Genomic DNA, 44,623 nt, shown 5'->3' with positions numbered 1-44,623 from the left:
CTGGAAAAGGTCATGTCTGCTCAGGTGCATCGCCCCGCGTCGCTCAGGTCGTCCGAAAGTGCCGCAACTATCCCATACAAATCATCACGCTGGAAGGTTTTGTTGAGGGGGTGTGAACGATTACGCAGCATTCGACCCTCGGCTACCGCTCTCCAGTTCAAATCCTGGAGCATGGGATTAGCCAGCAGCATCAGGAAAAACTGGTAGCATGAAACTCATCCTTTGGAAGGCGAAAAACCGAGGGAAGCTCAGGCTTGTTGTCTCCGGCTTTTTAGCAAGTTTGGGCCTTCTGAAAAGGCGTTCTTAACCAGGAGTCAATCCCTATGAACTTGACCGTCGAACAAATCGCTGAAGAAGCACTCACCCTGCCGAGCGAAGCACGAGCTTTGCTCGCCGACCGCCTAGTGGAAAGCCTTGATCCGGCAGAAGATGGCTACATTCAACAACTCTGGGCTGCCGAGGCGCGCCGCCGCCGAGACGACGTCCGCGCCGGACGAGTGCAAACTATCCCCGGCGATGAAGCATTGGAGCGAGTCCGTCGGATGTTTGGTCAATGAAATATGAGTTCCACCCCGAGGCCCTCGCGGAGTACGAAGAGGCTGCCAAGTATTATGCGGGTTGTCAGGCGGGTTTGGAGATCCGCTTCATGGCGGCGGTTGAACACACTGTTCGGCAGATTCTCGAAGCCCCCGAACGTTGGCGTATCCTGGAGGAAGATATTCGGCGGTGTCTCACACGTGTGTTTCCTTACGCCGTGCTCTACACCGTCGAAGCGGACTTCGTGCTGATTGTTGCAGTCATGCACTGCCACCGTGAACCCGGCTACTGGCGTCACCGTGTTTCCGGGCGCGCCTAACTTAGCGTTCCAGCGGACTCCGCTACGCTCCGCCGCTGAACTCAAACGATAGGTCTCGTCGTTCGCTCGCTCGCGCCTGGCAGCTCGGCCCGCTCGCGACGATTTCTTCACAAGCTCTCAGCCGTTCCTGATTCGCTGGCGCGACCTATCCCACTACTCTAGCGCCAGCCACGCATCAGCGCGATGCCGTGTCCGCCGTGGCGCCTCGCCGTTTCGAGCATCTCCGGCTGCAAGCCGCCCAGCGCATAGACCGGCAACGGCGAGCGTTCAATGAGCCGCGCGAACGCTGGCCAGCCGATGCCGGCTGCTCCGGGGTGGCTGGCCGTCGGCAGCAAGGGGCCGAGGACGACGAAATCGAGTCCCAGTTCGGCGGCGCGAGCCAGGTCCGCAGGGCCGTGGCACGAGGCGGCGACGCAAGCAAAATCCGGGCGCCGTTCGATCTGCCAGAGTCGCTGCGACGAAAGGTGAACGCCCCCGGCGCCGACCCTGCGGGCGAGTTCCTGGTCGTCGTTGATCAGCACCATCACCTGCTCATGCCTGGCCGCCAGCGCCATGACCTGGCGCGCAAAGGCGTGGCGTTGCGTTGGCGGCAGCGTTTTGTCGCGCACCTGGAACAGGCGCAATCCGTTGGCCAGGGCGTTCTGCAGTCGCGCCAGTTCGACCGCCACGCCGGACTCCTCGGCATTGCTCAGTGCGTATAGCGACGGCAGCGCGAGCGCGCGCAGGATCGGATCGTTGGCCGGCAGGATCGGTGCGACGCTCGCTGCCACGCCGGACTGCAACCAGATCAGGCCGCTGTGCTCGATCGCCGCCAGCTCGCCGTGCCACCTATTGACACGAAAGAAGCGCAGGCGCACCGTCGCGTGCGGATAGCTGAATTCGCAACAGACCCACGGCCAGGCCTGCTCGACGGTGATGCCGAGTTCTTCCTGCAGTTCACGAACCAGCGCCGCGCGCGCCGTCTCGCCAGGTTCGACCTTGCCGCCCGGGAATTCCCAGTAGCCGGCATAGACCTTTCCGGGCGGGCGTTGCGCAAGCAGAAACTCGGGCGCCGCCGGATCGCCGCGCAGCATCACTGCCGCCGCCACTTCGGTCACCTGGGTCATGAGGCGCCTCGAATCGCCGCTCGGCAGTTCACGCGACGTTCCGCGAGCGCTTGCGTGCGGTCGTTGGCGAGGTGGCCGGCACGCCGCGCGGCCGCTTCTGGCGACCTGGCGCAGCAAGTTGCCGGCCGGCCCAGTCCCTGGCGAACTGCCAGGCGACGCGCCCGCTGCGCGAACCGCGTTCGAGCGCCCAGTTGAGCGCATCGCGCTCGGCACGGACGATTTCGTCGCGGGCACAGCCAAAGGACTGCAGCCAATGCGCCACGATGTTGAGATAGGCCTCCTGGTCGAAAGGGTAAAAGGAAATCCACAGGCCGAAGCGCTCGGACAGCGAAATCTTTTCCTCGACCGCTTCGCCGGGATGAATTTCCTCACCGACGCGCCGACTCTCCAGGTTCTCGGCGAAATACTCGGGCATCAGATGCCGCCGGTTCGAGGTAGCGTAGATCAGCACATTTTCGGGCGCCGCGGCGATCGAACCGTCGAGAACGACCTTCAGCGCCTTGTAGCGTGCATCGCCGGAGTCAAAGGAAAGATCGTCGCAGAAGATGATGAAGCGCTCCGGGCGTCCATCGATCAGTTCGACGATGTCCGGCAGGTCGGTCAGGTCGCCCTTTTCCACCTCGATCACGCGCAGTCCTTGCGCGGCGTATTCGTTGAGCAGCGCCTTGATCAGCGACGACTTGCCCGATCCGCGCGCACCGGTAAGCAGCACATTGTTGGCCGGCTGGCCGGCGACGAAGTGGCGCGTGTTGGCGTCGATGCGCGCTTTCTGCTCGTCGATGTCCTGCAGATCGCCAAGCCGGATCGTGGGCAGGCGCGTGATCGGTTGCAGATAAGCAACGCCACGGCGGGTTCGCCAGCGGAAAGCGCAGGCTGCAGCCCAGTCCGGAAACGGGGAGGTCGGCGGCAGCAAGGGCTCGAGACGATCGAGGAACTGTTCAGCGCGAACGAGGAAGTGTGCAATTTTCTGGAAAGAGTCGATCATCGGAGCGCGGACAGTATACTTCGAAGGTTGACGGACCCGACACTCTAGCCAAACCATGCACAAAAGCCAATCCTGCTGTTTCCTCGTCGTCTTCGCTGTCCTGCTTGCGGTATTGCTCAACGCCTGTGCGACGCCAGCGCCGAGCAGCGCCTGTGCCGCGCCCCCTGCTTGCCCGGCCTGTCCACCCTGCGCTGCGGCCGGATCAACGGCCTCCGCCCAACCGGCCGCTGCCAGGCCGCTACAGGCCGCGCGCTGGAGCGACCTGCCGGGCTGGAACGACGATGACCTCGCAGCCGCCTGGCCGGCCTTCCTGCAATCCTGCCGGGCCCTCGCCAAGCGGCCGCAGTGGCCGCAATGGCAGGTGGTCTGTGACGAGGCACGGAGTCTGAACGGATCGGCGACGGCCAGCATCCGCCGCTTCTTCGAGTCGCGTTTCCAGCCCTGGCTATTGACCAATCCCGACGCCACGACGAGCGGGCTGATCACCGGCTACTACGAACCGCTGCTGCACGGCGCGCGGACGCGTGCCAAGCCCTTTCTGCAGCCGGTGCTCGGCGTGCCGCCCGACCTGCTGACCATCGACCTCGGCGCGGTCCTGCCGGATCTCAAGAGCCTGCGCCTGCGCGGCCGTTTGCAAGGCAACAGGGTGGTTCCCTATTTTTCCCGTGCGGAAATCACCGCTCAGGAAAAGGACCACCCCGACCGCGTCCTGCTTTATGTCGACGACCCCGTCGAACTGTTCTTTCTGCAGGTGCAGGGCTCCGGGCGGATCAAGCTGCCCGATGGCCAAACGGTTCGCCTGGCTTACGCCGACCAGAATGGCCACCCCTATCAGTCGATCGGGCGGATACTCGTCGACCGCGGCGAGTTGAGCCTCGAACAGGCTTCGATGGCAGGCATCAAGCAATGGGCGCGAGCCAATCCGGGCCGGGTCAACGAGCTCTTGAACACCAACCCAAGTTATGTGTTCTTTCGCGAACAACCCGCCACGGGCAATGACGGCCCGACCGGCGCGCTCGGCGTCGCGCTGACCCCGGAGCGCAGCATCGCCGTCGACCCCCGCTACACGCCACTCGGCGCCCCGGTCTTCCTGGCCACCAGCCAGCCTGATTCGCCGACACCGCTGCGCCGTCTCGTGCTGGCGCAGGATACCGGCGGCGCGATTCGCGGTGTCGTACGTGCCGATCTGTTCTGGGGCTTCGGGACGCAAGCCGGCCATCAGGCCGGCCGAATGAAACAGCCAGGGCAGATGTGGGTTCTCCTGCCGTTGAGCGCCGCACCAAAATAGGCCGAGCGTGGTGCAAACCAGTGCATGGACTCCTTTTTTGGTGCGTGAACGAGTCATAATGCACCACAACAGTGCGCCAAAAGAACCAAAAATGCGTGCAAGTCATTGAATCCAGGATAAGCTGAGCCTGGAACAGAATTTGCTTGATGGCTTCGACCCGATATTCCGGAGGAACCATGGAAGTACTCAAGTCTGGTAGTGACGTTCTGTTCATTTTGCTCGGTGGCATCATGGTACTGGCGATGCACTCGGGCTTTGCCTTTCTCGAACTGGGAACGGTACGCAAGAAGAGCCAGGTGAACGCGCTGGTCAAGATCCTGACCGATTTCTCGGTGTCGACGATCGCTTATTTCTTCATCGGCTTCAGCATCGCCTACGGCATCCACTTCTTCGCCGGCGCCGAAACGCTGCTGCAGAAGAATGGCTTCGAGCTGACGCGCTTCTTCTTCCTGCTGACCTTCGCGGCCGCGATCCCGGCGATCGTTTCGGGCGGCATCGCCGAGCGTGCCAAGTTCTACCCGCAACTGGCCGCGACCTTTCTGATCGTCGGCTTCATCTATCCCTTCTTCGAAGGCATTGCCTGGAACCAGGCCTTCGGCCTCCAGGCCTGGCTGAAAGCCCACTATGGAGAAGAATTCCACGACTTCGCAGGTTCCGTCGTGGTGCATGCGATGGGCGGCTGGATCGCCCTGCCAGCGGTGTTGCTGCTCGGCGCACGCTACGGGCGCTACACCAAGGAAGGGCGGATTTCCGCCCACCCGCCATCGTCGATTCCGTTCCTGGCGCTTGGCGCCTGGATTCTGACCGTCGGCTGGTTCGGCTTCAACGTCATGAGCGCGCAGACGATCGACAAGATCTCCGGACTGGTGGCGATGAACTCGTTGATGGCGATGGTCGGCGGCACGCTGGTGGCCATGGTCGCGGGCAGAAACGACCCCGGCTTCGTCCATAACGGTCCGCTCGCCGGTCTGGTCGCGGTCTGCGCCGGCTCCGACGTGATGCATCCGATCGGCGCACTGTTCGTCGGCAGTATCGCCGGCGGCCTGTTCGTGGTGATGTTCACGCTGACCCAGAACCGCTGGAAGATCGACGACGTCCTCGGCGTCTGGCCACTGCATGGTCTTTGTGGCGCCTGGGGCGGTCTCGCCGCCGGTATCTTCGGCAGCCGGGCGCTCGGCGGCGTCGGCGGCGTCGCCTTCATGCCGCAACTGCTGATGACCGGTCTGGCGATCGCCATTGCACTGGCCGGTAGCTGTCTGGTGTATGGCCTGCTGAAAGCCGTCGTCGGCCTGCGTCTCGATCAGGAACAGGAATACAACGGCGCCGATCTGTCGATCCACAAGATCACCGCGACCCCCGAACGCGAAACCAACTGGTAATCCCTGGCGGAGGGCGAAGGCGGAGGTTTCACCGAGCACCACTTCCGCAGCAGCCGGCCCGCGCTGTCGTGTAGGCCGGGGCAGAGCAGACGCCACTCGCCCGGGGGCCCCGGCAGGAGTCCAGTCCAAAATTTGCGGTCAATTCCCTCGGTCGGTTCGATGACAACCAGTTCGTGATGCTCTGGGCTGTTCCCGTGTGGCGGGGATCCGCGACGGTTCTCCGCGAGGTTGGTCGGCGCCAAAATTCCGCGCGGTATGCGCCTCGGGAACGCCGTCACGGGTGGGCGACGCCCGGCGCAGCGCACCTGAACGGCGCCCACCAGGCATGAGACCACGCCCGATCCTGGGCGCGACGACCCCACGCAAGCGCAACAGCGCCCGCGCTTGCCGGGCCAAGAACAGGAAAGGAGAAAAAATGAACGCGGCTTTCGCTACACCCGGAGAAATTCTCGCATTCTGGTTCGAAGAACTTCAGCCGCTGCAATGGTGGGCAAAATCGCCGCAGGTCGATCGCCAGATCTCGGATCGCTTTGCTGCGCTGCACGCAGCAGCAACGCGCTGCGAGCTGTACGCGTGGCGAACGCATGGCGACGGTCGGCTCGCCGAGATCATCGTCCTCGACCAGTTCTCACGCAACATTCATCGCGGTCGCGCCGCAGCATTCGCTGCCGACGGCATGGCGCTCGCACTCGCGCAGGAAGCCGTTTCCCTGGGAGTCGACGATTCACTGCCCATCGAACGGCGCGCCTTCCTTTACCTGCCGTACATGCACAGCGAGTCGGCAGCAATCCACGCAATCGCCGTACGCCTGTTCTCGGCGCCAGGACTTGCAGACCACCTGGCTTTCGAGTTGCGGCACCAGACGATCATCGAACGCTTCGGCCGCTACCCGCACCGCAATGCGACGCTTGGCCGCCCGTCGACACCAGAAGAAATGGCGTTCCTGCAGATGCCAGGATCATCGTTCTGAGTTTCTACCGCAGCCACCGCTTGATTACCTGTTCCCTTTCCAGAGCCACCCTCGCGCGCGCCAGCCCGTTCCAGTGGGGGCGCAACCCCCATAGCGGCAGCCACGCATTCCCAATTTCCTGCCAGGCCACGGTGAACTCGGTCGTGTGTGCCGGGTTCGCAGTCACTGCGGTGAGTCTCTCCTGTATCTTCTTGTGGTAGCCATCGGTTGCCATCTGATCTGCATCATCGAACAGTGGCGGGTTCATCCCCTTGCCGGCAAGCAGCTCCGCGTTCTGCGCCAGAAGCCTCTCAAGGTGTTGGTTCCGAACACGCTGCGCACGATCACTTCGCGCTCCAGCCTCTTGGCAAACTGGACGGGAGTCAGGCCTGCTCGACCGGCGGCGCAACCTTGAAAACTTCGGCAAGGGTGGTCACCCCGGCAGCAACCTTCATCGCTCCGGAAATGCGCAGGGGCTTCATGCCTTCCCGGTAAGCCAGGTCACGAATCTTGGCGATGTCCTTGTTTTCACTGATCGCCAGCTTGATGTCCTGTGACAGGAGCAGAATTTCGTACAGCCCGACACGCCCGAGGTAACCGGTCATTCGGCATTCGAGACAACCGACCGGTCGGTAGAAGCGCGCCGGACGATTCGATTTCCAGGGTGCGACCAGTTGATCCCACATCTTTTCCTCGACCGGGCTGGCCTGATGCACCTGCTTGCAATGCGGGCAGAGGATGCGTACCAGGCGCTGTGCCATGACGCCGAGGACCGTCGCGCCGAGCAGATACGAGGGAACGCCGAGGTCGAGCAGGCGCGTGATCGCTGCCGGGGCATCGTTGGTATGCAAGGTCGACAGCACGAGATGGCCGGTCAGGGCGGCCTGGATCGCCACTTCGGCGGTTTCCAGATCGCGAATTTCTCCGATCATGATGATGTCCGGGTCCTGACGCATGAGCGCGCGCACGCCTTGCGCGAAACCGAGGTCGATGACGTTCTGCACCTGCATCTGGTTGAACGCCGGTTCGACCATCTCGATCGGATCTTCGATGGTACACACGTTGACGGCCGGAATGGCGAGCTGCTTCAGTGTCGAATAGAGTGTCGTGGTCTTACCGGAACCGGTGGGACCGGTCACCAGGATGATTCCGTTCGGCCTTTCCGACATCTCCTTCCAGCGCATCTGGTCATCGTCGGTGAAGCCAAGGTCGGCAAAACTGCGGACCAGGACATCCGGATCGAAAATCCGCATCACCAACTTCTCGCCGAAAGCGGTGGGCAGCGTCGACAGACGCAGTTCGGCTTCCAGGCCATCCGCAGTGCGCGTCTTGATGCGGCCATCCTGCGGGCGCCGTTTCTCGACCACGTCCATGCGGCCGAGAATCTTGACGCGGTTGACCATCGCCGCCATGACGCTCATCGGGATCTGGTACACCTGATGCAGAACGCCGTCGATCCGGAAACGCACGATACCGATTTCGCGCCGGGGCTCGATATGGATGTCGCTGGCGCGTTGGTCAAAGGCATACTGCCAGAGCCAGTCGACAATGTTGACGATATGCTGGTCATTGGCGTCAAACTGGCGATTGGTGCGGCCGAGTTCGACCAACTGCTCGAATGAAGACAGGTTGCCGGTGGGTCCGCCGAGCTGGGCGGCTTTCTTGACCGAACGCGCGAGATTGTAGAACTCGACCAGATAGCGCGCGACATCGACCGGGTTGGCCATCACCCGGCGGATTTCCTTCTTGACGATCGCCTTGATCTCCTTTTCCCAGTCCCGCAGGAAAGGCTCGGTCGTCGCCACCACGATTTCACGCGTTGTCACCTGAATCGGCAGCATGCCATAGCGCGTTGCATAGGCACTCGACATGACCTCCGTCACCGCCGTGAAATCGACCTTCAGCGGGTCGATGTGCTGGTACTCGAGGCCAACCCTGTGCGCCAGCCACTCGCCGAGTTCTTCGAGAGTCAATGGCCGATGCGGCTCTTTCTGTGTCTTCCACTTCTGATCGGCAATGATCACCAGAGGATGCGCCGCCAAACGCTTGAGGCGACTCTCCTTGACCAGATTATCGGCGTCGGGCGCGCTGACCAAGCCATCCTCAAGCAAGCCCTTGAGGACTTCTGCCAGCGTCAGGCGATGTTCATGTACGGTGTTGACCGCAACTTGGGACGCTTGGGACATTTCAGTGTTCCCTGTGGATGTTCGAGCATCGGGCACTATACCGGACAGAGCCCATGTGGCTCAATGCCGGCAGCCGGACGGTGTATGAGATCGGTACGGATTCGTTCCGGTCCGGGACGCCGGCTCAGCCGGCCCTCCCCTTCGCAGCCAACCGACGCGCCGAGCAAATGGGCCAGGGCATCGGCACGCGCCGGGCCGGCGACCGCCGTGACCGTTAATTTCCTGACAGCGTGCCAAGCCCCGCTGCCCGCCAGACCGCAAGTTTGCGTTCAAAAGCCAGGGTATACGCCGGGCTGGTCGAAGGCAGGACGCAGGTTTCATAGCCCTGTTGCTGAAACCAGCCGGCACATCTGCCAGCGGTCTGGCCGTTGAAGCAGACACGCTGCAGGGCCGGCGCATCGCGACGCAATCGTGCAAAATCGTTGAGCACCGGCGACTGGATCGCTGCGTCGAGCGCACCCTCGCGCAGGCACTGGCGATAGACATCCCAGACTCCGATGCCATGCTTGAGCAGACACCGCTGCTTGTCGGCGTAATCGAGTTCGGGCAATGGCTCGACGAGCAGGGCGCCAAGCAGGCGCCAGAACTGGTTCTGGCGGTGCGCATAGTAATGCGCTGCCGCCAGCGAGGCCGGCGAAGGGAAACTGCCGAGAATCAGGCTCCTCACGCCGGCATCGAGAATCGGCGGCAGACCGTGCAGCAGCGCCGGCCCACCGCCGGCGATCAACGGCCGCTGCCGAGCGAGAGCGCGAGCATCAGGTCGTTGATGCGCTTGACGAAACCCGCCGGGTCCTCGAGCGACCCGCCTTCAGCGAGCGTCGCCTGCTCAAGCAGCAGATTGGCCCAGTCGTCAAAACGGGCCTCTTCGTATTTCAGGCGCTGTACCGCCGGATGCTTCGGGTTGATTTCCAGGATCGGCTTGCTCGCCGGCGCCTGCTGGCCGGCAGCCTTGAGGATGCGCTGCAGATTGCCGCCGAGGTCGTACTGATCGGCCACCAGGCACGAAGGCGAATCGGTCAGGCGATGCGTGGCGCGAACGTCCTTGACCTTGTCGCCCAGGGTCGTCTTGATCTTTCCGAGCAGTTCCTTGTACTCGTCGGCCGCCTTCTCGGCCTCTTCCTTCTCGGCCATATCCTCGAGCTTGCCGAGATCGAGCCCGCCCTTGGCCACCGATTGCAGCGGCTTGCCGTCGAACTCGGTCAGATGACCGGTGACCCATTCATCGACGCGGTCGGAGAGCAGCAGCACTTCGATGCCCTTCTTGCGGAAAATCTCGAGGTGCGGGCTGTTTCTGGCGGCGGTGAAGGTCTCCGCGGTGACGTAGTAGATCTTCTCCTGGCCATCCTTCATCCGCGACACGTAAGCGGCGAGCGAGACATTCTCGTCCGGCGTATCGGCATGTGTCGAGGCAAAGCGTAGCAGTTTGGCAACGCGATCCTTGTTGGTGAAATCCTCGCCGACACCTTCCTTGAGCACGCGGCCGAATTCCTTCCAGAATTTTGCGTACTTTTCCTTGTCAGCCTCCTCTTCACTGTCGGCAAGGCTTTCAAGCAGACCGAGGACCTTCTTCACGCAGCCACCACGAATGCTCTCGATGTCGCGTGACTGTTGCAGGATTTCACGCGAGACGTTGAGCGGCAGATCGTTGGAGTCGACGATCCCGCGCACGAAGCGCAGATAAAGCGGCATCAGTTGCTCGGCGTCGTCCATGATGAAGACGCGACGCACATAGAGCTTGATGCCGTGGCGGGCGGTGCGCTCGAAGAGGTCGAAGGGTGCGCGCGACGGGATGTACAGGAGTTGTGTGTATTCCTGCTTGCCTTCGACACGGGCGTGCACATGCGCCAGCGGATCTTCGAAATCATGCGCGACATGCTTGTAGAACTCCTTGTACTGCTCGTCGCCAATCTCCGATTTGGGACGAGTCCACAAGGCTGAAGCCTGGTTCACGGTTTCGTCTTCGTCGGTGATGACCTGCGCCTTCTTTTCCTCGTTCCATTCTTCCTTCTTCATCACGATCGGCAAGGTGATGTGGTCGGAATACTTGCGGATGATCTCGCGCACTTTCCAGTTCGATAGAAACTCATCCTCGCCTTCGCGCAGGTGCAGGGTCACTTCAGTACCGCGTTGCGCCCGTTCGATCACCTCGATCGTGAAATCGCCCTCACCCGACGATTCCCACCGGATCGCCTGATTGGCTTCGAGGCCGGCACGGCGGGAAAGCACCGTCACCTTGTCGGCAACAATATACGACGAATAGAAACCGACACCGAACTGGCCGATCAGATGCGCATCCTTGGCCTGATCGCCGGTCAGTGCCGCAAAGAACTCGCGCGTTCCCGATTTGGCGATCGTTCCGAGGTGCTCTACCGCTTCTTCTCGCGACAGACCGATGCCGTTGTCGGAGATGCTGAGCGTCCGCGCGTCCTTGTCAACAGCGACACGGATCTTCAGATCGCTGTCGTCACCGTACAGGCCGGCATTGTTCAAGGCCTCGAAGCGCAGTCTGTCGCAGGCGTCGGAAGCGTTGGAGATCAGTTCGCGCAGAAAGATCTCCTTGTTGCTGTACAACGAATGAATCATCAAATTCAGCAGTTGTTTGACTTCGGCCTGAAAACCGAGGGTTTCCTTCTGTGCACCCATGCGAGACTCCGTGAAAAACGTTGAAAAAAGAATGGCCGCGCCAGACCGGCGCAATGCAGCCGCAAGTGGGGACAAAGTTTGCGATTTCAAGCCCTGGCGGCAAGATCGCCGGCGTCGCCAGGATCGCTCAGTCGATGCTCAGATACTCGACACAGAGCACTTCGACCTCGCGCCAGCCGGCCGGGCTCTGAAAACGAACCGTATCGCCCGCCCGTGACTTGAGCAGCGCGCGCGCCAATGGCGACACCCAGCTGATGCGTCCGCGCGCGAAGTCGGTCTCGTCCACGCCGACGATTTGGTAGGTACTTTCAAGTCCCTGCGGGTCACAGAGGGTCACCGTCGCACCAAAGAAAACCTGATCACTGTTCGCCCGCGTCAGCGGATCGACAATCTCAGCGAGATCGAGGCGTTTGGTCAGAAAGCGGATGCGCCGATCGATCTCGCGCAGCCGCCGCTTGCCATAAATGTAGTCGGCGTTCTCGGAGCGGTCACCGTTCGCTGCCGCCCATTGCACGACGGACACGACCTGCGGGCGCTCGACGCGCAACAACTGCTCAAGCTCCGCACGGATGCGCGCGTGCCCGCCCGGGGTAATGTAGTTGCGAGTCCCTTCCGGCAACTGCCGTATGGGATCAGTAGCCGATATTGAAAGCGGCGACATCGATGCGCACGGTATCGCGCCCCAGGGCCAGTGCTGTGTAACGGGCAAAACGGGTCGCCCAGTCCTTGCCGTCGATGAAGCGCTGCTCACCGCCGTACCGGGCAACATTGAGAATCTTGTCGATGATCAATACCTTGCCCATCGGATTGCTGGGTTCGCATTCAAGGTCGGCAAATTCCTTGTCAAACCAGCGGCGTGCTTCTTCGGGAGAACCGACGGCCAGTTCGGTATGGGAGAACTTGAACTCGTACTGTCTCTCCCGCCCAAACGAAACGATAATGTGGTAAACCATCTGCCTCCTCCCGGCGGTGTCTCAAAGTTACCAATGCATCCTCTATTCTATTCGCAAAAGCACTCCAGGCTGCAAGTCCCAAGCGTGCATGGCAAGTTATTGAGGGCGGCAATCAATCGCGCCGCCGTTGTTTTTTGTCGTTGGCGCGCCTACCATAGCCTCCGGGTCAAGCCTTTTCGCCGCCGCCATCTCGCAGTCGTGATCGCCCGGCAAATGCGCGGAACCTGACTCACCGTCGTTTCTGGCATGCTCGTCCACTGGGCGCGGCAAGCCTTGACCGGTTCATCCGACTCACCACCCGGGGATATCGCCAATCATGCTGACCGAAGAACAGATCACTGCAAACCGCGTCACCCTGCAAGAATTACGGATCGAACATCACGATCTCGGCCAGGTGATCGATCACCTGACGCAGAACCCGCCACCCGACGACATCCTGGTCCGACGTCTCAAGAAACGCAAGCTGCTGCTCAAGGACCGCATTGCGCTTCTCGAGCACCTGATCGAGCCGGAAGACCGAGCCTGATCCGGCGACCCGCCATGCTGACAAGACGCGTATGCAACTGACCGTCGCTGGCCACCGCTGCTGCCTGAGCACTGGCGGCCGGCCATTCGACCCGGCGTGCTCGCGCTGGCTGCCGCTGCTGCTGATCCACGGGGCCGCCAATGATCGCGACGCCTGGCAGCAGGTCGCCGGCGGTCTGGCCGCTGCCGGCTGCGCGGTGCTCGTTCCCGACCTGCCTGGGCACGGCCTCTCCAGCGGACCACCCTTGCGCAGCATCGAGGCACTCGCCGACTGGCTGGTGCGACTGCTCGATGCCGCCGCTGTCGAACAGGCGATTCTGGTTGGGCATTCGATGGGCTCGCTGATTGCACTCGAGTGCGCCGCGCGCCATCCGCAACGTGTGCACCGGCTGGCGCTGCTCGGTACCTCAGCACCGATGCCGGTGGCCGAGGTCTTGCTCAGCTGCGCCGCAGCTCATCCCGACAGCGTCCTTCGAATGATGAACGAGTATTCGCTGACCCAACGGTTCCAACTTACCGGCGGTACCGGTCACGGCATCTGGGGACCCGGCGTGACGCTGGCAATCATGCGCCGAAGCCCGCCGGGCACGCTGGCGATTGATCTCGCCAACTGCAACCACTATGTGCGCGGCCTCGAGGCCGCCGCCAGAGTCGCTTGCCCGACCCTGTTGCTGGTCGCGTGCCGCGACCGCATGACGCCACGCCGCAACCTGCCGGCGCTGCAATCGGCTCTGCGCCAGGTGCTGCGCGCCGAGATTCCCGACTGCGGACACGCCATGATGAACGAACAGCCGCAAGCAGTCGTCGAGCACCTCCTGAACTTCCTCGTCAGCCCGGCGAACGCCGCCGGCCAGGCCCGCTAGCGCGGCTCCGCGCCCGAGCGCGCCAGCACGACGACTGCGGCGAGGATGATCGCACCCCCGGCGATCTGCCAACCGCCGATTGCCTCGCCAAGGAAGATCGCGGCCAGAATCACCGTAACCACCGGTTCCAGCGTCGACAGCGTCGCCGCATCGGCCGCACCCAGCCGCGCCATGCCGGCAAAGAAGGTGATCATCGCCACCACCGTCGAGAACAGCGCGATACCGCCGACGGCCGCCCAGGCCACCGGCGATACGGGGAAAGCCGCGCCGCGCGCCAGCACGACCAGCCCGAACACCCACGCCGCCGCAAGCATGATCACCGTTGCCGACGGCATCGCCCCGACCAGCGGCGTGACGCGCTCGCCAACCAGGATATAGACCGAGTAGATCAACGCCGCCCCGATTCCAAGCAGAATGCCAGGAACACTGCCGGCAAGGCTGCCACCCACAGCAAGACCGGTACCGAACAGCGCCGCCACCACCGCCAACAGGCGCAGCGGCGACAGTCGCCGCCGCACCAGCAGCGCCGACAGCACGGTGACGATCGCCGGATAGAGGTAAAGCAGCAGTGCCGTCAGGCTGGCCGTTGCATACTGCAGGGCGGCGAAGTAGCAGAACGACTGGGCGACGTAGCCAACCCCACCCATCGCCACCAGCAGCAGCAGATTACGGCCGCTTGGCCACACCATCCCGCGTACGCGCATCAGCAAGGCCATCATCAGACCAGCCAGCGCGAAACGCAGGAACAACATGCTTGGCAAATCGACACTCTCGGCGTAAGCCAGCTTGGCAAAGATCGGCATGGCTCCGAAACCAGCCGCCGAAGCGACGATACAGACGAAACCGCCAAGACGCGTGCCTGTGCCGGGAACAGGTGGAACCATCAGAGGAACTCGGAAACGATGCCGCCGTGGCAGCGCGGGTGAAAGAATCCGGACAGTCTGCAAAGCCTGCCGGTACTGCGGAAGAGGTATGATGACATAAGCCTTGCCGGGAACCTATACTCAAATCAGACGACAGGCTGCAATCGCCGGCTCGTCCGCGCCGAGTGCAGGGTGTGTTCGATTGCCGCCCGCGGTGGATCATCCTGCGCCACCAGTACCGTTCTTGGGAGATCGTGATGTCCGAAAATACGCATCCACCGGCACCGGGTCCGGCAACGCTGCCCTGGCAAGCGCCACAGCAGCGGCGACATTTCACGGCGCCGTGGCGGACACTCCTGTCCGCCCTGTTCTTTGCCACTCATGCCGTCGAAGCCGCCGACATGGACTACAACCGTGCGCGAACGCGCATGGTCGCAGAACAGTTGAGGACGCGCGGCATCAGCCATCCCGAGGTGCTCAAGGCGATGGCCACGGTGCCACGACATGAGTTCGTTCCGGCCAGACTCAGGCGCTACGCGTACGATGACCGGCCACTGCCGATCGGCTATGCCCAGACCATCTCACAGCCCTACGTGGTTGCCTTCATGACCGAGAAACTGGGACCGCAAGCGACCGACCGGGTGCTGGAAATCGGCACTGGCTCGGGTTACCAGGCGGCTATCCTGGCGGGTCTGGTGCGTGCCGTGTACAGCATCGAAATCGTCGAGCCGCTCGCCATCCGGGCGCAGGCCGATCTGGCCAGACTCGGCTACGGCAATGTCAGCGTGCGGCACGGCGATGGTTACCTGGGTTGGCCGGAAGCGGCACCTTTCGACGCCATCATCGTCACCTGCGCCCCCGATCACGTGCCGCAGCCGCTGATCGACCAGCTCAGGGAAGGCGGTCGCATGATCATTCCGGTCGGAGAACTCGAGGATCAGAACCTGTATCTGCTGCGGAAACGGGGACAGACGCTGCAGCGCGAAGCCATCCTGCCGGTGCGCTTCGTACCAATGACCGGCACCGCCAGCCGCCGCTAGCAGCCTGGCACGGTTGCGAAAAACGATTCGATCAACCCGGCCAGCATTTCCGGCCGATCGTGCTGCACGTTGTGCCCGCAATCGTCAATGCGGGCGACGCTTCCCTTCGCGAAGCAGTTCATTCGTCGTTGCAGCTCGTCGGGAGACTTGCCGAAGCGCTGCTGCACATAGCCTTCGTCGGCCGTCACCAGCAGGACGGGGGCAGTCATCGCCCGCCAGCAGGCCATGACTTCCTCGATCCGGTAGAGGTGGGGCGAGGGAATCTTGTGCCAGGGGTCGCAAGCAACGACATACTGCCCGTCGGGCAGCTCGGTTGCGCAATGCGTCGCCAGAAACGCGGCCCGCTCGGGGAGGAGGCGCGGGTTGAACTGCAGCAGTCGCGCAGCAAGCTGCTCGCGGCTGGCGTAGGCGCGCAGCTTCGGTGTCCCGCGCGCATGGTCGAGCCATGCGCGGATGCGGCCGGGCGCTTCGTCGATTGCGTTTGGCTGCAGGCCCAGGAAATCGACCATCAGCAGGCCGGCGATCCGATCCGGCCGGGCACCGCCGTAGATGCTCGCCACCCCACCACCCATGCTGTGGCCGACGATGCGTGCCGGCGCACCGGGGCTATAACGATCAAGCAGCGCATCGAGGTCAGCGTAGTAATCGGCGAACCAATAGCGGCGGTTCAGCCATTCGCTTTGCCCATAGCCACGCCAGTCCGGCGCCACCACATGCCACGCGTGACGGAGCGCATCGACCGTGAACTGAAAGCTGGCCGAAGAATCCATCCAGCCATGCAGCATCAGCAGCAGCGGCGCATCGTCCGGACCCCAATGGCGCACGTTGTAAGCGAGGCGATTGATCACCACCCGCTCGCAGCGGAAAGGAGTCAGTGTCTGCACCCGTTGATCCACTCGGGTAAGGTGGAAACCTTCAAGATCTTCGTGCCCCTTCCGCAAGAGAGAAAAGTCGGTTTCCGTGAACCCTCCCCACGACGGCGTCGAGCGCCCTTCATGCGAGTTCGCGCAGCCGCCCGACGGCTTCTTCGACGCGCCGCACGGCGATCACTTCGATGCCGCTGATCGCCTGCCTCGACTGGTTGGCCTCGGGAATCAGCGCACGCGTGAAGCCGAGCTTGGCGGCCTCCCGGAGGCGTTCCTGACCACGCGGCGCCGGGCGAATTTCGCCGGCCAGGCCGACTTCTCCAAACACCACGAGTTTGGCTGGCAAGGCGCGGTTTTGCAGTGACGAGACGATCGCCAGCAGCACCGCGAGGTCGGCGGCGGGTTCACTGATCTTGACGCCGCCGACGGCATTGACGAAAACGTCCTGATCGAAGCAGACGATGCCGGCATGGCGGTGCAGGACCGCCAGCAGCATCGCCAGTCGCTGCGCGTCGAGCCCGACCGTCAGGCGGCGCGGGTTGCCGTGCGCCTGATCGACCAGCGCCTGAATCTCGACCAGCAGCGGTCGCGTGCCTTCCTGGGTGACCAGCACGCAGGAGCCGGGAACATCGCTGCCGTGCGGCGACAGAAAGATCGCCGAAGGGTTGCTCACCCCCTTCAGTCCGCGGTCGGTCATGGCAAAGACGCCGATTTCGTTGACCGCCCCGTAGCGGTTCTTGACCGCCCGGATCAGACGAAAACTCGAGTGCGTGTCGCCCTCGAAGTAAAGAACGGTGTCGACGATGTGTTCGAGGACGCGTGGCCCGGCCAGCGCGCCCTCCTTGGTGACGTGGCCGACCAGGATCACCGTGATGCCGGTCTGTTTGGCCAGGCGGGTGAGCTGCGCCGCGCATTCGCGCACCTGCGCGACCGACCCCGGCGCCGAACTGAGCTGCTCCGACCACAGCGTCTGGATCGAATCGATCACTGCCACCTGCGGCTGCGCCGACTGCAGCGTGGCGAGGATCTTCTCAAGATGGATTTCCGCCAGCAGTTGCAGTTTGCCCGTGTCGAGCGCCAGCCGCCGTGCGCGCATCGCCACCTGCTGGCCGGACTCCTCACCGCTGACATAGAGCACCGGCTGTGTCGTCGACAGGGCCGCCAGCGCCTGCAACAAGAGCGTGCTCTTGCCGATTCCCGGATCGCCGCCGATCAGCACGACGCCTCCGCTGACCAGTCCGCCCCCGAGCGCCCGATCGAACTCGCCAATGCCGGTCGGCAGCCGATCCTCTTCGCGCGCTTCGATTTCGGAAAGCGTCTGCAATCCGGCGGTACCGCCGAGCGCGGCAAAACGCCGCTGGCTGCCGGTGGCCACCGGTACTTCGACCATCGTCTCGACCAGCGTATTCCAGACCCCGCAAGCGGGGCACTGGCCTTGCCACTTGCTGTTGCCGGCACCGCACTCGCTGCAGGTGAAAACGGTTTTTGGCGTGTTCCCCGGCCGCGCCATGCTCAGGTTTCGACCACCGGAACGCGCCGTGCCAGCGCACAGAACAGCTCGTAGCTGATGGTCTGTGCAGCTGCCGCCACCGCGTCGGCCGGCAGACCCTCGCCCCAGAGGACCACCGGGCTGCCGACGTCGGCGCCCGGCAGATCGGTCAGGTCGCAGGCGAGCATGTCCATCGACACTCGACCGAGTGTCTGTGTCTGCTGACCGGCAACGAGAATCGGCGTGCCGCTGGGCGCATGGCGTGGATAACCGTCGGCGTAACCGCAGGCGACGACGCCGACGCGCGTCGGCCGCGGCGCGACAAAAGTGCCGCCGTAACCGACGCGCTCGCCGATGCCGATTTCCTGCACCGCCAGAATCCGGCTGTGCAGCGTCATCACCGGCTTGAGGTCGAGGCTCGCGGCGTCCTGATCGGCGAACGGGCTGCCGCCATAGAGCATGATCCCCGGCCGTACCCAGGCATACGCGGTCTGCGGGTAACGCAGGATGGCAGCCGAGTTGGCCACCGAGACCGGCAGGCTCGCGGCCTCCGGCCAATCGGCCAGCATGCGGGCAAAGCGTTCGAGCTGCCAGTTGATGCAGCGCTCACCGCCGACCGCGTCGGCTTCGGCAAAGTGCGTCATCAGGGTCACCGGGGCAGGCGCCGTCGCCGCCGCCAGCGCCGCCAGTTCGCGGCGCGCGGCCGGAATCTGCCCGCCGGACAGGCCGAGGCGATGCATGCCGCTGTCGAGCTTGAGATAGATCGGCAGGGGGACCGGCAGGGCGGCATGGCGCAGCATCTGCAACTGTTCGAGGTGATGAATGACCACACTCAGCCCATACGTCGCACAGATTTCCAGATCGGCCGCAGCAAAGAAACCTTCGAGCAGGAGAATCGGCTGACGGATACCGGCCTCGCGCAGGCTGATCGCCTCATCGAGGTCGAGCAGGGCGAATCCGTCGGCGACCTCGCCGAGCGCTGTCGCCGCACGCAGCAGGCCATGCCCGTAGGCATTGGCCTTGACCACCGCCCAGGCCCTGGCCGCACCGGCATGCCTTTTCGCGACCCGGTAATTGTGACGCAACGCCGCCAGATCGATGCGGGCTTCAATCGGGCGCGGCATCAGGCAGACAGCTCGCGCAGCTTGTTCCTGGCGAAGTCGACGAAGGTGAGGACCACTCTGGAGCGGAAGCGCTCTTTCGGATAAACCAGCGACAAGGTACGCTTCAGTCGCGGTCGCAGCGGCACGGCGACGAGTGTTCCGAGTTGCCGTTCCTTCTCGAAACTCGCCCGCGACACGATCGAGTAGCCCAGACCGGTCGCCACTACGCCCTTCAAGGATTCCGGACTCGACAACTCCATCAGCATCCTGAGTTTCTCGGGATCGACGCCACAAGCCCGAAAATAGTCGTCGGTGACTTCGCGGGTGCCCGAACCCGCTTCACGCGCGATGTAGTCGTATCCCAGCAGGCTGCGTGCATCGATCTCGCTACGCTTGGACAGGGGGTGACTGGGCGTGCACACCACCTGCAGTTCATCATCGCCACAGATTTCGCACTGCAGGCTGGCATGGTGAGTGTTTGATTCGATCAGGCCGATGTCGAGGGTATGGGCGGCAATGGCATTGCTGATCGCTTCCGAGTTGGCAACGGTCAGCCGCGCACGCACTTGCGGATAACGGACGTTGAATTCGCCCAGGATCGGTGGCAGCATGAACTCGGCAATCGTCGTGCTCGCCCCGACCAGCAGACTGCCGCTCATCTGCCCGGTCATCTCGGCGACACGCACGTCGAGCTCCTTGGTCAGTCCCAGGATGCGCTCCGCGTAGTCGAGCACCAAGTCTCCGGCCGGCGTCAGCGAGATTCGCCCGCCGCCGCGCTCGAACAGACGGGTGTTGAAATGTTCTTCGAGTTGCTTGATCTGAAAGGTCACGGCCGGTTGCGTCATGTACAGCGTCTCGCCAGCCTTGGTAAAGGAAAGGTGTCTGGCCACCGCTTGAAATACCTGTAGTCGACGATCAGCCACCAGCCATCTCTCCTTTTTCCTTTAAACCAGATTCAAACACAAAACAGCCCGGCGAGCCAGATCTGTGCCGGTGCAATGCACAGCGCCCGGCCGCCGGTGCGGCTAACAAGTTGGCGTCTTTCATGGTATAAGGCCAACACCCAACCCACAGGGCATCATACTATCCAATGCCTTTCGGCTTTTACATCATCATGGCTGCGCAGTTCTTTTCAGCGCTGGCCGACAATGCCCTGCTCATCGTTGCCATCTCGCTCCTGCGCGAAATGCACGCGCCGAGCGAGTACGAGCCGCTGCTCAAGACCTTCTTCACCGTCTCCTATGTCGCTCTGGCGGCTTTTGTGGGAGGGTTTGCCGACTCCATGCCGAAGTGGCGGGTCATGTTCATCAGCAACGGAATCAAGATCTTCGGCTGCGCGATGATGTACTGGGATGCCCACCCCTTGCTGGCCTACGCGGTCGTCGGTCTTGGGGCGGCCGCCTACTCACCGGCCAAGTATGGCATCCTCACGGAATACCTGCCGCACCGTCTGCTGGTGGTCGCCAATGGCTGGATCGAGGGTCTGACGGTCGGGGCGATCATTCTCGGCGTCGTCGTCGGCGGCACCCTGATCCAGCCGGAGGTCGCCTATCATCTGCTCAGCCTCGATTTTCCGGTCATCGATACCGGCGTCGATACCATCGGCGAAATGTCGCTCTGCTTTGTCGCTGCCCTCTACCTGCTCGCGGCACTGTTCAACCTCCATATTCCCGATACCGGCGTCGATCACCGCGTACTGCACAAGAACCCCTGGTATCTGCTGCGCGAGTTCAATCATTGCCTGGCACTGCTCTGGCGTGACCGCCTGGGCCAGGTGTCGCTGGCGGTGACCACCCTGTTCTGGGGCGCCGGTGCCACCCTCCAGTTCATCGTCATCAAATGGGCCGAAACCGCGCTCGGCCTCGGTCTCTCGAAGTCGAGCATGCTGCAGGGCGTGGTCGCCGTCGGCGTGGCACTGGGTGCCGCCGGCGCGGCGAGAATGATTACCCTGCGCAAGTCGGTGCGCGTGATTCCGCTCGGCATCGCCATGGGGATCATCGTGCTGGTGATGAACTTTGTCCATCACCTGTGGCTCGCCATTCCCCTGCTGGTCCTGATCGGCGCGCTCTCCGGCTTCTTCGTGGTGCCGATGAATGCGCTATTGCAGCACCGCGGCCATATCCTGATGGGTGCCGGACACTCGATTGCCGTTCAGAACTTCAACGAGAACCTGTCGATCCTGGCGATGACCGGTCTTTATTTCCTGATGATGCGCGCCAACATCTCGATCTACCTGGTGATTACCCTGTTCGGCATGTTCGTCAGTGGCGCGATGTGGCTCGTCAAGGGCCGCCATGAAGCCAATCAGGAAATCCGGGATGACGTGAGCCAGCTCGACGACAGCGCACTCTGAACTGGCCCGGGCCATTCCCGGCTGATTGAACCAAGGGCAAAAACCGCTATACTGCGCATATTTCATGCACAGAAAGTGCCGATCATGTCCAAAATCACCATTGACCGTTACGATCTTGCATTGCTTGATGCGTTACAGCGCAAGGGCAACGCCACCAACGCAACGCTCGGTGAGCAGATCCGTCTCTCTGCGTCACAGATCAGTCGCCGCATCCAGCGGCTCGAGGAAGATGGCATCATCGCCGGATATGTTGCGCTGCTTGCCCCCACGGCGCTGGGCCTGGGAGTCACCGCTTTTGCCCAGGTGATCCTCGAACGGCACAACGATGCGGCCAGCGGGGCCTTTGAAAACGCCATCGCGGCCATGCCGGAAGTCGTTGACTGCTTCTCTGTCAGTGGCGACGCGGACTACATGCTGCGTATCGTGGTTCCCGATCTGGCGGTGTTTTCCCAGTTGATGATGAAGCGCCTGCTGTGTCTACCTGGCGTTGCCCGCATCAAGACCAGCATTGCCCTGCAGACAGTCAAACAGACGCATGTCCTGCCTCTCGACCATCTCACCCAGCCGAGCAAGTCACGCCCGCGCGTGCGCTATGCCGAAAGCTGATTCCTCCCCCCTCCCGCCTGCATCAGAGGGAAGGTGCGTGCGTCGCAGGCGCGACTTCCACGTTAAAGCACCAGCGGGGCATTGGGTAGCTCGTTGGATTTTTCGCCTGTGGCAGCGAAGTGTTCAGCCAGTGCGGCGGTGATCGTGCGCAATGCAAGCAGCGTACCGCCCTCGAAATCCTTGCTCCGGAAAGCGCTTTCCATTTGGCGGCAGACACCGTCCCAGAATGCCTGCCCAACGCAGGCGTTGATGCCGCGATCCGCGACGATTTCCACACGCCGATCGATCCACTGCAGATAAATCAGCACGCCGCTATTTTCCTCGGTGTCCCAGACCCGTAACTGCGAAAACAGTTCGATCGCCCGCGCCCGTGCCGACTGACCGCGCCACAGACCGGACAGGGGCAGATTGGCCTCGACCACCACGCGCAACTCGCCACGATGCATCGATTCCGAGGCAGCAACCGCCCGCTCGATTCGCTGCAACGATGCAGCGGGAAGCGCACGCAACACCCACCAGTGCGGCAGCACCAGATGACGAAAAATTCTCTGCAATCGCATCACCAGTCTCCCGAAGCACCGCCGCCGCCGAAGCTGCCGCCGCCCCCTGAAAACCCGCCGGAGCCACGCCCGCCGCCACCGCCCCAGGAAATGCCGCCGGATGACCAGCCGCTGCCTCCCCGCATGCCGAGAAACAGCGAAACGATGGCGGCCACTACACCCAGGACGGCGGCGATCAGCAGCGACGAGATCAGCATCGCAGCGATCACCCCGGCGGCGACACCCACCATGCCGGCCGCCAGAAAACGTCCAAAAATGGCTCGCAGGACGCCGCCAACCACAAAGACCAGGACGAAGCCGATCAACAGCAGCATCTCGAAATGATCGTCCACATCGGCACGCCGAGCGCCATCGACCGGTGCTGCCGGTGGCAGCGCTTCGCCGGCGATTACCTGCATCATCGCGGCGACCCCGGCATCGATGCCGCCGTAGAAATCGCCCTTCTTGAAACGCGGGCTGATCGTCTCGCTGATGATTCGCTTCGCGGTCGCATCGTTGAGTGCTCCTTCCAGACCGTAGCCCACCTCGATGCGAAGTTTCCGATCATTCTTGGCAATCAGCAGCAGCGCGCCGTCATCGACACCGCGGCGACCCAGTTTCCAGGACTCGACGACGCGCAGCGCGTATTGCTCGATGCTTTCCGGCTGGACCGTCGGAACGATCAACACGGCAATCTGCGATCCCCTGGCGTTCTCGAAAGCAGCCAACCTGGCGTCGATCCGCTGACGCTGATCGACGCCAAGCGTACGGGTCAGGTCGGTCACCCGCGCCGCCAGCGGGGGAATCGCCTGTGGTTCGTCGGCACGGGCAAAACCTGCACCGACCAGCAGCAATAGGCCCAACAGCCAGGCGGCAAGACGGGCCGGAAGGCTTGACACGGCTGCTCAGTAACTGGCTGCTGGCGCCGGCCTGCCGGCGTCTGTCGGCGTAGCGGCGGCAGGCGATGCCGGCGCTGGCCTGGCGAAATCAACCTTCGGCGCCGTCGAAATCGCCTGCTCGTTCTCGACACTGAAGTTCGGCTTCACGGTGTAACCGAAGATCATCGCCGTGAGATTGTTCGGGAAGGTACGTACCGAAACATTGTAGCCCTCGACCGCCTTGATGTAACGGTTACGGGCCACGGTAATCCGGTTCTCGGTGCCTTCGAGCTGTGCCTGCAGGTCGCGGAAAGCGGCATCCGCCTTCAACTGGGGATAATTTTCGGAAACCGCCAGCAAACGTGACAGCGCGCTCTTGAGCCCGACCTGCGCCTGCTGGAACCTGGCAAAGGCCTCGGGATCATTGACCAGTTCCGGCGTTGCCTGAATCGCACCCACCCGCGCGCGCGCCTGCGTGACCTGGGTCAGCACGTCCTTCTCGTGGCTGGCGTAGCCCTGTACCGTCGCCACCAGGTTCGGTACCAGGTCGGCTCGCCGCTGATACTGGTTGAGCACCTCGGACCAGGCCGACTTGATCGCCTCGTCGCCGCTCTGAAAGGTATTGTAACCGCAGCCGGAGAGCAGACCGGTAAACAGGGTCAGGAGGATCAGAATTCGCAGTCGCATGACATTTTCCTTGATGAGGAGTGAACAGGGTACCGCCCAATTGGCGACTTTCGCTGATTTCTCAAGTGGCAAGCCGCTTCGGCGGGCTACGCAGGCAGCGACGGAGCAGCTTGCGCGGCAGCGGCCTGGGTTGCCCGCATCAGTCTGCGTGCGCGGCACAGGTCCTCCCAGGCTTTGGCTTTGTCCGTCAGGGTGCGCAACAGATAGGCCGGATGGTAGGTGACTACCACCGGAATGGCGCGTCCACCCGCTTGCGGCACCGGATAAGCGAAAGTCTGGCCGCGCAGACTGGCCAGCGAACCCACCTCACCGAGCAGCGCATGCGCTGCTGCGCGGCCCAGGAGAACGATCAGTCGTGGCTGGATCAGCGCAATCTGTCGCTGCAGATAGGGTGCGCAGGTCGCGATCTCGGCAGACTCCGGCGTTCGATTGTTGGGTGGACGACACTTCACGGCGTTGGCGATGTAGACATCCCTGCCCCGCTGCAGGCCGATCGCCGCGAGCATGGCATCGAGCAACTGGCCCGCCGGACCCACGAAAGGTTCGCCACGCGCGTCTTCTTCAGCTCCCGGCCCCTCGCCGATGAACAGCCAGCCGGCGGCGACATCGCCGACGCCGAGCACCGCCTGCCGCCGCTGCTGGCAAAGCACACATGCCCGGCAGGAGGTTACACTGTGCTGCAATTGCTCCCAGGACATGCCGGCGATAGCCTGCGACCGCGCCAAGGCAGGAACACCGGTTGCGGCGGGCGACGGCGCGAGTTCGGTGATGGCGGTGATCGCGTTTGCCGCCGCGGGACACCGTTCGTCCGGAAGGGGCGCCGGCACGCGCGACGGGGCAAGCGCCACCGCGCGCTGCGCGCGCAACTGCCACTGCGGCGACAGGCCGATCTCGTACAACAGTTGCACGCGCGTCAACGGCCCACTGCTCGGCTTCTTGGCGATCATTTCGCCCTCCCAGGCAGTATCTGCCGCATTACCAGTGCATCCTCGTTCCCCTTTTCTGCCGGATAGTAGCCGCGTCGCACGCCGATCTGTCGAAAACCGAAATGCTGATAGATCGCCAGCGCCTGCGCGTTCGACGGGCGAACCTCGAGCAAGACGCTGCACGCACCCGCCTGCCGGGCAAGGCGCATGGCGTGGCGCAGCAGGCAAGCACCAATCCCTCTTCCCTGGTGCTGCTCGGCAACACTGATGTTGAGCAAGTGCGCCTCGTCCACGACCATCATCAGGACATAGTAGCCCACCAACTCGTCGGCGAGACGCCCCCCCCAGACACTGTAGCCAGCAGCGATCGAATCGACGAAATTGGCCCGCGACCAGGGAAACGGATAAACGCGATTTTCGATCTCGATGATCTCGTCAAGGTCGGCAGGGTACATCGGCAGCATCGAGAGTCTCGCTGCAAGCACGGCGCTCACGCTTTGCCACCCATCGCCAGGCGCTCGGTGACTGTCCATGCGACCTTGTTACGGACGTACAGCGGCGCCGCAGCAGCCACATCGATCCCCTCATCACGCGCCAGGCGTGCTGCGGCAAGACTGGCAACAGCGTCGGCAGCGGGCATCAGTTCGGGCTGCCAGAGGTGCACGCAGCCGGCCAGCCGCGCACGCAGCGAGGGATAGGCACCGAGGCCATTGCCACAGGCCAGCCAGCCCGCCGAGTCGGGCAGCGGCAACGCCGACGGCTGGCAAACCCCGACCGCAGCGAGCGGCACCGCCGCAGAAAACCAGCCGTAATAGACCTCGCCCATGCGGGCGTCGAGCAGTACCAGCACCTGTTCCCCGCCACTGGCCAGCGCCATGGCATCGAGGGTACCGATCGGAATGACCGGTAGCCGATGGGCGAAGGCCAGACCCTGGGTGACTCCACAAGCGACACGCAGACCGGTAAACGATCCGGGACCGGACGCGAAGGCGATTCCGTGCAGATCGGCAAAGCCGAGCCCGGCCTCGCAAAGCGTCGCGCGGATCAGCGGCAGCAGCGTTTCCGAATGAGCCACACCGACCGGACAGAAACGCTGCAGTACGACGCCATCGCACCAGAGGGCAATGGAGCCGAGATCGGTCGAGGTTTCGATGGCCAGTAGATTCATGGGCCTATTTTACCCGTCCTGCCCGCCGCCGTCGCCATCGAATGCCAGAACACTCCCTGCCGCCCGGTCGGAGGCGACCGCGGTTTTCGCGGTTCTTTCTCCCGGGGCCACCCGATTCGACGCCCAACAGCGCTGCCGACATGGCCGGCAAAGACCTTTCCCGCTACAATGAGAGGGCCTTCAAACGACGTGCCGAGAGCACGTCCACCTCATAACCACAGCATAGAAAGTACCGCAATGAAAGTACTCCTATTGACGCGCGAATACCCTCCTCACGTCTACGGCGGAGCCGGGGTTCACGTTGAGTATCTGTCTGGCGAACTTGCCAGGCTGATGCATGTCGAAGTCCGCTCCTTCGGTGACCAGGATGCGGTCAGCAGTGATGGCGTGCGCATCAAGGGCTACCCTTTCGGCAAGGGAAGTTTCGCGCATGTCGACAAGAAACTGAGCGGCGCACTGGATACTTTCGAGACCAACCTGCAGACGCTGAGCGATCAGGTCGACGCCGACCTGGTGCATGTACACACCTGGTACGCCCATTTGGGCGGCATCCTGGCAAAAACCCTCTATGGCATTCCGCTGGTCCATACAGTGCATTCGCTGGAACCGCTGCGCCCATGGAAACGCGAGCAGCTCGGCTGTGGCTATGACATGTCGTCATGGGTCGAACGGACTTCGTTGAGCATGGCCGACGCCGTGATCGCCGTCTCGCAGGGAACCAAGGCCGACATCCTCGAGCATTTCGACATCGACCCGGCGAAAATCACGGTGATCTACAATGGCATCAATGTCGACCAGTACCACCCGACCGACGAAACAACTGCCCTCGAAAAGTTTGGCGTCGACCCCGACAAGCCAATGGTCCTCTTCGTCGGCCGGATCACGCGTCAGAAAGGCATCGTCCACCTGGTCAATGCCATTCATTACATCAACCCCGACGCGCAGGTCGTCCTCTGCGCCGGCGCCCCCGACACCCCCGAAGTCCTGGCCGAAATGAAGGCTGCCGTCAAGCGTGTTCGCCAGGAAGGTTTCCAGAACGTGGTCTGGATACAGGAAATGGTGAGCAAGGAAGAAGCGATCCAGCTCTATTCGCATGCCACGGTGTTCTGCTGTCCGTCGATCTACGAGCCGTTCGGGATCATCAACCTTGAAGCCATGGCCTGCCGTACCGCGGTCGTGGCAAGTGCCGTCGGGGGCATCAAGGAGGTCGTCATCGATGGCGTCACCGGCTACCTGGTGCCGCTCGAGCAACTGCATGTCGCCCCTTTCGAGCCGGTCAACCCGGATGTCTTTTCGCGCGATCTGGCGGCCGCAATCAACAAGATTCTCGATAACCCGGAACTCGCCGCATCGATGGCCGCAGCAGGTCAGCAGCGGGCGCGCGAAGTCTTTAGCTGGTCGAGCATCGCGCAACAAACGAAACGACTCTACGATTCGCTGGTGAAGTGATGTCGGCGTTTGTCGACAGCCACGGCGACGCCCGGCTCGCGACCGTCGGTCTGCACGTTGCCGGCGCACACCGGCCGGCGCCCTACAGACCCAACGCTTCCGGCCTCGCCGGTTCAGGATTCAGGATTTAGGAGCAGGATGATGATTCCCAAAGAATACCCTCGTGTGGTCATCGAAGCGGTCGAGCCGCAAGTGGACGGCGGCCGTTTCCCCATCAAGCGTGTCGTCGGTGAAAAAGTCACCGTCAGTGCCGACATTTACAAGGAGGGCCACTTCAAGCTCGCGGCCGTGCTCAAGGCACGCCAGGCCGGGGAGACTGAGTGGCTGGAAAGCGCGATGAATCAGGGTGACAATGACCGCTGGTTCGGCGAGTTTACCGTCACCGCGATCGGTCGTTGGGAGTACACCATCGAGGCCTACGCCGAGATCTATCTGTCGTGGGTGGACGAAATCACCAAGAAAAGCGTGCCCGGTGCCGACCTCCGGAGCGAACTGCTGGAGGGTCTGGTGGTCCTCAAGAAGTCGGCTGCCGTGGCACACGGCGAGGATCTCAGCCGCATGCTGGGCATCATTGCAGCCATCGAAACTGCGCTGGCAGCCGGTGAACAGCGTGGCGCCATCGACCTTGGCATCGGCAAGGTCATGCGCAACATGATGGCCAGTTACCCTGATCGCAGCGAGGGCCATCAAATGACACCGCCCTTGACGATCATGGTCAATCGGCCCATTGCCCGTTTTGCTGCCTGGTACGAGTTCTTCCCGCGTTCGCAAGGCAACCTGCCGTACCGGCATGGCACGCTGCAGGACAGCATTCGTCGCCTGCACGACATCAAGGCGATGGGTTTCGACGTTGTCTATCTGCCGCCGATCCACCCCATTGGCCATAGCTTTCGCAAGGGCAAAAACAACAGTCTGGTGGCTGTACCGGGCGACGTCGGCAGTCCTTGGGCAATTGGCAACAAACACGGCGGCCACATGGCGCTGGAACCACAACTCGGTACCTGGGACGACTGGGACCAGTTTGTCGCCACCTGCCGTGAGTTGGGAATCGAGATTGCGCTCGATTATGTGATGAACTGTTCACCCGACCATCCCTATGTCGCCGAGCATCCGGACTGGTTTTTCCATCGTCCCGATGGATCGATCAAGTACGCCGAAAACCCGCCCAAGAAGTATCAGGATGTCTACCCACTCAATTTCGGGACCAGCGACCGTGCCGGGCTGTGGCAGGAAATGCTTAAGATTTTCCTGTTCTGGATCGGCAAGGGCGTCACCACCTTCCGGGTCGACAATCCGCACACCAAACCGGTGCCGTTCTGGGAATGGGTGATCGGTGAAGTGCACCGGCAACACCCGCAAGTCATCTTCCTGGCCGAAGCCTTCACCAAACCGAAGATGATGCGCTTGCTGGCGAAAGTCGGTTTCGCCCAGTCCTACACCTACTTTACCTGGCGCGATCATAAGCATGACCTGACCGAGTACGTCAGCGAACTGACCTGTGGCGAGATGAAGGAATACTTTACCGGCAACTTTTTTGCCAATACCCCCGACATCCTGCCACCGATCCTGCAGTTCGGCGGTCGCCCGGCATTCATCATGCGCGCCGTGCTAGCGGCAACATTGTCGAGCGTCTACGGCATCTACAGCGGCTACGAGCTGTGCGAAAACGAGGCGATTCCCGGCAAGGAAGAGTACCTCGATTCGGAGAAATACGAAATCAAGATGCGCGACTGGAAAGCCCCGGGCAACATCGTCGACATCATCACCCGAATCAACCAGATCCGCCAGGAATGCCCTGCCCTGCAGACCTATAACAATGTGCTCTTCCTGAACGCCGACAACCCCAATATCCTTGCCTATGCCAAAATGACCGAAGACCGTTCGGACATTGTCATCTGCGTGGTCAATCTCGACCCCTTCCACACACACCACTCGATCCTACATGTGCCACTGGGCACCTTCGGAATTCCCGAGGACGAGCAATACCAGGCGCACGACTTGCTCTCCGGCGAGCGCTATCGCTGGCATGGTCCGACGGCTTATGTCGAACTTGCTCCAACCACCAAGATGGCGCACATCATCAAGGTCCGGCGCTGGTAGCCGCCGGTCGCCAATCTGCCGGCGGTCAGCCAGTGCGGCGGGCACCACCTTTACGACTTGCACAGCAAGCGCCATGCGACCGGGGCAGGCCGGCCCCGGCGTGGTCACTCAGTCTGCTCCGGCAAGGGCACGCGTAAACTGTATGTCCTCGCCCGACAGGTGACTGAGTTCGATACGCACCGGCTTCACCTTCCAGATCTCGTCGCAGTATTCGCGGATCGCCCGGTCGGAAGAAAAGAAACCCGAACGTGCCACGTTGAGAATCGACATCCGCGTCCAGCGATCGACATCGAGATAGGCCTCCGAGACCCTGGCCTGACAATCAATGTACGACTGAAAGTCGGCCAGGACCATGTACTCATCGTGGTTGAGCAGATGATCGACGAGAGGCCGGAAGATCTCGCGGTCTCCCTTGGTGAAGAAGCCACTGGCGATCAGGTCGATCACTTCACGCAGATGCGGGTTTGCATCGTAGTAGGCCCGGGGTCGGTAGCCCGTCCTCCTGAGTTCCATGACCTCGGGCGTGCTCATCCCGAACAGGAAGAAGTTGTCGTCGCCGACTTCCTCGCGGATTTCGACGTTGGCCCCGTCGAGCGTACCGATGGTCAGCGCACCGTTCATCTGGAACTTCATGTTGCCAGTCCCGGAAGCTTCCTTGCCGGCCAGTGAAATCTGTTCGGACAGATCGGCTGCGGGAAAGATCGACTGGGCGTTCTTGACGTTGTAATTCGGAAAGAAAACCACCTGCAGCTTGCCGTGCATCGCCGGATCGCGACCGATCACGTCGGCGACGGCGTTGATCAGCCGGATGATCAGCTTGGCCATGAAATAACCTGGCGCCGCCTTGCCCCCGAAGATCACGGTGCGGGGCGCGGTCACGAGGTCGGGATTGTCCTTCAGGCGCTTGTACAGGGAAACCACATGCAGGATGTTGAGGTGCTGCCGCTTGTACTCATGAAAACGCTTGACCTGGACGTCGAACATCGACGCCGGATCGACATCGACATGGACAAAACGTTTGATCTCGCCGACCAAGCGGTTCTTGTTGCCGTTCTTGATCCGCCGCCAGGATTCGCAAAAGGCGGGGTCGTTGGCATGCGGTTCGAGTTCGCGCAGCCGTGTCATATCGGTCACCCAGCCGCTACCGATGGTTTCCTCGATCAACCCGGACATCGTCGGGTTCGCCAGGACCACAAAGCGGCGCGGGGTGACGCCGTTGGTCTTGTTGTTGAACTTCTCCGGCCACAGCTCGTAGAAGTCCTTCAGGACATCCGACTTGAGCAGTTCAGAATGCAGCCTGGCCACGCCATTCACCGCGAAGCTGCCGACGACCGCCAGATTCGCCATGCGCACGTAGTGCGCACCATCCTCGTCGATCAGCGACATCCTTCTCAGCCGCGCGTCGTCGCCCGGATAGCGAATCCGCACTTCGTCGAGGAACCGCAGGTTGATCTCGCAAATGATCTCGAAATGCCGCGGCAGCACGCGCTTGAACAAGGCCAGTCGCCATTTCTCGAGCGCCTCTGGCAGCAGCGTGTGGTTGGTGTAGGCGAAGGTCTTGCGGGTAATCGCCCAGGCCGGGTCCCACTCCATCATGTATTCATCGACCAGCAAGCGCATCAGTTCCGCCACAGCGATCGACGGATGCGTATCGTTGAGCTGGACCACAAACTTCTCGTCGAAGTGATCGAGGTTCTTCTCGCGCTGCAGTTGCAGGCGGATCATGTCCTTCAGTGAGCAAGCCACGAAGAAGTATTGCTGCTCGAGCCTGAGTTCCTGGCCCGCTTCCGTTTCATCGTTCGGATACAGCACCTTGGTGATGGTCTCCGAGCGAATCTGGGCGTCGACTGCCTGATAGTAGTTACCGGCATTGAAGGCCGCGAAATCGAAACTTTCCGGCGCCTCGGCGCTCCACAGCCGGAGCCGGTTCGGGGTGTTCACTCCGTAACCCAACACCGGCATGTCCCAGGCGGTCCCGCGCACCACCTTTGCCGGGACCCATTGCACGCGCAGGCGGCGTTCGCCGTTTGCCTCGAACTGAAATTCGGTATGACCACCGAGCTTGATGTCGAAAGCAATACTCGGACGGTGGATCAGCCACGGACTCCCGGCACGTAACCACTTGTCGGTCAGCTCGATCTGCTGCCCATCGCGAATCGCCTGCGTGAAGATACCGAACTCGTACAGAATGCCATAACCGATAGCGGGAATTTCGAGAGTTGCCAACGAGTCGAGGTAACACGCCGCCAGGCGTCCGAGACCACCGTTGCCGAGCCCCGGCTCCTCTTCCTGGTCGAGCAGCATCTCCAGATCGAGTCCGAATTCCTGGGTGGCCTGCCGGGCCTTGTCGAAGATTCCGAGATTGATCAGGTTGTTGCCGAGTTGCGGACCGATCAGGAATTCGGCGGACAGGTAACAGACGGTACGGCTGCCCCGATCGCGATAGGTGCGCGCAGTTTGTACCCAGCGTTGCAGCAGGCGGTCGCGTACCGCCTGCGCGAGCGCCATGAAGCAGTCACGCCGCGTCGCCACCTGCGGAAAGCGCGCCTGCACATAGACCAGTTTGTCGAGCATGGCACGTTTCAGTGCGTCCACACTGAGTCCGATGCGCCGGTCTTCACGCCCCACCAGCGGATCGCCGACCGCCTCTACCGGCGGCGCATTTTCTTTTTCCATTTCAACGTTCATGTCAGCCCCTTGTGTTCTTCCGTTCATCGATGTGAGAGAGATCGTGAATCCACGTCCACCGGTCCACGCCCGTGGCGAGTCTATAACATTGCACGCAACCGTGCACGCTGCGCCGTGCAAACGCCATCACGCCCGTTCTGGGTAATGCGCCGACGATCGTCCCGCGCCTCCGCGTGCTCGGGAGAGCGCCAGGTTGCCACTCGCGCGGGGGCTAGCCGCCTGTCGGACTTGACCAAATCGGCTGCAAAGAGTAGCGGTCCCTATTGCCCCGAATTTCGGTGCCAATCGTTCCACCATTGGCTTGAAACTCGTGACAATCTGTCCTCGCTTCCCACTTTTTTCGCTTCGACTCATCCAGTCCGACAGGCGGCTAGAGACCGGGTTTCTCTTCAGTCACCCATGCCTCGATTTCGAGAAAATCCTTCTGGTTCTGGCGGAGGACCAGGAAGAAAACGAGCACCAGGAGCAGCGCGAAGAGCAGGACCGAGCACTCGTGCCAGCCCAGGTTTGCGAGCAGTTGAAAAGGCATGGCTTCCTCCATTGAGCGATGCAGCAGGCCGACGAAGGCCGGCGCCAGACCGCCCTGACTGGCCTATGACCCGCGCTCGACCGACCCGGTTCCAGCCACAGAGAGGGGTTGCCGTACATCAAGGGCGACTGGCGAGCCGGGCCAGCTCGCCGTTCCGGTCAAAAACCCTAGATCACGCGTACGCGAATCACGCGTTCGACCGCCCGGATCGCGCTGATCACCTCGTCGCCGGGCTTTTTCTCGACATCCACGATGTTGAAAGCCAGTTCACCGCGGCTCTTGTTCATCATGTCCACAACATTGACCTGGTGGCTGGCCAGAATCGACAGGACCTGGCCGAGAACACCGGAGACATTGTCGTTGGAGAAGGTGATCCGCGCGGTACCCGGACTGCGCTCCATGCTGATCTTCGGGAAGTTCACCGAATTCACGATGTGGCCGTTTTCCAGATAGTTGACCAGTTGGTTGGCAGCCATCACCGCACAGTTTTCCTCGGATTCCTCGGTACTGGCGCCGATGTGCGGCATGGCAATGATTCGCGGGTGTCCGAGCAGAGCGGGCTCGGGAAAATCGCAGACGTACTTGCCAAGCCGGCCGGCGTCAAGACTGCGCAGGACCGACCCCGAGTCCACAATCGCGTCCCGGGCAAAGTTGAGCAGCACGGCGCCAGGTTTGATGACCGCCAGGGTATCGTCGTTGAGCATGTGCCGGGTGGCATCGACCGCCGGCACATGCAGCGAGACGTAGTCGGAACGGGCGAGCAGCGATTGCAGGTTTTCCATGCGGCTGACTTCGTTCGACAGGCGCCAGGCCGCATCAATCGACAACACCGGGTCAAAGCCGACTACTGTCATGCCCATCGCCAGCGCCATGTCGGCGACCATCGAACCGATGGCTCCGAGACCAACGATACCGATCGTCTTGCCACGGATCTCGTGGCCGGCAAAGCGGGATTTGGCTTTCTCGACGAGCGGCGACATCTCCGCCGGGTCCTTCAGATCGGCGAGCGACTGCACGTAGTTCATGCCGTCGACGATGCCGCGCGCACTCAGCAGCATGCCGGCCATCACCAGTTCCTTGACGGCGTTGGCATTGGCACCTGGAGTGTTGAACACCACGATCCCCTGCTTGCCGTACTCGGCGACCGGAACATTGTTGACCCCGGCACCGGCACGGGCGACGGCCAGCAGCGAGGCGGGGACCTCGATACCCTGCAGCTTCTGGCTGCGCAGGAGAAAAGCGTCGGGATGAGCGATGTCGCTACCGACTTCATAGGATTGACGCGGAAATCGATCGAGACCCTTGATCGAAATCTTGTTGTAGGTTCTGACCTTGTACATGGCAATGTGACTCGGATAGGTGGGTGGAATGGCAGGAATCAGGCGGCGACCTGCTGATAGGCCCAGGCCAGCCATGGCATCAGCGCCTGCAGGTCGGAAGTCTCGACGGTTGACCCACACCAGATGCGAATCCCTGCCGGTGCGTCCTTGTACGAACCGATGTCGAAAGCGACGCCTTCGCTGTCGAGCAGTTTGACGAGCTTCTTCACCTGTTCGGCGTCGAGTTGCACGCTCAGGCAGACGCTGGTGTTCGAGCGCGTCGCCGGCTCCTTGGCCAGGAAGGCGATCCAGTCGTTGGCGGCGACAAACTCGGCGATCACCGCCAGGTTGGCCTCGCTGCGTGCGATCGCTGCCGGGACGCCGCCAATCCTCTCGACCCATTGCAAGGCGTCGAGATAGTCGGCAACACAGAGCATCGAAGGGGTATTGATCGTTTCCCCGCGGAAGATACCTTCGCTGAGCTTGCCGCCGGAGGTCAGGCGGAATACCTTGGGCAGCGGCCACGGCGGGCTGTAGCTTTCCAGACGAGCCACTGCGCGTGGGCCGAGGATCAGCATGCCGTGCGCCCCCTCCCCGCCCAGGACCTTCTGCCAGGAGAAGGTCACCACGTCGAGCTTCTCCCAGGGCAGGTCCATGGCGAAAACCGCCGAAGTGGCATCGCAGATCGTCAGACCGGCGCGCTCATCGGAAATCCAGTCACCATTGGGCACCTTGACGCCGGAAGTCGTGCCGTTCCAGGTAAACACCACGTCATGGTCGAAATTCACCTGCGCGAGATCGACGATGTCGCCATAATCGGCCTTCAGGACGCGTGCGTCGGAAAGTTTCAGTTGCTTGACCACGTCCGTTGCCCAACCCGCGCCAAAGGATTCCCAGACCAGAACGTCGACACCGCGCTGACCCAGCAGGGACCACATCGCCATTTCCACCGCACCCGTGTCCGACCCCGGCACGACGCCAACGCGATAGCCTTCCGGCAAACCGAGGATACGCGCGGTTTCCGTGCACGCCAGCGCGAGGGCTTTCTTGCCCAGCGCCGAGCGATGCGAGCGGCCCAAAGTGTTGAGCGACAGGGCGCTGACATCATAGCCTGGGCGCTTGCTGCAGGGACCCGAGGAAAAATTGGGGTTTTTGGGTTTCGCTGTGGGTTGCATGATTGCCTCTATCTAGGAAAAAGAAACCGGGGACTGGTGCCTCCCCGAAGGTCCACCAGCCAGCATCGAACAAGCTTGGAATTGTAACAGAGGGGCATGACGCAGGCAGCAGGCAGGCAGCCCGGTAGCACGGTAGATTTGTTCTACAGAAGAGGGGGGGCCGTGCTTGCTGATCCCCAGCAGCCACTGCTTGCCGCCACGGGAGTGTCGTTCGGGAACCTATCCCAGCCAGGCCGCCAACTGTCGTCCGTTCTCGAAACGCTTCACATAGTGCCTATTGGGCCGGCCCACCGCTTCGCAGATCGCTTCGGCATCGGCGGCGTCGTTCTTGTTCGTCTTGACTTAAGAACAGACCGACCAGGTTGACATTCCGGACGGCGTCAGCCTGCCCGAAGAAATCAAGCGCCGTCAAGGTCGGCTGGCGGCCATGGCGGCGGCGAAGGCGAAGATGGCTGCCCGAACCGAGGAACGCTATCAGCGAGAGAAAGCCGGGTACGACGAGAAAATCGCCCGGCGCACGGCGAAGGAAGAAGCGACCGGCAAGAAGCTGGGTGGCAAGCCGCCGAAGGCCCTCGAGCCCGGCGCCCGGGACACTGACCGGATCAATCTGACCGACAAAGAATCACGGATCATGCCCGTAGCCGGTGGCGGCTTCGAACCAGCGTACAACGCCCAGGCCGGGGTGAATGCGGCGACGATGCGGGTGGTAGCGGTCGGCGTGACACCAGCTCCCCATGACCAAGAGCAGGTCGAGCCGATGCTGGCGACGCTCCAGGCATCAGCCAAGGTGCTGGGCGCCCCGGAAAGTCTGATCGCCGACAGTGGCTTCTGCAGCGAGTAGAACATCCAGTTGTGCGAGGCGGCCGGCCATCGCTCCGGTGATCGCGGTGGCTCGCGACGAGCACCCTCCTGACTGGCGGGAACGCCACAGCGAACCGGCAGCGCTCCTGGAAAATGCAACCCCGGTGCAGGCGATGTCGCATTGCTTGAAGACCCAAGCCGGACGAGCCCTCGATGCCTTGCGCAAGCAGACCGTCGAGCCGATCTTCGGCGGTGCCCAGTTGGTTCAGGGGAAAAGCGTAGGCGCACCCCCGCGGTGCCGACAGACAGCCGGGAGTAGCTTGGCGGTTACCAGCAGTTCATTTCGCCGCAGTAAGTCGGTGTGCAGCGCATCATGGGTTGCTGCGGGGCAATAACGTCTGAGACCGCTTGCCAAAAGCGGCAAGAACCATCTGGAAGGGACCTATGTTCTCCATGCGTTGCTCATTCGTTGCTCGACTGCCAGCAAACAAAAAAGCCAACCCCGAAAGATTTCCATAAGTGCTTGATTACTGGCGGAGAGGGCGTCCGCCATTTGGCATACTCCAACGGTATCAGGCTGTCGCATGACTTGTCATGAATCCAGCAATGGCAAGCGTTTCATGGGTTCTTGTTGTCTCATGCTGTATTATGGGGTAGTATAGAATCTCATCTTTTTTGATGGGACTAATGATGGAACGGAAAAACACGTTGTCATCAAGCGCTGTTCGTGGCCGGCACAAGGTCAAGTCGCTGACGGCCATCGAGGTGCAGCGACTCACGACGCCGGGCATGCACTTCGTTGGCGAGGTCGCGGGCCTGGCGCTATTCGTCAAACCGACGGGCGCACGGTCCTGGATTCTGCGCGTCTCGATTGCCGGCAAGCGGCGCGACATGGGCCTGGGCGGCTACCCCGATGTGACCCTCGCAGATGCACGTCGACGGGCTCGCGAACTGCGCGAACAGATCGACAACGGCATTGATCCGATCGGCCAGCGTCGGGAAGCACGCGCTGCGCTGCGGGCTACGCTCGCCAAGGCGATGACGTTCAACCAGTGCATTGACGCCTATCTCGACGCGCACAATGAGTCGTGGAGCAATCCCAAACATCGGCAACAGTGGCGCAATACCCTGGCCACTTACGCCGGGCCGGTCATCGGCGGTTTGGACGTGGCGCAGATCGAGGTCGGGCATGTGTTGAAGGTCCTTCAACCAATCTGGTCCGAAAAGACGGAGACAGCAGTCCGGTTGAGAGGCCGGATTGAAAGCGTTCTGTCCTGGGCGACGACGGCGGGATACCGGATGGGAGAGAATCCGGCGCGCTGGAAAGGCCACTTGCAAAACCTGCTCGCCATGCCAACGAAGATTGCCAAGGTCGAACATCATGCCGCCCTCCCCTATCGAGAGCTTGGCGCTTTCATGGCCGATCTGGCCAAGATGCAAGGCGTCGGTGCGCGAGCGCTGGAATTCACCATTCTGACGGCGGCGAGGTCGGGCGAGGTTCGCGGTGCGACTTGGGGGGAAATCGACTTGGAAGCCGGCATCTGGACCATCCCCGGCGAGCGCATGAAGGCGAAGAACGAGCACACCGTACCGCTTTCAGACGCGGCGCTTGATCTGCTGCGGTCCCTCCCAAGGTCCGGCGACCTGATCTTCCCTGGTGCGCGGTCTGGCCGGCCGCTGTCCGATATGAGCCTGACCGCGGTACTGCGGCGCATGGGGCGCGACGACATTACGGTGCATGGATTCCGGTCGACGTTCCGGGATTGGGCCGCAGAGCAAACCGCATACCCCTCTGAGGTCGTGGAAATGGCCTTGGCGCACACCATCATCAACAAGGTGGAAGCGGCTTACCGGCGCGGCGATCTGATCGAGAAGCGGCGCAGGCTCATGGCCGATTGGGCGAAGTTCTGCGCGACGGTGGCGACGACGACGGGCAAGGTGTTGCCAATGAGATCAACGAAAGCCGGCTGATCGAGGGCGGAAGCGCATGGTCGGAGCGCATCGGCCGGCGCGGCAAAAGAGCACTCGACGAGTACCAATCATCGCCGTTACAAAATAACAACACTTCGTGACGGAATCACAACAAAGTCGCTTTTACATCGTCTGGATTGTCGCAAGACATATCAAGCCGTAACAGTGCTCGACCCTTTCTCCGGCTCAGGCAGTATATTTTTTCAGCATGCGGGCGTGTTGGGCTTTGGTTCGCCAAAGAGCCGTTGCGGCATCCGGATAGGCTGTGGATAACTCAGATATAATGTGCCGCATGCTGTGTCTTGTAAAGGCATTAAGGCGCGGCTTTCACAACTTTGGCAAGGAGATGCAAGCAGCTAACTCACGTAGCAAATGGGACGCACCAATTGCGTACATTCTAATAAAGACCCGAGGAATCCAATGTTTAACAGACTTGTCCGGACCACTACGGCGCCACCGAGGCGCAATCATTTAAGGATTTATCCCCATGACCCACAAATTCGGCAATACAGCCACCATCGTCGACGTCGTCAAGGAAGCATTCCCAGCTACTGATTCGGCACCCGTTCGCATCAAAGAAGTCGGTATCTCCGACGCTCTCAAAAATTTTGATTCCCTTCCCGATTCGGCCAGCGTTCGATTGCCGGTAGTCCGGGCGCTGAAAGCGTGCTCTGCCGCAACTGTCTGGCGCATGGTCCGGCGCGGCGACCTGCCAGCACCCCGAAAACTCTCGCAGCGCATTACCGCTTGGAACGTCGGCGAGCTTCGCAAAGCCCTTGCGGCCTGATCGGAGCGACGACATGACGACCCACAAAAAACCCGCACAGGGGGGCACCGGCACGGGCTCAAAGACATTCGACAGCCCGAATCATAACCCGAACAGCATCCTGTCAGGCGGATTCTTCGCCAAGCCAAGCCGCATCGACCGGCGACCGAAACGCGGATGGCAGAGAGGAGGCCGGCGATGAGCACAGCAAATCACGACGGGCCACCGGTGGTCACCGGGCAGTGCGCCGAAGTCCTGCAAGTTATTCGAGAACGTCAGCCGGTACCCAGCTTCGAGCTGACGGCAAACCTCGCCATCCCCGAAACCGCAGCGCGCATCCACGACCTGCGGGCCAAGGGGTTCCACATCCTGACGGTGATCGAGCCGGAGTTTGAATTCCGTGGTGTCATCCGGCGCAATGTCGCGCTGTACTCGATGGGTACACCGGAATGGCCGGCGCCTGGCTTCCTTGACGATCAAGGGGGCGGCGATGAATGACCCACTCCAAGAATTCCGCGAAGCGATGCGCCTGGCCGGGCTGCTTCCCTCTGAAGCGATCGAGGCGGACGGGCTGCTGCATCGCTTCCATGCCGATGGCGACCGGAGCGGAACCCGCAACGGCTGGTATTGCCTGCACACCGATGGCCGGGCCGCTGGCATCTTCGGCAGTTGGAAAACCGGATTCCGTTCGACCTGGGCGGCGGACGGCAAGCGGCTGAACGATACCGAGCACGAAGCCTTCGCCGAACTGATACGGGCGGCGCGGACCAAAGCGCAAGCCGAACGGCGGGCCGAACACGAGGCGCGGGCGATCGAGGCGCGGGCGATCTGGGCGGCGGCGGGTACTGCCAACCCGACACACCCCTACCTGATCGCCAAAGGCGTACAGGCGCACAGCCTGCGGCAAACCGGCGCGGCGCTGGTGGTTCCCCTGCTCGATATTCACGGGCTGCTGTGGAATGTTCAGCGAATCATGCCCGATGGCGGCAAGCGGTTCGAGAGCGGCCGGGCTGGCGGGCTGTTCTCGCCAATCGGCGACCTGATGAACCCGGCGCTGCTGCTGATCTGCGAAGGCTGGGCAACCGGCGCGACGCTGCACGAAGAATCCGGGCACCCGGTGCTCTGCGCCATGAACGCCGGCAACCTGCTGCCGGTGGCGAAGGCGGCGCGCGCTGCTTGGCCGGGCGCTGATCTGCTGATCTGTGCGGACAACGATCGAAAGACGGAAGGCAACCCCGGCTTGACGGCGGCAACCGCGGCGGCGAAGGCAACCGGCGCGCGGCTGGCAGTGCCGGAATTCCCCGAGGGCGTGAGCGGTTCAGACTTCAACGACCTGGCGAACCTGCGGAGGGCGGCGGGATGAATGATGAACTTCTCGACGCATTACCGATTTCAGGGGTTCCAGGGGTTCCTGGGGTACAACCCAGCAACGACGGGGATCTTGACGGAACCCCGAGCGGAACCCCTGGGGTTCCAGGGGTTCCAGTTCTGGCCGATCTGCTCGCCAGTGCGGTGGAACCGGGCGAAGGCAAGGCGCAGCAGGAGCCAATTGCCGCAGTTCCCGAGAATGAGCGCCCCTGCTTTCGCGTCTATGACGGCTGGACGGTGACCGACACCGGGCGCAAGTTGCGGCCGGGCGTCTGTCTTCATGCCATGAGCGCACCCAAGGGCAAGGGCGACCCGGTGCCGGTGGATACCTGGGTGTGCGGGCCGCTGTACGTTGAAGCCCAAACCTTCGACAGCACCGGCAACAACTTCGGGCGGCTGCTGCGCTTCAAGAACACGGCGGGCCGCTGGCGGGAATGGGCCATGCCCATGGAACTGCTCAGGGGCGACGGCACCGACCTGCGCGGCGAACTGCTCGCGATGGGGTTGGCGATTGATCCGAACGGGCGTTTCCACCTGGCGCGCTACCTGCAAGAACGACCGCCAAAGAAGAAGGTTCGTTGCGCGCTGCAAGTCGGCTGGTGTGGTGCCGTGTTCGTCCTGCCGGATGCGGTGATCGGGCCGGACAAGGCGAGCGTGATCTTTCAATCCGGCGAACGCGGGCACGAGGAACACGGGCAGAAAGGCACGCTCGACGGCTGGCGGGCAGAGGTTGCGGCGCGCGCTGTCGGCAATCCCCTGTTCGCCCTGGGCCTGTCGGCTGCCTTTGCCGGGCCGATGCTGGCGTGCTGCAATGCTGAAGGCGGCGGGCTGCATTTCGTTGGCGATTCGAGCACCGGCAAGACCACCATCCTTGAGGCGGCGGCATCCGTTTGGGGCGGGGCGAACTATCGGCGCAGTTGGCGAGCGACTGCCAACGGCATGGAAGGCGCGGCGGCGCTGTTCAATGATTGCCTGCTCGCCCTGGACGAAATCAGCGAATGCGACCCGCGCGAAGTCGGCAACATCGTTTACTCGCTGGGCAACGGGCGGGGCAAGCAACGGGCGGGGCGAACCGGCGCGGCGCGGGCGGTGACCCGCTGGCAGGCGTTCATTGTCTCGACCGGCGAACGCACCATTGCCACGACCATGGCCGAAGGCGGGCACCGTTTCAAGGCCGGGCAATCGGTTCGCCTGCTCGATATTCCGACGGCTCGCCAGCAAGGCTGTTTCGACGTGCTGCACGATCACGCCAGCGGGGCGGCGCTGTCAGATGCGATCAAGCGGGCCGCGGTCACGCACTACGGGCGACCGGGCCGGGCGTTCCTGGAGCGGCTGACGCACGATCAACGCGACTTCGCGGCGCGGCTGGAGATCCTGAAGGGCTTGCGAGACTTCAACCGCCAAGATTTCGAGGGGCAAGACAAGCGGGCGGCGGGCCGGTTCGCGCTGCTCGCGCTGGCCGGCGAACTGGCGACTGAATACGGGCTGACGGGCTGGCCGGAAGGCGAAGCCGTCAAGGCGGCGGTGATCGGGTTCAATGCCTGGCGTTCCCTGCGCGGGCGCGGCAACGACGAGCGGCGGCAAATTCTTCAAAAGGTTTCCGACTTCATCGAACGTCACGGCGACGGGCGCTTTTCCAATGCGGACGATTCCCACGAAAGCCAAACGCGTGACCGGGCCGGCTGGTGGCGCGATACCCAAGACGGGCGGCTTTACCTCTTCACGGCGGAAGGCATGCGCGAAGCCTTGAAGGGGTTCGACTTCAAGCGGGCGCTTGACGAGCTGGAAGCCTGCGGCGCGATTCCCAAAGCGGGCGCGGACGGCAAGCGCGCGAAGCCTGAAAACATTGGCGGGCGGAAGGTGCGCGTCTACGAGGTTCGGGCCGATGAGTTGGGCGGCGATCATGGGTCTTGACGAGCTGCTCGCCAAACTGCAACGCGAAGCCGGAACCCCTGGAACCCCGGAATACACCGGCGGGGTTCCAGTAAAAGCCTTGCCGTTGCTGGGTTGTACCCTTGGAACCCCTGGAACCCCACAAAACAACAATGACGGAGAGAAAGCGGAACCGGGACACTCCAGACAGGCGGAAACCGGAAAAAGTCTCACGCGACCTTACCTTGCAGGGGGTTCAGGGGTTCCAAGGGTAAAAGCCAGTATTGGCAAGGCTTTTACTGGAACCCCGCCGGTGTGTTCCGGGGTTCCAGGGGTATCAGCAAGAGGCGAATTGCCGACCCTTGCCGCCGAACCGATCGAGCGCACCGGCGACGACCCCGATGACCGGCGGCGCTGCGACCAGTGCGGCAACCTGCGCGGCGCGGTGTGCATCATCGCCAAGCCGGGCGGGCTGGTGTCGGCAATCGTCGGCTATCGGCCGGCACTGCCCGAGATGCTGCAACGCTGCGCGGGCTTTTCTCCGCGAACGCTGGCCTGACAAGAAAGGAACGAAATGAACCCAACCCCTGAATTCATGGCGGCAGCCGAGCGGCACCTTCGACTTGTCGATACCTTGGGCATGGATCATCCCGACACCCTGCGGGCGATGATGCTGTCGGCCAATCTGCACCGCAGGCATTTGTCCGTGGCGCAGGCTGCGGCGATTGTGGCGAGCGCGCAGGACTGGGCAAAGGCTCAGTCGCACGGCGGAAACCGCAGGGCAGATCAAGTGGACTCGAGTCCACTTGAAACGATTGCCGACCGGGCTGCTATGGGCCTGTCGAACGATGGCATCGTGACTGATGCGCGCTTGGTTCACCGGAAGCAGTAGCGAACAAGGCCATGACTGACCCCTACAGCGACAAGCGCCGACGGTGGCGGGCGTATTGGGACTTGCGGCGGTACCTCTGGGAACTTCGGTATGAGCGTGAGCACAAGGGCGCAATCCCCGACTGCCCGGCCATGCCTGTCGACCTGTGGGACTTACCCTGTGGAGCAAGGACCAGAGCCGGTACGCCGTGCAAAATCACGACGCTCTACTTCGGTGGTCGCTGCAAGTGGCACGGCGGCTTGAGCACTGGCCCGAAGTCGGAAGCCGGCAAGGAGCAGTCCCGCATCAATGGCCGGAAGGGTGGAAGGCCGAAGAGGCAGAAACCAGAGCCATAGATACCCAAGGTTACGGCAAGGTTTGGCCTGACGGCGACGAGTCAAGCGCCTGAGAAAATGCATCGCACAATGCCATTAGCAACTGCAAGCATGAACTGTTCCTTGCCATGATCTACAAGGCATTCATCGGGTATCACTCACTCCTGGCGCGAGAAGTGCGGACGTTGCACTGCGCAATGCTGATAGCAAGCTGTCCCCGGCGACGCTCAGGCGCGTTTCTGTGGTGCAGTGGGCGATGGTATGGGCTGAGTGCTGATCGTTCGTCCAGCGAGCACAGCGCAAGCCCTTGACGGACTGCTGGCCGGTGGCCGATACTGGTGAAACGGTGCTGAACACACCAAGTCGATAGCGGTATCCACCACGAAGCGTGGATTTTTTGCGCCTGTTGTCTCTCAATGGGCGGATGCGCCTGTCCGTAAGGCTGGCGGCACGGCTATCGACGTGTGTTCAACATCCGCCCTCCCGCCTTGAACAGCGGGGCCTTGAGTCTCACGATAGGAGCAACCCATGACCCACACCTCCGCATCCGTCGATCGCGCCGCCGCGTCGGCCATCAATCCCCTCGTCGGAATCTTCACCCAGGACACGCTCGACAATCTGTCTCGCGTCGTGTCCGACCTCGGCTATCTGTTGTCGCAGATCGACAGCCCGCCGGATGGCTACGAGCCGCGCTTCGGCAGCCTCTACCTGTTGTGTGGCACCATCAGCGCCGCCCTGAAGTACGAGAGCGAAAACCCGCATCTGGCCGTCGTCGAATCGCTCATTGAAGCCCGAAGGGGAGCGGGCCAAGAGGAAGGCGGTGCGACGGCCTGAAAGCAGGGGGGGGTTCGCCAAGACTGACCGGATGCCGGCGAGCGTTACAGCGTAACGACCGCATGACCCTACCGACCCGGCCAAGCGCCGGGTTTTTCTTGGGTGCGGCGATGGTGTCGGGCAGGGGTTCGGTCACTGCGCATGCTTACCAAAGTCGGATTAACAGCATGGTTTCCAAGCTGGCGGCGGTCGGAGCGGGCTGCCTGCCTTTTTCCGTGACTGTCACAGAATTCTGTCGGCAAGGTCTCGTTGTCTCACGACGTGCCATGCAAGCGCATCAGATTTGATGGTACC

At 62.3% G+C, this 44,623-nt stretch carries 46 protein-coding genes; 23 read left to right on the top strand and 23 right to left on the bottom strand.

Annotation, left to right across the window (positions count from 1 at the left end; translation table 11 throughout):
- Positions 1-323: 323 nt before the first annotated feature.
- Complete coding sequence (locus V5B39_RS04955) at positions 324-557, top strand: addiction module protein (RefSeq protein WP_332341813.1); 234 nt, start codon at positions 324-326, stop codon at positions 555-557.
- The gene (locus tag V5B39_RS04950; protein ID WP_332341812.1) at positions 554-856 is read left to right on the top strand and encodes a type II toxin-antitoxin system RelE/ParE family toxin; all 303 of its coding nucleotides are present in this window, start codon (positions 554-556) and stop codon (positions 854-856) included. Before V5B39_RS04955 ends, V5B39_RS04950 begins: the two co-directional genes overlap by 4 nt.
- Before the next feature lie 158 nt (positions 857-1,014).
- Here V5B39_RS04950 and V5B39_RS04945 read toward each other — a convergent pair whose 3' ends face one another.
- Both V5B39_RS04945 and V5B39_RS04940 read right to left on the bottom strand, forming a co-directional pair.
- Positions 1,015-1,962, bottom strand: coding sequence for a Nudix family hydrolase (locus V5B39_RS04945; protein WP_332341811.1), 948 nt, complete (start codon positions 1,960-1,962; stop codon positions 1,015-1,017).
- Between the two features lie 28 nt (positions 1,963-1,990).
- The gene (locus tag V5B39_RS04940) at positions 1,991-2,947 is read right to left on the bottom strand and encodes an ATP-binding protein (protein ID WP_332341810.1); all 957 of its coding nucleotides are present in this window, start codon (positions 2,945-2,947) and stop codon (positions 1,991-1,993) included.
- 55 nt (positions 2,948-3,002) lie between these two features.
- Between V5B39_RS04940 and mltA the strand changes: the two genes are divergently transcribed.
- The 3 genes from mltA to V5B39_RS04925 all read left to right on the top strand — a co-directional run bounded on the left by mltA (position 3,003) and on the right by V5B39_RS04925 (position 6,584).
- Positions 3,003-4,235, top strand: coding sequence for a murein transglycosylase A (mltA, locus tag V5B39_RS04935; protein ID WP_332341809.1), 1,233 nt, complete (start codon positions 3,003-3,005; stop codon positions 4,233-4,235).
- A 176-nt stretch (positions 4,236-4,411) separates the two neighbouring features.
- Positions 4,412-5,614, top strand: coding sequence for an ammonium transporter (locus V5B39_RS04930; RefSeq protein ID WP_332341808.1), 1,203 nt, complete (start codon positions 4,412-4,414; stop codon positions 5,612-5,614).
- A 415-nt stretch (positions 5,615-6,029) separates the two neighbouring features.
- Positions 6,030-6,584, top strand: a complete 555-nt coding sequence (locus V5B39_RS04925) for a DUF924 family protein (protein ID WP_332341807.1) — start codon at positions 6,030-6,032, stop codon at positions 6,582-6,584.
- Between the two features lie 4 nt (positions 6,585-6,588).
- On the opposite strand, the gene V5B39_RS04920 is transcribed toward V5B39_RS04925, so the two are convergent.
- The 6 genes from V5B39_RS04920 to V5B39_RS04895 form a co-directional block, all read right to left on the bottom strand.
- A complete protein-coding gene (locus V5B39_RS04920; RefSeq protein WP_332341806.1) occupies positions 6,589-6,831 on the bottom strand; it encodes a hypothetical protein in 243 nt (80 codons plus the stop codon).
- A gap of 115 nt (positions 6,832-6,946) precedes the next feature.
- Positions 6,947-8,749, bottom strand: coding sequence for a GspE/PulE family protein (locus V5B39_RS04915; protein WP_332341805.1), 1,803 nt, complete (start codon positions 8,747-8,749; stop codon positions 6,947-6,949).
- A gap of 214 nt (positions 8,750-8,963) precedes the next feature.
- On the bottom strand, positions 8,964-9,452 hold the full coding sequence (locus V5B39_RS04910) for a DNA-deoxyinosine glycosylase (RefSeq protein WP_332341817.1): 489 nt from the start codon (positions 9,450-9,452) through the stop codon (positions 8,964-8,966).
- Positions 9,453-9,472: 20 nt separating this feature from the next.
- On the bottom strand, positions 9,473-11,392 hold the full coding sequence (htpG, locus tag V5B39_RS04905; RefSeq protein WP_332341804.1) for a molecular chaperone HtpG: 1,920 nt from the start codon (positions 11,390-11,392) through the stop codon (positions 9,473-9,475).
- Positions 11,393-11,519: 127 nt separating this feature from the next.
- Entirely contained in the window at positions 11,520-12,053 is a 534-nt protein-coding gene (gene greB, locus V5B39_RS04900; protein ID WP_332341803.1) for a transcription elongation factor GreB, read from the bottom strand.
- Positions 12,025-12,345 (bottom strand): hypothetical protein, encoded by a 321-nt coding sequence (locus tag V5B39_RS04895; protein ID WP_169070627.1) that lies wholly within the window; start codon positions 12,343-12,345, stop codon positions 12,025-12,027. Before V5B39_RS04895 ends, greB begins: the two co-directional genes overlap by 29 nt.
- A gap of 316 nt (positions 12,346-12,661) precedes the next feature.
- On the opposite strand from V5B39_RS04895, the gene V5B39_RS04890 reads away from it, so the two are divergent.
- Positions 12,662-12,871 (top strand): DUF465 domain-containing protein, encoded by a 210-nt coding sequence (locus tag V5B39_RS04890; protein WP_332341802.1) that lies wholly within the window; start codon positions 12,662-12,664, stop codon positions 12,869-12,871.
- A gap of 31 nt (positions 12,872-12,902) precedes the next feature.
- Positions 12,903-13,733, top strand: coding sequence for an alpha/beta fold hydrolase (locus tag V5B39_RS04885; protein ID WP_332341801.1), 831 nt, complete (start codon positions 12,903-12,905; stop codon positions 13,731-13,733).
- Here the strand turns inward: V5B39_RS04885 and V5B39_RS04880 are convergent.
- Positions 13,730-14,617, bottom strand: coding sequence for a DMT family transporter (locus V5B39_RS04880; RefSeq protein ID WP_332341800.1), 888 nt, complete (start codon positions 14,615-14,617; stop codon positions 13,730-13,732). The two genes, V5B39_RS04885 and V5B39_RS04880, sit on opposite strands and share 4 nt — an antisense overlap.
- Before the next feature lie 236 nt (positions 14,618-14,853).
- Between V5B39_RS04880 and V5B39_RS04875 the strand changes: the two genes are divergently transcribed.
- The gene (locus V5B39_RS04875) at positions 14,854-15,636 is read left to right on the top strand and encodes a protein-L-isoaspartate(D-aspartate) O-methyltransferase (RefSeq protein ID WP_332341799.1); all 783 of its coding nucleotides are present in this window, start codon (positions 14,854-14,856) and stop codon (positions 15,634-15,636) included.
- On the opposite strand, the gene V5B39_RS04870 is transcribed toward V5B39_RS04875, so the two are convergent.
- The 4 genes from V5B39_RS04870 to V5B39_RS04855 all read right to left on the bottom strand — a co-directional run bounded on the left by V5B39_RS04870 (position 15,633) and on the right by V5B39_RS04855 (position 20,017).
- Positions 15,633-16,520, bottom strand: a complete 888-nt coding sequence (locus V5B39_RS04870; RefSeq protein WP_332341798.1) for an alpha/beta fold hydrolase — start codon at positions 16,518-16,520, stop codon at positions 15,633-15,635. The genes V5B39_RS04875 and V5B39_RS04870 overlap by 4 nt on opposite strands.
- 109 nt (positions 16,521-16,629) lie before the next feature.
- Positions 16,630-18,012: a DNA repair protein RadA gene (radA, locus tag V5B39_RS04865; protein WP_332341797.1), complete on the bottom strand. Its 1,383-nt coding sequence runs from the start codon at positions 18,010-18,012 to the stop codon at positions 16,630-16,632.
- A 2-nt stretch (positions 18,013-18,014) separates the two neighbouring features.
- Positions 18,015-19,115 carry an alanine racemase gene (gene alr, locus V5B39_RS04860; RefSeq protein WP_332341796.1) on the bottom strand — a complete coding sequence of 367 codons (1,101 nt, stop codon included), beginning with the start codon at positions 19,113-19,115 and terminating at the stop codon, positions 18,015-18,017.
- Complete coding sequence (locus V5B39_RS04855; RefSeq protein WP_332341795.1) at positions 19,115-20,017, bottom strand: LysR substrate-binding domain-containing protein; 903 nt, start codon at positions 20,015-20,017, stop codon at positions 19,115-19,117. Before V5B39_RS04855 ends, alr begins: the two co-directional genes overlap by 1 nt.
- A gap of 167 nt (positions 20,018-20,184) precedes the next feature.
- On the opposite strand from V5B39_RS04855, the gene lplT reads away from it, so the two are divergent.
- Together lplT and V5B39_RS04845 are read left to right on the top strand one after the other, a co-directional pair.
- The gene (gene lplT, locus V5B39_RS04850; protein ID WP_332341794.1) at positions 20,185-21,447 is read left to right on the top strand and encodes a lysophospholipid transporter LplT; all 1,263 of its coding nucleotides are present in this window, start codon (positions 20,185-20,187) and stop codon (positions 21,445-21,447) included.
- Between the two features lie 84 nt (positions 21,448-21,531).
- The gene (locus V5B39_RS04845) at positions 21,532-22,053 is read left to right on the top strand and encodes an Lrp/AsnC family transcriptional regulator (protein ID WP_332341793.1); all 522 of its coding nucleotides are present in this window, start codon (positions 21,532-21,534) and stop codon (positions 22,051-22,053) included.
- A gap of 62 nt (positions 22,054-22,115) precedes the next feature.
- On the opposite strand, the gene V5B39_RS04840 is transcribed toward V5B39_RS04845, so the two are convergent.
- The 6 genes from V5B39_RS04840 to tsaB all read right to left on the bottom strand — a co-directional run bounded on the left by V5B39_RS04840 (position 22,116) and on the right by tsaB (position 26,251).
- Positions 22,116-22,613 carry a TPM domain-containing protein gene (locus tag V5B39_RS04840; RefSeq protein ID WP_332341792.1) on the bottom strand — a complete coding sequence of 166 codons (498 nt, stop codon included), beginning with the start codon at positions 22,611-22,613 and terminating at the stop codon, positions 22,116-22,118.
- Positions 22,613-23,491 (bottom strand): TPM domain-containing protein, encoded by an 879-nt coding sequence (locus V5B39_RS04835; RefSeq protein WP_332341791.1) that lies wholly within the window; start codon positions 23,489-23,491, stop codon positions 22,613-22,615. The genes V5B39_RS04840 and V5B39_RS04835 overlap by 1 nt, the downstream gene beginning before the upstream one ends.
- Before the next feature lie 6 nt (positions 23,492-23,497).
- Positions 23,498-24,157, bottom strand: a complete 660-nt coding sequence (locus V5B39_RS04830; RefSeq protein ID WP_332341790.1) for a LemA family protein — start codon at positions 24,155-24,157, stop codon at positions 23,498-23,500.
- A gap of 86 nt (positions 24,158-24,243) precedes the next feature.
- Positions 24,244-25,104, bottom strand: a complete 861-nt coding sequence (locus V5B39_RS04825; RefSeq protein WP_332341789.1) for a uracil-DNA glycosylase — start codon at positions 25,102-25,104, stop codon at positions 24,244-24,246.
- The gene (gene rimI, locus V5B39_RS04820) at positions 25,101-25,577 is read right to left on the bottom strand and encodes a ribosomal protein S18-alanine N-acetyltransferase (RefSeq protein WP_332341788.1); all 477 of its coding nucleotides are present in this window, start codon (positions 25,575-25,577) and stop codon (positions 25,101-25,103) included. Before rimI ends, V5B39_RS04825 begins: the two co-directional genes overlap by 4 nt.
- Positions 25,574-26,251: a tRNA (adenosine(37)-N6)-threonylcarbamoyltransferase complex dimerization subunit type 1 TsaB gene (gene tsaB, locus V5B39_RS04815; protein ID WP_332341787.1), complete on the bottom strand. Its 678-nt coding sequence runs from the start codon at positions 26,249-26,251 to the stop codon at positions 25,574-25,576. The genes rimI and tsaB overlap by 4 nt, the downstream gene beginning before the upstream one ends.
- Before the next feature lie 237 nt (positions 26,252-26,488).
- Here tsaB and glgA point away from each other — a divergent pair, with 237 nt between their 5' ends.
- Genes glgA through V5B39_RS04800 form a run of 3 tightly spaced genes read left to right on the top strand, consistent with a single transcriptional unit; the run spans position 26,489 to position 29,800 of the window.
- Positions 26,489-27,700: a glycogen synthase gene (gene glgA / locus V5B39_RS04810; protein ID WP_332341786.1), complete on the top strand. Its 1,212-nt coding sequence runs from the start codon at positions 26,489-26,491 to the stop codon at positions 27,698-27,700.
- Positions 27,700-27,831, top strand: coding sequence for a hypothetical protein (locus tag V5B39_RS04805; RefSeq protein WP_332341785.1), 132 nt, complete (start codon positions 27,700-27,702; stop codon positions 27,829-27,831). The genes glgA and V5B39_RS04805 overlap by 1 nt, the downstream gene beginning before the upstream one ends.
- A gap of 10 nt (positions 27,832-27,841) precedes the next feature.
- Positions 27,842-29,800 carry an alpha-1,4-glucan--maltose-1-phosphate maltosyltransferase gene (locus tag V5B39_RS04800; RefSeq protein WP_332341784.1) on the top strand — a complete coding sequence of 653 codons (1,959 nt, stop codon included), beginning with the start codon at positions 27,842-27,844 and terminating at the stop codon, positions 29,798-29,800.
- A 108-nt stretch (positions 29,801-29,908) separates the two neighbouring features.
- Here the strand turns inward: V5B39_RS04800 and V5B39_RS04795 are convergent, their stop codons facing one another.
- From V5B39_RS04795 to V5B39_RS04780, 4 genes are all read right to left on the bottom strand, one after another.
- Entirely contained in the window at positions 29,909-32,476 is a 2,568-nt protein-coding gene (locus tag V5B39_RS04795; protein ID WP_332341783.1) for a glycogen/starch/alpha-glucan phosphorylase, read from the bottom strand.
- Between the two features lie 382 nt (positions 32,477-32,858).
- Positions 32,859-33,017: a hypothetical protein gene (locus tag V5B39_RS04790; protein ID WP_332341782.1), complete on the bottom strand. Its 159-nt coding sequence runs from the start codon at positions 33,015-33,017 to the stop codon at positions 32,859-32,861.
- A 167-nt stretch (positions 33,018-33,184) separates the two neighbouring features.
- Positions 33,185-34,357, bottom strand: a complete 1,173-nt coding sequence (locus V5B39_RS04785) for a phosphoglycerate dehydrogenase (RefSeq protein ID WP_332341816.1) — start codon at positions 34,355-34,357, stop codon at positions 33,185-33,187.
- Positions 34,358-34,395: 38 nt separating this feature from the next.
- Positions 34,396-35,511 (bottom strand): phosphoserine transaminase, encoded by a 1,116-nt coding sequence (locus tag V5B39_RS04780; RefSeq protein WP_332341781.1) that lies wholly within the window; start codon positions 35,509-35,511, stop codon positions 34,396-34,398.
- A gap of 427 nt (positions 35,512-35,938) precedes the next feature.
- Here V5B39_RS04780 and V5B39_RS04770 point away from each other — a divergent pair, with 427 nt between their 5' ends.
- From V5B39_RS04770 to V5B39_RS04725, 10 genes are all read left to right on the top strand, one after another.
- Positions 35,939-36,352, top strand: coding sequence for a hypothetical protein (locus tag V5B39_RS04770; RefSeq protein ID WP_332341780.1), 414 nt, complete (start codon positions 35,939-35,941; stop codon positions 36,350-36,352).
- Between the two features lie 668 nt (positions 36,353-37,020).
- Entirely contained in the window at positions 37,021-38,283 is a 1,263-nt protein-coding gene (locus V5B39_RS04765; RefSeq protein ID WP_332341779.1) for a tyrosine-type recombinase/integrase, read from the top strand.
- A gap of 487 nt (positions 38,284-38,770) precedes the next feature.
- A complete protein-coding gene (locus V5B39_RS04760) occupies positions 38,771-39,070 on the top strand; it encodes a helix-turn-helix transcriptional regulator (RefSeq protein ID WP_332341778.1) in 300 nt (99 codons plus the stop codon).
- Positions 39,071-39,247: 177 nt separating this feature from the next.
- On the top strand, positions 39,248-39,547 hold the full coding sequence (locus V5B39_RS04755; protein WP_332341777.1) for a helix-turn-helix domain-containing protein: 300 nt from the start codon (positions 39,248-39,250) through the stop codon (positions 39,545-39,547).
- Positions 39,540-40,412 carry a toprim domain-containing protein gene (locus V5B39_RS04750; protein ID WP_332341776.1) on the top strand — a complete coding sequence of 291 codons (873 nt, stop codon included), beginning with the start codon at positions 39,540-39,542 and terminating at the stop codon, positions 40,410-40,412. The genes V5B39_RS04755 and V5B39_RS04750 overlap by 8 nt, the downstream gene beginning before the upstream one ends.
- 149 nt (positions 40,413-40,561) lie before the next feature.
- A complete protein-coding gene (locus V5B39_RS04745; RefSeq protein ID WP_332341775.1) occupies positions 40,562-42,331 on the top strand; it encodes a DUF927 domain-containing protein in 1,770 nt (589 codons plus the stop codon).
- Complete coding sequence (locus V5B39_RS04740) at positions 42,303-42,848, top strand: hypothetical protein (protein WP_332341774.1); 546 nt, start codon at positions 42,303-42,305, stop codon at positions 42,846-42,848. Before V5B39_RS04745 ends, V5B39_RS04740 begins: the two co-directional genes overlap by 29 nt.
- A gap of 81 nt (positions 42,849-42,929) precedes the next feature.
- Positions 42,930-43,181 (top strand): hypothetical protein, encoded by a 252-nt coding sequence (locus tag V5B39_RS04735; RefSeq protein WP_332341773.1) that lies wholly within the window; start codon positions 42,930-42,932, stop codon positions 43,179-43,181.
- 11 nt (positions 43,182-43,192) lie between these two features.
- On the top strand, positions 43,193-43,516 hold the full coding sequence (locus V5B39_RS04730; RefSeq protein WP_332341772.1) for an HGGxSTG domain-containing protein: 324 nt from the start codon (positions 43,193-43,195) through the stop codon (positions 43,514-43,516).
- 507 nt (positions 43,517-44,023) lie between these two features.
- Complete coding sequence (locus V5B39_RS04725) at positions 44,024-44,329, top strand: hypothetical protein (RefSeq protein ID WP_332341771.1); 306 nt, start codon at positions 44,024-44,026, stop codon at positions 44,327-44,329.
- Positions 44,330-44,623 lie beyond the last annotated feature (294 nt).

The organism is Accumulibacter sp., assembly GCF_036625275.1.
Classification (GTDB): Bacteria; Pseudomonadota; Gammaproteobacteria; order Burkholderiales; family Rhodocyclaceae; genus Accumulibacter.
Note: the sequence above shows the minus strand (reverse complement) of the source record. Positions and strands in the feature narration are given on the sequence as shown.

Bases quoted from the DNA above. Each gene is read 5' to 3' on its own strand.
- V5B39_RS04955 (WP_332341813.1), top strand. From the start codon at position 324: ATGAACTTGACCGTCGAACAAATCGCTGAAGAAGCACTCACCCTGCCG.
- V5B39_RS04950 (WP_332341812.1), top strand. From the start codon at position 554: ATGAAATATGAGTTCCACCCCGAGGCCCTCGCGGAGTACGAAGAGGCT.
- V5B39_RS04945 (WP_332341811.1), bottom strand. From the start codon at position 1,962: ATGACCCAGGTGACCGAAGTGGCGGCGGCAGTGATGCTGCGCGGCGAT.
- V5B39_RS04940 (WP_332341810.1), bottom strand. From the start codon at position 2,947: ATGATCGACTCTTTCCAGAAAATTGCACACTTCCTCGTTCGCGCTGAA.
- mltA (WP_332341809.1), top strand. From the start codon at position 3,003: ATGCACAAAAGCCAATCCTGCTGTTTCCTCGTCGTCTTCGCTGTCCTG.
- V5B39_RS04930 (WP_332341808.1), top strand. From the start codon at position 4,412: ATGGAAGTACTCAAGTCTGGTAGTGACGTTCTGTTCATTTTGCTCGGT.
- V5B39_RS04925 (WP_332341807.1), top strand. From the start codon at position 6,030: ATGAACGCGGCTTTCGCTACACCCGGAGAAATTCTCGCATTCTGGTTC.
- V5B39_RS04920 (WP_332341806.1), bottom strand. From the start codon at position 6,831: ATGAACCCGCCACTGTTCGATGATGCAGATCAGATGGCAACCGATGGC.
- V5B39_RS04915 (WP_332341805.1), bottom strand. From the start codon at position 8,749: ATGTCCCAAGCGTCCCAAGTTGCGGTCAACACCGTACATGAACATCGC.
- htpG (WP_332341804.1), bottom strand. From the start codon at position 11,392: ATGGGTGCACAGAAGGAAACCCTCGGTTTTCAGGCCGAAGTCAAACAA.
- greB (WP_332341803.1), bottom strand. From the start codon at position 12,053: ATGTCGCCGCTTTCAATATCGGCTACTGATCCCATACGGCAGTTGCCG.
- V5B39_RS04895 (WP_169070627.1), bottom strand. From the start codon at position 12,345: ATGGTTTACCACATTATCGTTTCGTTTGGGCGGGAGAGACAGTACGAG.
- V5B39_RS04890 (WP_332341802.1), top strand. From the start codon at position 12,662: ATGCTGACCGAAGAACAGATCACTGCAAACCGCGTCACCCTGCAAGAA.
- V5B39_RS04885 (WP_332341801.1), top strand. From the start codon at position 12,903: ATGCAACTGACCGTCGCTGGCCACCGCTGCTGCCTGAGCACTGGCGGC.
- V5B39_RS04880 (WP_332341800.1), bottom strand. From the start codon at position 14,617: ATGGTTCCACCTGTTCCCGGCACAGGCACGCGTCTTGGCGGTTTCGTC.
- V5B39_RS04875 (WP_332341799.1), top strand. From the start codon at position 14,854: ATGTCCGAAAATACGCATCCACCGGCACCGGGTCCGGCAACGCTGCCC.
- radA (WP_332341797.1), bottom strand. From the start codon at position 18,012: ATGGCGCGGCCGGGGAACACGCCAAAAACCGTTTTCACCTGCAGCGAG.
- alr (WP_332341796.1), bottom strand. From the start codon at position 19,115: ATGCCGCGCCCGATTGAAGCCCGCATCGATCTGGCGGCGTTGCGTCAC.
- lplT (WP_332341794.1), top strand. From the start codon at position 20,185: ATGCCTTTCGGCTTTTACATCATCATGGCTGCGCAGTTCTTTTCAGCG.
- V5B39_RS04845 (WP_332341793.1), top strand. From the start codon at position 21,532: ATGTCCAAAATCACCATTGACCGTTACGATCTTGCATTGCTTGATGCG.
- V5B39_RS04840 (WP_332341792.1), bottom strand. From the start codon at position 22,613: ATGCGATTGCAGAGAATTTTTCGTCATCTGGTGCTGCCGCACTGGTGG.
- V5B39_RS04830 (WP_332341790.1), bottom strand. From the start codon at position 24,157: ATGCGACTGCGAATTCTGATCCTCCTGACCCTGTTTACCGGTCTGCTC.
- V5B39_RS04825 (WP_332341789.1), bottom strand. From the start codon at position 25,104: ATGATCGCCAAGAAGCCGAGCAGTGGGCCGTTGACGCGCGTGCAACTG.
- tsaB (WP_332341787.1), bottom strand. From the start codon at position 26,251: ATGAATCTACTGGCCATCGAAACCTCGACCGATCTCGGCTCCATTGCC.
- glgA (WP_332341786.1), top strand. From the start codon at position 26,489: ATGAAAGTACTCCTATTGACGCGCGAATACCCTCCTCACGTCTACGGC.
- V5B39_RS04805 (WP_332341785.1), top strand. From the start codon at position 27,700: ATGTCGGCGTTTGTCGACAGCCACGGCGACGCCCGGCTCGCGACCGTC.
- V5B39_RS04800 (WP_332341784.1), top strand. From the start codon at position 27,842: ATGATTCCCAAAGAATACCCTCGTGTGGTCATCGAAGCGGTCGAGCCG.
- V5B39_RS04795 (WP_332341783.1), bottom strand. From the start codon at position 32,476: ATGGAAAAAGAAAATGCGCCGCCGGTAGAGGCGGTCGGCGATCCGCTG.
- V5B39_RS04790 (WP_332341782.1), bottom strand. From the start codon at position 33,017: ATGCCTTTTCAACTGCTCGCAAACCTGGGCTGGCACGAGTGCTCGGTC.
- V5B39_RS04785 (WP_332341816.1), bottom strand. From the start codon at position 34,357: ATGTACAAGGTCAGAACCTACAACAAGATTTCGATCAAGGGTCTCGAT.
- V5B39_RS04780 (WP_332341781.1), bottom strand. From the start codon at position 35,511: ATGCAACCCACAGCGAAACCCAAAAACCCCAATTTTTCCTCGGGTCCC.
- V5B39_RS04770 (WP_332341780.1), top strand. From the start codon at position 35,939: ATGGCGGCGGCGAAGGCGAAGATGGCTGCCCGAACCGAGGAACGCTAT.
- V5B39_RS04760 (WP_332341778.1), top strand. From the start codon at position 38,771: ATGACCCACAAATTCGGCAATACAGCCACCATCGTCGACGTCGTCAAG.
- V5B39_RS04755 (WP_332341777.1), top strand. From the start codon at position 39,248: ATGAGCACAGCAAATCACGACGGGCCACCGGTGGTCACCGGGCAGTGC.
- V5B39_RS04750 (WP_332341776.1), top strand. From the start codon at position 39,540: ATGAATGACCCACTCCAAGAATTCCGCGAAGCGATGCGCCTGGCCGGG.
- V5B39_RS04740 (WP_332341774.1), top strand. From the start codon at position 42,303: ATGAGTTGGGCGGCGATCATGGGTCTTGACGAGCTGCTCGCCAAACTG.
- V5B39_RS04735 (WP_332341773.1), top strand. From the start codon at position 42,930: ATGGATCATCCCGACACCCTGCGGGCGATGATGCTGTCGGCCAATCTG.
- V5B39_RS04730 (WP_332341772.1), top strand. From the start codon at position 43,193: ATGACTGACCCCTACAGCGACAAGCGCCGACGGTGGCGGGCGTATTGG.
- V5B39_RS04725 (WP_332341771.1), top strand. From the start codon at position 44,024: ATGACCCACACCTCCGCATCCGTCGATCGCGCCGCCGCGTCGGCCATC.